The organism is Alteromonas abrolhosensis, assembly GCF_001953635.1.
Taxonomy (GTDB): Bacteria; Pseudomonadota; Gammaproteobacteria; order Enterobacterales; family Alteromonadaceae; genus Alteromonas; species Alteromonas abrolhosensis.
In genome coordinates this window covers 115,344-173,014 of the sequence record NZ_MEJH01000003.1, presented here as the reverse complement: position 1 = coordinate 173,014, position 57,671 = coordinate 115,344, and the positions used below count along the sequence as shown (strand labels likewise).

Genomic DNA, 57,671 nt, shown 5'->3' with positions numbered 1-57,671 from the left:
ATATTAATGTGGTTGCGAAAGAAAGGAGCGACGTGGTTATTCACTCTAACCGAATTGCGGTGGAGTCTATATTTAGCAACTTGTTAGACAACGCTATCGAGCATGGAAAGCATTGTGAGCCGATCAGCGTGTATATAGGCAAAACGCAATCAGGGCAGGCCCAAATAGAAGTGACAAATACAACGCATACTGAAATTGATGAAAGTGACTTAAGACATATGTTTGAACCCTTGTGGCAAAAGGATGCATCACGTACGTCAGAAGACAACTTTGGCCTAGGGCTATCAATAGTAAGTGCATTGTGCGGTGCGATTGGAGCAGACGTGTCGGTTTATAAGTTGGATCACAACCACATCTCTTTTTCTGTGACTTTCAAAAAGGCCTCTTAAAAATACGTGCTGTTAAAATGCGCTATTGCTTGCTGTAAAAAGATATGACGTACACTGCCACACTCAGGAATTCTGAGTTTGTTTGTAACAAATACGTGCAACCGGTTATTGCCTGCGTTTAGTGGCAATACTGGTTCTTGTCAAAGCGTGGTTGGCTGTGTAGCATAGCGCCGCAATTTTCCTTATATATTTGAATTTTTGGAATATTAACCGGTGCATAATCAGCAGTACATGAAGCAGTACACTATATACGCATTAATAGCGTTGTTGTTTACTTGCTTATCTGGACTCAAACAGGATTACAAGCCCATCACGTTCAAGCATCATTTCGATGCTTCTATTTCCGAATATTCCTTCGAGTTTGATACAGAGGAAAGTGCTCCGGAAGAGCCCGCTCCACCACAATATGTTGTGCTGGATTACCTTACGGACTCCTTCACTGAAACCGCAAAGCCACGTCCGCGCTGGCATTTCAAAACATCCCTTAACCACGCAACGCCGTTAACACGAGCGCCGCCTATTGCTTAGTTTCTTAGGCTTAGCAGTTAGCTGCTTACCTAGAAACACCTTAATTCGATATTCATTACATAGCGCCAGCCCTTTTCGCTGGATGTTTTTGCGCGCTTAATTTTCAGCACTGAATTTTATTGCTGAACGCGCGCTAGTGGCGTGCAGCCTTTTTACGAGGCACGTCACGATTAGCCTTTTATTACGAATTTACATTATGAGCAAAAAAGCACTTCTTGCAGTAAGCATTGTTACCGCACTATTAGGTGGGTGTGGTCATGAAGAACATGCTGCGCATCACGAAAAACTTCAATTCAACGTTACTCATCCCATCGTACAAGACACAACGCTGGTAAAAGAGTACGTCAGTCAGATACGTGCCATTCAACATATTGAAGTTAGAGCTATGGAAAAAGGCTATCTTCAATCGACCTTTGTTGATGAGGGACAAACGGTAGAACGTGGTCAGCCCATGTTTAAAATAATGCCGAACGTGTATGAAGCTGAACTACACCGCGCTGAAGCTGAGGCTAAAGCAGTCGAGATGGAGTACAAAAATACAAAGTCGCTTGTTGAGCAAAACATTGTTTCTCCTAACGAACTCGCCGTGATTGAAGCGCAGCTTCAAAAAGCACAGGCTGAAGTTGAACTGGCAAAGACTCACTTAGCATTCACAGATGTCAAAGCGCCGTTCACAGGCAAAATGGACCGACTGGAAGCTCGAACGGGAAGTCTGCTTGATGAGGGTGAGTTGCTTACCACGCTATCTGATATCAGCACCATGTGGGTGTATTTCAATGTACCTGAATCTGAGTATTTGAAATACGCGCAAAACAACCCGTCAAACAAACAAACGCCAGTGCGATTAAAGCTTGCCGATGGCAGTATTTACGAGCACCAAGGGGTGATAGATGCCATTGAAGCCGATTTTGATAATCATACCGGTACCATAGAAATGCGTGCGTCTTTCCCTAACCCAGACCAGCTGCTAAGACATGGGCAGACCGGAAATGTCATGGTGGATATTGCCTATCCAGATGCGCTGGTTATTCCTCAGAAGGCCACATTCGAAATTCTCGATCAAAGCTTTGTGTATGTGCTGGATAGCGAGAACAAGTTAGCAACCCGCCACATTAATATCGCTGCAGAACTCCCTAACATTTATCTGGTTTCAGACGGCCTAGCGCCGAGCGACACTATTTTGATTGAAGGACTGCGAAGAGTCTCGAACGGCGATGAGATAGAGCCTGAACTTATTTCAGCCAGCGACACATTAGCTGAACTGTCACTGCACGCAGAATAAGGGGGCGCTATGTTTGGAGTTTTCATTAAACGTCCAGTGATGGCCATCATGCTATCGCTGATGATTATATTTTTGGGCGTGTTGTCGGTATTTAGCCTACCCACGTCACAGTTTCCCGATATTGCTCCGCCGCGGGTGCTTATTTCTCTGGCATATCCCGGTTCGAGTGCTGATGTACTGGTGAAATCATCGCTGGTTACTATTGAGCGTTCAATCAACGGTGTGCCGGGCATGAAATACATCGTGTCTGATGCGACGAGCGCGGGTGAAGCTACTATTCAAGTTATCTTCGATTTAGATGTGGATCCGAATCAAGCGCTGATCAATGTAAAAACGCGGCTTGATCAGATCATGAACCGTCTGCCCCAGCTCGTGCAGTTAGAAGGGGTGGTACTAGAGCGGGTTCAGCCCAGCATGTTGATGTACATAAACGTTTATAGCACGGACGAAACTGCGGATGAAAAGTTTTTGTACAACTATTCTAATATCAACCTTATCCCCGAGATACAGCGGGTAAACGGTATTGCCAGTGCAAAAATATTGGGAAGCCGTCAGTACGCCATGCGAATTTGGTTAAAGCCTGATCGCATGCGTGCTTACAATGTTTCCGTGGATGAGATCATGGAATCGATAGACGAGCAAAGCTTGATAGGACGCCCGGGACGACTTGGCAGAAGCTCAGGCATTACCGCTCAATCAAAGGAATACGTGCTTATTTACGAGGGACGTTATGACGAGCCTGAAGAATATAAAAATATAATTATTCGCGCCGACTCCGACGGTCGCTTGCTCAAATTAGGTGACATTGCTGATGTTGAGTTAAGTAGTGAATTTTTCGATATTTACTCAAACAAAGACGGGTATCCTTCCGCTGCGATAGTGCTAAAGCAGAACTATGGAAGCAGTGCCAACGAGGTGATTGCTCAGGTGAAAGCCACTATGGCTGAACTGGAGAAAACGTTCCCAGAAGGCATGAAGTACGAAATCAACTACGATGTTTCTAAGTTTCTCGATGCCTCTATAGAGCAGGTGCTGCATACCCTGTTTGAAGCCTTTATTTTGGTTTCTTTGGTGGTATTCATCTTTCTAGGTGACTGGCGCTCCACATTGATCCCGCTTCTAGCTGTGCCAGTTTCACTGGTGGGAACATTTTTCTGCATGCAGGCCACAGGAGTGAACATTAACCTTATTACCCTGTTCGCGCTAGTGTTAGCGATAGGGATTGTGGTGGATAACGCTATTGTTATCGTGGAGGCCGTTCACGCAAAAATGGAAGAGAGCGCCAGCCTAACCCCTTATATGGCGACCCAACAAGTACTGGGCGAAATGGGGGGAGCTATTATTGCGATTACACTGGTGATGACGGCGGTTTTTGTGCCCCTTATTTTTATGACGGGCCCGGTAGGTGTCTTCTATCGCCAGTTCTCTATTACCATGTCATCGTCAATTGTTATCTCGTGTATTGTGGCGCTGTCATTAACCCCAGTGCTGTGTGCAATGTTGCTTAAAAACCCCCATTCACACACTAAAAAAGCGACCCCGTTAAGCAAAGTAATTGACGGGTTTAATTACTATTTCAATAAATTAACCGGTCGCTATACAGGCATTATCAAAGCTATCGTTACGCGCCGCAGTGTTACTGTAGTGCTGCTTGCGGGCTTTGTGGTAAGTACCTTTGGCGTTAATCAGGCATTACCTACAGGCTTTATTCCCGGTGAAGACCAAGGGCAAATCTATGCCATTATTCAAACACCGCCAGGCAGTACCCTTGAAGCAACGAATACAGTAGCGCGAGAGCTGCAAAGCTTGGCGCTGGACGTTGAAGGCGTCTCCTCGGTGTCTTCGCTTGCTGGCTATGAAATCCTTACGGAAGGTCGAGGTTCAAACGCGGGTACCTGCTTGATTAACCTTAAAGACTGGGCTAATCGCGAACAGTCGGTACGTGACATTATTGAAGAGCTGGAAGCCAAAACACACCACTTAGGTGCAGTGATTGAGTATTTCGAACCGCCTGTTGTGCCGGGTTATGGCGCGTCGTCGGGGTTATCATTTCGTTTACTCGATAAAACCAATACTACCGACTATCAAGAGTTCGACCAAATCAACAAAGCCTTCATGGAAGAGCTCGGTAAACGTGATGAGCTAAAAGGTTTATTCACGTTTTACGCGGCCGATTATCCTCAATATAAAATTGAGATAGATAACCAAGCTGCAATGCAGAAAGGGGTATCTATTGGCGCGGCCATGGAGAATTTGAATATTCTTATCGGTAGTACTTACGAGCAAGGTTTCACGCGTTTTAATAACTTCTTCAAAGTGTACACACAAAGTGCGCCAGAATATCGTCGTTATCCCAGTGACTTATTGGATTACTACGTGAAAAACGAAGAGGGTGAAATGGTGCCTTACTCGGCCTTTATGAAGCTGATTAAAACCCAAGGCCCTAATGAAATTACGCGCTACAACCTTTATACCTCGGCAGCAATTCGTGCAGAGCCTGCAGCAGGGTATACCTCGGCGCAAGCGATAAAAGCGGTTGAAGAAGTAGCGGCTGCCACCTTGCCAAAAGGATACGACATAGGTTGGGAAGGCCTGTCATTTGACGAGGCTAAACGAGGCAATGAAGCCATCGTTATCTTTGCTGTAGTATTGTTGTTTGTATATATCGTACTGGCATCACAGTACGAGAGTCTGCTTCTACCTTTTGCGGTTATTCTTTCACTACCTACCGGTATTCTCGGCTCATTCCTGTTTTTAAAAGGTATGGGGCTGGCCAACGATGTTTATGCGCAGCTCGGCTTAGTTATGCTGGTTGGTTTACTCGGTAAAAATGCCGTGCTTATTGTGGAATACGCAGTGCAAAAAAATCAGCAGGGCTTATCGATTGCTGACGCAGCTGTTGAAGCGGCCAAACAGCGCTTCCGTCCAATCCTAATGACATCGTTCTCGTTTGTAGCAGGGTTAATTCCGCTTGTTATTGCAACGGGGGCTGGCGCAGTGGGAAATAGAACTATTGGTGCTTCTGCCTTAGGCGGTACCTTGTTCGGCACTATTTTTGGTGTGCTGGTTATTCCTGGGCTTTACTACTTGTTCGCCAAATTTGAAGAAGGTAAGTCATTGATCAAAAACGAAGATCACGTTCCCCTTACTGAAACTTACCACTATAACGATGAGGTGCTAAGCGATGACAAATAAAAAGCGATTTACCTATAAGCCGTTGTGGTTAGCGCTTAGTAGTGCGTTGTTAGTTCAGGCATGTGCTATCCCTACCATTGAAACGCGAAACCCTAACCTGGATTTGCCAGAGCAATTTAATGCGAAAGTCTCGCAAGTGGATACTCAGGCTGGTCAAGGGGCTAACGAGAGTACGCAAGCAAATATTCAATGGAGTGAGTGGTTTAACGATCCTACACTTTCTGCGCTGGTGGAAACTGCGGTTAAGAACAACCAAGAGGTGTCTATATTAATTCAGCGCATTAATATGGCGTCGAATGAAGTGTACGCACGGGAGGGGGAATATTTGCCTCGACTCTCTGCGGGGGTAGCCGCTGAAACCGAAAAGGTAGGCGAATATACCCGGGAAGGCGCAGTAGAAGAACAGTTAAATATCAAGGAGGATAAAGAATTTCCCGACCCGCTGGCAAACTTAAAGCTAGGCCTTAATGCGTCGTGGGAAATTGACGTTTGGCATAAGCTGAGAGATGCATCTAAAGTGGCCTCGCTTGAATACTTGGCGTCGGTTGAAAGTAAGAACTTTTTCGTTACCCAGTTAGTATCTGAAGTTGCGCGTACTTACTATGAACTACTGGCGTTAGATAACAAGCTAGAAAACCTCGACTCAACCATTTCGCTACAGCGCAATGTTATTCACACTATTAATGCGTTGAAAGAATACGGGCGAGCGTCATCGCTACCCGTTGCGCGCTTTAACGCGGAAGTGAAGAAAAACGAGAGCGAGCGTTACTTGATTGAGCAGGAAATTCTTGAAAAAGAGAACACGCTTAATCTGTTGTTGGGGCGCACTCCACAACCTATTAAAAGGAACAGTGATGTGTTACTTAGTGCTGAAATCATTAGCCCGCAGGTGGGTGTACCCTCTGCGCTATTAGACAATCGCCCGGATATAAAACAAGCTGCACTCACGCTTCAGGCGGCAGAGTTAAATATCGATGTGGCTAAAGCTAACTTCTACCCTTCTTTTGAGCTAAAAGCAGGGTTAGGTTTATCGGCGTTTGATAGTCGCTACTTGTTTAATGTGCCTGAGTCATTGGCATATTCATTATCTGGTGATGTTTTTGCGCCATTAATAAACCGCAGGGCGATTGAAGCGGTTTACCAAAATGCCAGCGCCGAACAAATTGAAGCGGCTTACGAATATGAACTGACCGTTTTAACGGCGGTAGCTGAAGTAACAAACAGTTTATCGAAGCTCGATAATTTGGAGAAAAGTGCTGAAGCAAGGCGTCATCAAATTGCTTCACTCGAACAGTCGATTGATATTGCCAATAGGCTTTTCTCGTCGGCTCATGGTGAATATTTAGAGGTGCTGCTTGCACAGCGAGAAGCACTGGAAGCGCGTAGCGAGTTTATAGAAACTCGTCAGCAGCAAATGGCCGCACTGGTCGATTTGTATCAGGCACTCGGAGGCGGGTGGCAGTCTTAAAACAATAAGGAGAGCTTTAGCTCTCCTTTTATATTTGCCTTTGTCAGAAACTGGTGTCGAATTCTTATCTTAACTTTCGATACTAGCAAAATGCATTTTTGTCCTCGCTTTTACTGCGTAAAGTTAAAACGGTTAAAAAAGCGTTCAGCTTCTTCACTATCAAATTCATAGCCCATTTCTGTCATAGCTTGCAATGCATTTTCTACCGTATCGTAGAAGCCATAAGGAACCTCGGCAGCGTCGTAGCACTGAGAAATTTGATGCTTAGTTGTAAGCATAATATCGGTATCTAGTATCACCACGGCAAGAAACGACAGGCCGCGGGTTTTTCTTACCCGGGTTTGCTTTACAAAAATATCAAAGGTGGAAGGGGGCATCAGGCTTTCACCGTAAAGACAGCTTACTTGTGCCCACTTGGTGCCTTGTTCAAATTTCGAAATGTCGGAAGACAATTTAACCACGCCATTTCGCATGGTTTCATCGTTCCACGGGCCCCTTGCTGAGAAAAGCAGCAGTTGACCGCTTACGCTACATTCAAATTCGCCGTGCGGATTATTCATGGGGAATACCTTCAAGCCTTACTTAAAACTTAGCACCTAACTGTCAGCACGCAACTAACCATTCGGCTAAGTTCAAAAGCAGGCTTATGCGCTTAATCGCCTAGATGATGTCGCTCGACGTTTAATCTTCATTGCCAGAATTAATTCAGTAGTATGGGAAAGTTAAATGCATCACGGCAAAGTGATCACCCCATAAAAATGATCGGATAAAAACGAATAATTAAGGTGAGATATGTCTTTTACTAGAAATCACAGGTACCCGTCAGTCAAAAAACGGTATGCGATGTGGGCTGCGCTATTTAGCGTGGGCGCGCTAGCTATGCCAGCCACAGTGCTTGCGAGCAATGAAACCGAATCTTTTTCTACCGACTCTGAACACTATTTTAAATCGGAAGATATTTTTAATCTGGAATACGTGAGTGAAGTTCAGGTGTCTCCAAACGGTAAACATATCGCGTATGTACGTCGTTCAAACGACATCATGTCTGACAGTAGCCGCGCCAATGTTTGGCTTGCCTCGGTAGATGGTAAATCAAACCGTCCCTTACTTTCTTCGAAAAAAAATTATTACTCTATTCGCTGGTCTCCAGACGGTAGCCGGTTGGCTTACCTTTCTAATGAAGAAGGTAAACCACAACTGTATGTGCGTTGGATGGATACAGGGCAAACGGCACTCGTTACGAATGTCACCTCAAGTCCTAGCAACATCACATGGTCACCAGACGGTAAGCATATTGCCTTTACCATGAGCGTAGATGCCAAGGAAAAGCCACTAGACGTTAAGATGCCTAAAAAGCCTGACGGAGCAAAGTGGTCTCCTAGCTTTCAATATATTACCAAAGCTCGCTATCAAGCAGATGGTCGCGGTATTCTTGAACCCGCTTACACCCATGTTTTTATTGTTCCTTCCGATGGGGGCACAGCACGACAGCTCACTTCAGGTAATTATCACCACAATGGGCGCTTAAGTTTCTCTCCTGATAGCGACAAAATCTATTTCTCTGCCAACCGCAGTGACAATTGGGAATATGAGCCTGTAGAGGGGGATATCTTCTCTGTGGATATGATGGGAAATATCGAGCAACTTACCAACGACAAAGGCCTCGAATCATCGCCTGTCGTATCGCCTGATGGAAAGTACATAGCTTACGCTCGTCGAGATGACGAAAAGGTGATGTATAAAAATAGCTATTTGTACGTGATGAAAAGTGACGGTACAGATGCCAAAAACTTAACAAAAGACGTTGATAATTCAGTGTCTAACTTTCACTGGAAAGATAATAAGCACGTTTATTTTCAGCAGTCGGTTCGCGGTTTAGCGCAGGTAGATGTGGTATCGCTATCGGGCAGTGTGAAAGCGGTAGCAAGGGGCTTAGGAGGCACCACGTTAGGACGACCTTACGTATTTGGCACTTATCACGCTGTCGGTGATGTAGTGGCTTACACCAAAGGACGTACCGATCGCCCCGCTGATCTGTATGTCACAACGCGAAACGAGCGACAGCTTACAGCGCTCAATGAAGACGTTCTTGGTCATAAACAGCTCGGTGAGGTAAAAGAAATTGTCTATTCGTCTTCTATTGATGGTGAAGAAATTCAGGGGTGGTACATTCTGCCGCCAAACTACGACAGCTCGAAAACGTATCCGCTTATCTTAGAAATTCACGGCGGACCTAATCTCGCTTATGGCCCTGTGTTTACGGCTGAACTGCAGCGCATGGCTGCAGAAGGCTACGTGGTGTTTTATGACAATCACAGAGGTAGTACAGGTTATGGCGAGCGCTTTGCATTGCTACTTCAGGGAAAATACAGCTCGGAATATGACTTCTCAGATCATATGTCCGGGGTAGATGCGCTGATTGAAAAAGGCATCGCTGACCCCAATCGCTTGTTCATTACTGGCGGCTCAGCAGGCGGCATTGCATCAGCCTATGCTATTGGCCTCACTAACCGGTTTAAAGCGGCCGTGGTTGCCAAACCCGTTATTAACTGGCTATCAAAAGTACTGTCTGCCGATTCAGGTCTATATCAAATTCCTTTCCAATTTCCCGGTAAACCTTGGGATAACGTAGAACATTACTGGAAGCGCTCGCCGCTATCGCTAGTAGGAAACATTACTACCCCCACCATGCTGATCACGGGTGTAGACGATAAGCGCACACCAATGTCTGAAACGGAACAGTTTTATCAAGCATTAAAGATTCAAAAGGTCGATAGCGTGCTGGTGAGAGTACCCGAATCGCCGCACGGGATTGCTTCCAAGCCTTCTAGAATGATTGGTAAGGTTGAAAATATTCTGGCGTGGTTTAAAAAATACGACAGCGCGCAGTCACAAAATACGCAAGTTGAAGCTAAATAATTAGAGTGCTGAGACTAAACGGGGCTAATGCACCGACTCAATCGGCTCAAGGCCCCATTTTTTTAGTATTCGCGCATACTCACCATTCGCCTTTAAGATAGAGAGCATGCTCGCTTTAAACCGTCTGTTTAAACCACAGTAGGGTGTAGTTGCTCAATATCAGGAACAACAGATAGTTTTAGATCAAGCGCTTTCCAGTAATGGCTTTCTCGCAGTAAATCAGCAGAGATTATAGGTTTCTCGTCTAACCAGCCATCGGGGAAGGTAATGGTAAGTTCATTCTTTTCTACGTTTACCACCAGGTCAGGTACGAAGCCTTCCTGGCGTTTTATATTAAGCAATACGCCTAAACGCAGTAACGCAATTAAGTGTTTTACCGACTGCTCATCGAAAAGATTAAACGTGGGAAGCTCATTGGTGCGAATTTTCTTTCTATGGAAGCGCACCAGTGTGGCTAGCAGTAATTGCTGTTCCTGAGTAAATCCGGGCATGTCTACATTGCCAAGAATATAGGCGCTGTGTTTTTGAATGCCCCGCGAATTAATCTGCATACCGACTTCATGGAGCAATGCTGCCCAGCCAAGCATACTTTTAAAGTCACGACCTTTCAGCTTCCATACTTTTTCTACTTCGTTGAAAAGTGAAAGTGTTGTGTTAAGCACCATGGTAGCTTGGGAAGTGTCTACATCGTAGCGTGTAGCAAGACTACTCGCCGTTCTGCCTCGAATATCAGCATGATGAAGCTCGTCTTCCATTTGATAAAGCACGCCTTCGCGCAAGGCGGCTGGCGAGTATACCAATCCCTCGATTTCGAGAGCTTTAAAAATGGCAATGAGAATAGCGAGGCCGCCCGCGATAACGACACGGCGATCTTCACTTAAATCTGGGTAGCTTAACTTGTCGACATGGCCAGCACTAACAAACTGCTTCATTAAGTTGCGCAAGCTTTTGAGCGTGACAGGAATATCGTGTCCGTTAGGACGGTCTTGCTGGCAAAGTGTAAACAGCGAACGAATGGTACCCGATGTTCCGATACACTGAACCCAACCCAGTCTGCGATATTTGTTGTCTATTAACTCAAGTTCTTGCTGTGCAGCGGTAATGGCTCGTTCAAAGGCTTTAGGTTTAAGCTCTCCGTCTGGGAAAAAGCGTTTTGTATAGCTCACGCAGCCCATTTGGAGGCTACGGCAAAGTAAGGGTGTAAACCCTTCGCCAATAACGAATTCGGTTGAACCACCGCCAATATCAATAACCAGCTGTTGGCCGTCCGAATGGTTAGTATGCGCTACGCCTGAGTAAATAAGACGCGCTTCTTCTACGCCCGAAATCACTTCAATAGGGTAGGGAAGGATATCTTTTGCTGCGCTGATAAAGTTGCGGGCATTACGTGCTTTACGCAGGGTATGCGTAGCAACAATTCTCACAGAGTCAGGCTCAAAGCCTTTAAGGCTCTCCGCAACGACTTTCAGCATGGCTAGGCCGCGTTCCATCGCCTCATCAGACAAAATGTCGTCTTCGTTGAGACCTTCGGCCAAGCGCACTTTTTGTTTAACTCTATGCAGTATTTGCACAGACCCGGCAACAATGCGTGCTACGACTAGGTGAAAACTGTTAGAGCCTATGTCTAGTGCCGCTACTTTACTTACGTCGCGGGTTTCCACGTCGTTAAAAACTGATTCGTGCTGGGTCATGTACTGATTATCTTTCCTACAAAGTGTCTTCTAGCTTCTTCAAATAGTCGTAAATCTCTATTTGCGAGCGAAGCTTTTTACGATTTCCCCTGCGAACGTACTTGTTGCTCTGATCCTTGTCAATCACTCGTGCTTTCAGGGTGTCTTTAAATTGTAGCTCCATTATATCAACAATGCGCTGTTGGAGCCCTTTATCGTAAACAGGGCAGCCCACTTCAATGCGGTTGTCCATATTACGGGTCATCCAGTCGGCAGATGAGATATACACTTTTCTTTCGCCACCGCCCTCAAAAATCATTACGCGAGGGTGTTCAAGGAAACGGTCAACAATAGAGATAATTTCGATGTTCTCGCTAATGCCTTTAATGCCCGGATTCAGTGAGCACATGCCGCGAACAATGCCGCGAATTTTAACCCCAGCCTGACTTGCCCGGTACAAATCGTCAATAAGTTCTTTATCAACCAAGTTGTTAATCTTGAAAGTGATTTGCGCTTTCTGACCTTGGTTTAAATGCTGAATTTCCTGACGAATTAACGACTGAATTTTGGTCCGGGCGTTTAACGGCGATATTTGAAGGTGCTGAAATTTATAGCGTCTGTATGGGTATTGAATAAGATCGAATACCGCCACGCCTTCGTCTGCCAATTCTTGATTACGGGTAAATAAGCTGTAATCGGTATAAATCTTCGCCGTTTTCTCGTTGAAGTTACCTGTACCGAAGTGCGCATAGTTCACCATGCTGCCTCGTTCTTCACGCGTTACAATACACAGCTTAGAGTGAATTTTAAGTGTAGGTACACCCAATACTACTCGTATACCCGCATCAGTCATGCGTTTAGACCATTCAATGTTGGCCTCTTCGTCAAACCGTGCGCGAAGTTCTACCACAACGGTTACTTTCTTGCCGTTGTCTACTGCGTCAATCAATGAATTCACAATGCGTGAATTACTGGCAACACGATAAATGTTGATGCGTATGGTTTTAACATTCGGGTCGAAAGCTGCCTGACGCAAAAACTCGGTGAAGTGCAGGAAGCGGTGGTACGGGTAGTACAACAATATGTCCCGTGCAGTAATGGCATCGAAAACGGTGTTGTACTTGGAGAAAGCCTTGCTATCGATAGCAGGCAGCGGCGTATGCTCTAAATATTCTCGGCCAACATTCGGGAAGCCAATAAAGTCTTTAAAGTTACGGTAGTGCCCAGCAGCGTGCATGGTATCCAGCTTCGTAATCTTAAGACGTTTGCGCAGGTCAGATTTCATGTCCTCAGGCATGTTAGTGTCGTAAATAACACGTACAGGCTCTGCGATAAGGCGCTGTTTCATACTCTCAGACATTTTTTCAACGAAGCTTTCGTCAATTTCCTCGTTAATAGAATATTCCGCATCACGCGTCATTTTAAACGAGAATGCTTCAATTTCGTCGAACTTCACGAAACCGCGGAAAATGTCTTCAATACACAGCTGAATCATGTCATCGAGCATAACAATGCTCTTTTTCTTACGGCTTTTTTGCGGAGGGATCAGCATAAAGCGCGACATTTCAGAAGTAGGAACCTGAATAACCGCAAATTTAGGGTTGCGGTCTTTTCTTCTGAGCGCAACATATAAATACACTGACGTGCCGTTCAATCGGCTAAGTAAGTCGGTCTTCTTATCAATCAAGATAGGCGCAATGTGACGCAGTACTTTATTAACGAAAAAGTTGCGTACCCACTGCTTTTGATAATCGTCTAAATCATCTTTTCGAAGAATGTGAATATTGTAACGCGCTAGGGATTTTACAACGTCCTTATGAATTTGGTCGAACTTCTCAGAAAGCTGTACCACCTTTTTTTGGATCTGTGCCATAAGCGCGGTTTGGCGTTCAGCTTCTTCTTCGTTGCCGTCGTTCTGTGCAATGGTAATTTGTCGCTTCACATCAGCAGCGCGCACGCGATAAAACTCATCTAGGTTATTTGAGTAAATACCAAGAAAGCGAATTCGCTCAACGGCGGGGTTGTTTTTATCTGCGGCTTCTTGCAATACGCGTTCGTTAAACGCAAGCCAGCTTAGCTCTTTGGGATAATATAAAACGTCGTTATCCATAATGTCTCAATTCACGTTCATAAAAATGGTCAAAGACTGCCATCAGTCAGTGACACTACTGTGACAACACGTATCCTGGTGCATATGTACACGCATTGCGTTGCGGTAATTCCGTTACCTTTCGATGTCGTAATTTTGTATTTGTTATGCGCAATGTTTACGCGGCAAATACCAATACGCGCTTGTTACTATCGCTTCGCGGTTATATCTACCACTAAATCGTTAGCTAACGATTCCAGAGCATCTTGCAATGCGCCATCGTCGAAGTCTTCTGGAACTGCAATTTCTGCTTTTGCTTTGAATATCAGGCTGCCCCAATTGGGTGCGCTTTCACAATGCGAAGCAAAGGTAAGAATATTCAAGTTGAACTGATTTAACACGGAAGTGAGTTCTTGAACGATGCCAGTTTTGTCATTGCCCATAACATCAACCGTCAACTTAGTGGTGTTGTTATTTTCGCTACTCGCTACCGCCACTGACTGCACCGACAAATCTTTAATGGCATCTAGCGCATCGATTAAGTTCTGCTTGTTCTCATCTGAAACATGAACTTCTACAAAGCCTGTGAACATACCTGCCATATGCGCAAAGCTCGACCCTTGCCAGTTGCCTTCGTGCTTGTATACACATTTAGCCAGCGCGTCTACCAAACCCGGCTTGTCTTTACCCATGATGCTGATTACTAATGATTGCATGCAGTGCTCCTTATTGGGCGTGTAGAGAAAAACTTTGATCGTCTTCCTGTTGGGTAATACCATAGGCGCAGAGTAGGTTGCGCGAAGGTAATGCCATAAACTTTCACTTGCTATTAGCATAACAAAACTTACACTGCTCACCAGTGCAATTTAGGGTTATTCTTCTTAAAAATGAAGAATTTCGAAAATAAGAATTACTAAGCAGCCGCATGACTTTCGACAGCAACAGCACAAACAAAAAGCGCCAGCGCAGCGATAGGTGGTCACGCTATGTAGTGACGGGCTTTGGCGGCCTTGTTTTGTTGACGTTAGTTATTCTTATCACCCACTTAATAAGCCAAGCCCTGCCTTTGGCATACACCCCTAGCTTACAACACCTTTCAAGCTTTAAAACCCAAGACAACGAGGAAATTATCAGCGCCGGTGACATCATTAATAGCCAGCCGCTGCTGGTTAGAAAGTCTGACTGTAGATTAGGTTTAAAGTTGCTTAAAGGCGATAGTTTGGAGAGTAATCACGATTACATTCGACCTTGTGAGCATAGGTTGTCAGCCCATAGCGTGATGGGAGAGAACTATATTGTTGATGTATCGCCCAATGCTCAAGTGAGGGTCTTGCCGGTTAGATCGTTCAACATGGGCGACAGCACAGCGGTTGATATTGCAACGAGCGCGCCCCAAGCTACGTTGTCCAATAATATTACGTTTGCATTACCTAAAGAAAAATGGCGAGAGCGTGACAGCTGGAATATGGCTCTGTCTTCCAAATGGGCTGTGGTGTCTATCTCAAAAAGTAACAGTGTTTTCATTCGTTGGGTGAATCGGCTTCGTCCCACCCAGGTGGTAGACAAACAGTTTTACAATGTAGATAGGTTGGTGCTGCTGCCTGGTAGCGAGAGTGTGCTGCTTCAAATTGAAGATGCGCTTTACCTTAACCGGCTCAGCGATAAAGGGGCGTCACTTCTACCCATAATAAGTGGTATTGATGCATCGTTAGATGAGAACATCGTTTTTCCTCTCGCTAAAGACCGCACTTTCTTTTTAACGAATACAAAAACGCAGACACTGACTCGCTGGGTGCTGAGTAAAAGTGAAAAAGGCCTCACATTTAAACCAACCTACCAAATAGCGCTTCCAGGAGAGATAGTAAGAGACGTAGCAGAACATGCCAGTATGAATCTAGTGGCTGTGCTAACCGATAAAGCACGGGTACTGTTGGTAAACCGCGTATCAGGTGATGTAGTGGCGTCGCAACAAATTGAGCGTACCGCCGAGAATATCACCTGGTATGGTAATAAGCTTTACGGCTACTCAGGCAATACACTGTCAGTATGGGAAGGGAAGCATTTAAGCGGCATTACCACGTGGGCATCGCTGTTTGAGCCGCAACATTATGAGGGTTACGGTGCAGAAGAAACGGTGTGGCAAACCACCAGTGCTTCCGATTTTCAGGAGGCTAAATTTAGCTTAACGCCGCTTTTGATAGGCAGCATCAAAGCTTCTCTTTTGGCACTGCTAATTGCAATACCTGTTGCCATCGGCGCCGCTATATACACCGCATTTTTCGCCAAAAGCCGTCTGCGCAACATTATAAAACCGGCTATTGAGCTATTAGAAGCCATACCCAGCGTGTTAATCGGGTTTATCGCGGCCATTTGGCTGTCGCCGAAAGCCGAGCAGTTTTTGTTTTCCTTTGCCTTTTTCCTTATCGTGATTCCTTTTGTGCTTATAGTTGTTGCTTTGGTGCAACGCCCTATTGCGGAGTACCTACCTAAAAAACTAAGGCATGGTGCAGAACTACTCTTTGCTATAGGTGGTGTGTTCTTTTTAGGTTTTATAAGCGTGGAGTATGCGCCCGCGCTTATTTTCTCGGTGATGGGAGTGGACGGGTTTACGCTACTTGCATCTGAATCGAATAGTCCCATTGGTAAAACCACCATAGTGGTAGCGCTTGCGTTAGGTGTGGCTATTTCACCGAGTATTTATTCTTTAGCTGAAGATGCCATTAACGGCGTTCCAAACGACCTAAAACATGCTTCGTTTGCGCTGGGCGCAACTCGCTTACAGACCTTGCTCCACGTTGTGCTGCACGTTGCACTGCCGGGAATCGTTGCCGCGATAATGCTAGGTTTTGGCCGTGCGTTTGGTGAAACCATGATTGTTCTAATGGTTACAGGAAATACACCAATCTCCAGTTGGGGCTTGATTGAGGGTTTGCGAGCACTTACTGCCAACTTGGCAATCGAACTACCAGAGGCCGATGTATCATCCGCGCACTATCAAATTTTATTTTTTACCGCGTGCATTTTGTTCTTATTTACTTTTTTGGTAAACACCATAGCAGAGCTACTGCGCCAGCATATAAGAAGTAGGGCGTATTATGGTTAATCGAACAATGTTTGGATTAAGCGCAGTTCAGCGCCAGTCGCTGGTTATCAGCTTAACGGCCTTTTTCACTAGCTTGCTGCTTATCGCACTGGTGAGCGTACTCTTGTTAATAAGCTTTCGCGGGACGGCTTATTTTTGGCCTGAACCTATCTATACCGTAAATGGTACACATCAAGACGGTACGGCGTTCTCAGTACTCGCCAATGTATTTGACGACCCCTCAAATGAGGATGTGACCCTGAATTACTCAGATACTCAGCATCCTTATGGCTTTCAAATTCAATTATCGCGAGAAAACTTATCTAGCACATTGCTCGCGAAAAACAGCGCAGACATCAAATTATTGGATGGCAGGCGCGTGTTGGCTATTCCCGAATATATTGTAGTCCCTTCTAAACCGCCACAGACCCTAGACAAAATTGATGCTGTCATAGAGGAAGTTGCCCAGATCAGTGCGCAAATTGAAGATCTCAATACGCGTCATCTTGCGCCTATTCACGAAGCGCTGTCTCAATTTGATAAACGTAACGTGGTGGCAGACGCACCAGCAAGAGAGCGTTTGGTCGCGTCATTTAATGAATATCAAAAGCGTGTTGAAGCGTTAGAGGTGACGCGGGCTGAGTACACCTTGCTGGTAAGTTTTGCAGACGGTACGCCATTTGTTATCCCTATTTCTAGTATTCAAGATGTGGACTTTGTAAGTCGCTTAAGCACAATGGAAAAGTGGCAGGTAGTGTTTTCAGAAATAGGCGTGTTTTTAACTGATTCGCCTAAGCAAGCAAATACCTCCGGCGGCGTATTCCCCGCGTTGTTTGGCACTGTACTCATGGTGTTCTTAATGACCATCATCGTAACGCCCTTTGGGGTGTTGGCCGCTATTTACCTGAGTGAATATGCGCCTAACACGGCACTGACCACCATTATTCGTGTAAGTGTAAGCAATATGGCAGGGGTGCCTTCTATTGTTTACGGCGTGTTTGGACTTGGTTTCTTTGTTTATACCTTAGGCGGCAGTATTGATGAGCTATTGTTTAGTGACACATTGCCAGCGCCAACCATGGGAAGCCCAGGCGTATTTTGGGCTGCCTTAACCATGGCTATTTTGACCTTACCTGTGGTGATAGTGGCGACTGAAGAAGGCTTGCGCAGAGTGCCGGAAGGATTGAAAGCGGGCAGTTACGCGTTAGGGGCAACTAAAATTGAGACTATAGTACGTACCGTATTGCCTATCGCGTCTCCGGGGATTATGACTGGCGTAATTCTGGCGATTGCGAGGGCGGCAGGTGAAGTAGCGCCACTTATGTTAGTTGGTGCGGTCAAGTTTGCGCCAACGTTACCAATAGATGGTGAGTTTCCCTATCTTCATCTTGATAGGCAGTTTATGCACTTGGGCGTGCTTATCTATGACGGAGCGTTTCACAGCCAGACCGATGGAAAAAGCGCAAGTATGATGTTCGCCGCCTGCTTACTATTACTGGTAGTAGTTTTTGTATTAAATATTCTGGCAGTTGTACTTAGAGCGCGCCTTCGTAAACGCTATCTCAAAGGATAATACAGGTCTAGTAACATGTTGAAGTTGTTTGAACACAATACGCTAAACGTAAACGATATTAGTGAAGAGCAAACTGCGGTAGAGGTTAAAAACCTAAACCTGTGGTTTGGCAATAAGCATGTGTTAAATGACATCAGCATGCGGATCCCCAAAAACAAAATAACCGCGTTGATTGGTCAAAGTGGCTGCGGCAAATCCACACTGATAAGCTGTTTCAACCGCCTTAATGATTTGTATGACGGCTGCAAATACAATGGTGAAATTATTATTGATGGTCAAAACATCAATAGTCGTAAAATAAATGTGTCACGCCTAAGAACAAATGTAGGCATGGTATTTCAGCGCCCCAATCCCTTTCCCATGAGCATCTATGAGAACGTGTGTTATGGGCTTAAGCTTCAGGGTGTGAAAATTCGACGACACTTAGACGATGCGGTAGAAAGCGCACTAAAACAGGCTGCGTTATGGGACGAAGTTAAAGATCGTTTATTTGAATCTGCCCATGTTTTATCTGGCGGTCAGCAACAGCGTTTAGTTATTGCAAGAGCATTGGCATTAAAGCCCGACATTCTGCTTCTTGATGAACCGACCTCAGCCCTTGACCCACTAACCACACTTTTTATTGAAGAGCTAATGGACGCATTAAAAAAGCAATGCACCATTATTATTGTGACGCACAACATGCAGCAAGCAGCTCGGGTTAGCGACTATACCGCCTTTTTCCATCAGGGCAGGCTAATAGAATATGCAGACAGCGATACGCTGTTTACCATGCCGGACAAAAAACAAACCGAAGATTATATAACGGGGCGATATGGATAACGGTGCAGTGAACGTGCGTTCTAACTTGGAGTTGCGCCGAAATGCTGAAGTTTGGCATGGCGTTACGGCTTGTACTAATAGTGCAACGATAGGCACTGGCACATTGTCTAGCCGTTATTTATTAAGCTTATGGCGCGAGGAGAAATCACCATGCGACAGGTAGCCTTAAATACGCATATCTCAGGTACCTTTAATATCGAGTTGGAAAACTTGCGTAACTCGGTATTAACCATGGGAGGCGAAGTTGAGCAGCAGCTGGTGGATACGTTAAAAGCGGTAAAGCACAATCATGCCGCTCTGGCTGAAAAAGTGGTGTTAAACGACTTAAAAATTAACTCCATGGAAATTCAAATTGATGAAGAGTGCTTGCGCATTATTGCCAAACGTCATCCTACCGCCAGTGACCTGCGTTTGATTATGACCATTTCCAAAGCCATTACCGATATTGAGCGAATGGGCGATGAAATCGAGCGTATTGCTAAACTGGTAACGCGCAATAAGCTGCCGAGTTCAGATACTATCAAGAGCAGTATGTTGCTTATTGGCGAGAGAGTCGCCGCCATGATGCGCGGCACATTCGACGCCTTTGCTCGTCAGGATGAGGCCGCTGCTTTAGAAGTGTATGACCAAGACAACCGCATTGACAGTGAGTACAAACGGCTGCTGTCGTATACCACCTCCGAAATGCAGAAAAGCACTGACGACATGCAGGATTGGCTGGATGTGTTGTGGGCAATGCGCTCGTTAGAGCGAATTGGTGATAGATGTAAAAACGTGTGTGAATACGTGGTTTATCTCACTCGCGGTACTGATGTAAGGCATACACCGCTGGAAAATATGCAGCAAAAGCTGGAAGATTTGACGTAAACCTGTCCAAATGGTCAGTGTGTTTTTGCGTAGTAATATTCAAATATGAAAAATGGTGAAATTTATTTGTCATAAAACTGAAATATTTGGTGGTTTTATCATCGCATTCAAATAATTCCGCATACTTTTATCGTTTTTCAGTGATTTTCGCTATGGCTTCTAACATGATTACGTTATCATGCGCCGCAGCCAAGAACAGATCGTGCAAAATTTAATCGAACCTTATGATAAAACACAATTTGTCTTTAACTTCATTCTCTAGCCTTTGTGGTGAAGAGATCATGCTACTTACTCAAGTAGCGTCCAGCCTAAATCGCGTTTAGATCGGGAGCGATTATCCGTGGAATTTTTTGAAAGTTATGGCCTAATTCTTATAATCCTTGCCGCCGGCGTTGGTTTCGTCATGGCATGGGGTATTGGAGCGAATGACGTTGCCAACGCAATGGGTACGTCAGTAGGTTCTAAAGCTTTAACCATAAAACAAGCCATTATCATTGCTATGATATTTGAGTTTGCTGGCGCCTACCTAGCAGGTGGCGAAGTAACGTCTACCATTCGAAAAGGGATTATCGACTCAACCTATTTTATAGACATACCTGAATACCTTGTATTAGGCATGATCTCGTCATTACTTGCAGCTGGAATCTGGCTTGCAGTAGCGTCATGGTTGGGGTGGCCTGTATCTACAACTCACTCAATTATCGGTGCAATCATCGGCTTTACTGCCACTGGCGTCAGCATGGACGCGGTAGCATGGGACAAAGTGGGCGGTATTGTTGGTAGCTGGGTCGTAACCCCTGCTATATCTGGCGTGATTGCTTATCTTATTTTCATGAGCGCGCACAAGCTTATCTTCCAAACAGCCTCACCGTTTGCAAATGCCAAGCGTTATGTGCCGTTTTATATGGCACTAGCGGGCTTTGTTATGTCGCTTGTTACTATCAAGAAAGGCCTTAAGCACGTTGGTCTAGAGCTAAGCGCTGTTAACGGATATCTGCTGGCGATTGCTATTGCCGTAGCGTTGGGCTTCTTGGGTAAATGGTTTATCGGCCGTATGAAGTTCAGCGGTTCTGAAGATGCAGACCTACAGGCGGCTAACGTTGAGAAAGTATTTGCACTGCTAATGGTAGTAACAGCCTGTTGTATGGCGTTTGCCCACGGTTCAAATGATGTAGCTAACGCTATTGGACCATTGGCTGCGGTAGTTAGCGTAGTTACCAGTGGCGGTGAAATTAACTCTAGCACTACCCTTGCACCGTGGATCCTTCCTCTAGGTGGTTTAGGTATTGTTGCGGGTCTTGCACTATTTGGACATCGCGTTATCAAGACCATTGGACAGGGTATTACACACTTAACGCCAAGTCGTGGTTTTGCAGCAGAACTTGCAGCAGCGTGTACAGTAGTTATTGCATCGGGTACGGGTTTACCTATTTCTACTACACAAACTCTCGTTGGTGCGGTATTAGGTGTAGGTCTGGCGCGTGGTGTATCAGCGCTTAACCTGGGCATTGTAAGGAATATCGTCGTATCGTGGATTGTAACTTTGCCTGCTGGCGCAATCCTTTCGATTATCTTCTTCTACATTCTTAAAGCGTCGTTTGGCGTAGCGTAGAACATAGCGCTAACAAACGTTCGTATTAAGCGAAAAGAATTAAAAAAGGCCGTGCTTGAAGTGAAGCACGGCCTTTTTGTTTGTGGAATGTTTTCTTTAATCAATGGAGATAGGCGTTTCAAAACCGCGTGGTTTAACGCCTACTACGGCGCATTTTAGCTGATGAATGGTTTCTTCCGCGGTGTCGCCCATGATATAGCCAGGCACGCCCAAACGTGCCACTGTGCCCATTACGATAATGTCGGTATCAAGGGACGTGGTAGTGGCTGCAATTTCTCTTCTAGGGTAGCCGTGAACAATGTGCTTCTGAGGCTTTAAATACTCCATTACATCTTCTTCAAGCTCATTGCCTAGCTCTTCAAGCAGTTTATCTAGTTCAGCTTCACGCTCTGCATGGATTTTCGCTAAGTCAGTTTCCATTCTATCGTTATCAACCGATATGAAACCGTCTCTTGCTATGTTCTCAGGAACAGCATCAAAAACGTGAACAATGTGTAGCTGTGCAAACTCTAACAAGGCTATTTGGCTTGCATGGCGCAGAATGTCGCGGTTCAGGTCGCGCCTGATTGAAACTTCATGCTGTGGGTAGTGATAGTTCAAATCTAGTGCTGCAACCACGTTTTTGTATTGGCTACGAGGCTTGTGGTTAATGATCCACACCGGGCATGGGCATTTGCGGAACAAGCGCATATCTAAGCTTCCGAATAACTTATCCAGAAAGCTTTCTTCTGCTCGCTTAATCACTAAATCGATCTTGTTCTTCTGAACGTAGCGCACAACGTCGATAAGAGGTTGTCCTACTGCTACCGCGGTAGATACGGGATAGTTTTTTCCCCAGCTCTCTGCTTGTTCTTTTAACCAGTGCTGAGCTTGGGTTTCCATAGTTTGCTGTGAATCAACGTAAGAGAAAGACTCCATGACCATGCTGGCGTTAGGTGGCAGTGACTCAAGAGAAAGCATGATGGTAAGTTTAGCTTGATGTGCTTTGGCGATATGCAGCGCCTGGGCAACCGTATCATCCTGACGATGCGAGTCACTCAATACGCATAAAATGTTCTTATAATGTCCTTTCATACTGCCCTCAATAGTTAATCGCTCTATTGACTGAATGATACAAGAGCGGGTCTTACTTCGCTGTAAAAATATCTTACTGGTTTAATCCTAACGCTAGTTGTAGCGGCTTTCCAGCACGTATAACTTATTCTAATACGCTTTATATTTGGAAATTGTACAAACCTATTACTGAAATGCCACTTGCTTAACAAACCAAAAAAATCGTTGTGTTTAAGACTGTTAGGCGCTTGAAAGTAATGGCGAGGTTTTTTTTTAGGTGTATCAGCTAACTGTTTTCAACAATACTCAGGAACCTTGGTATAAGAGCTCTAGGCTGTATTTAATCTTTATGTTAGATTAATCCAATATCTTTTAATCCATTTTTAAATAACTGAGAGATGCCCATGAAATGGCCTAATCTTAAGCACCTGCACTATTTGGTGACGCTACATCAAGAGCAACATTTTCATCGTGCTGCCCAGCGCTGTAATGTAAGTCAGTCAACATTAAGTACGGCCATTCAGAATCTAGAAGAGCACTTTGGAAGCCAGCTTCTTGAGCGTGAACATAAAACCTTTGTGTTTACGTCTTTGGGGCTGGATATTGTTGAACGTAGTAAAGTACTGCTTCAAGAAGCGGGAGAGCTTGTTGAGTATGCGCAAAACGCGGGTAACTGGCAGCGAGGCACCCTAAAACTAGGTGTTATTCCAACCATTGCACCATTTTTATTTGAAGGCATGATGGGGGCGTTTTCTGCATTTCTACCCGAGATAAACTTGGAAATGCAGGAAGACACGACCGAGAAGCTGCTACAGCAGTTAACCGACGGCAGATTAGACTTACTTATTCTAGCACTGCCAATGGAAACGCCTGGGTGCAAACAGATGATATTGGGACACGATCCGTTTCATCTCATTGCGCACAAAGATATGGCTGAGCAACTTCCAAACCCAGTCGACATTTCGACCTTGCCTAAAAAGAGTATTTTCCTACTTCAGCAAGAGCACTGTATGACTGGGCATGCGGTAAGCGCGTGTAATCTTCAGCACAGCGATCAAATCAGCAGTGTTGCAGCAAGCAGTTTGTATACCTTGGTGCAGCTGGCAAATAGCAAAATGGGCTACACCTTCTTACCTGAACTAGCGATAAATCAATCTATTCTTGAGCACACCGGTCTTAAGAGCTTTCCAGCGGAAGAGCAGGGCTTCCGTGAGATTGGCTTAGTGTGGCGTTCAGGTACAACGCGTATGCAGCTGTTTCGTCGTATTGGTGAAATTATCTCGCCACTATTACCCATTCCCACACTAAAATAGTGCTGGCGCTGAGCGCGCTTTCCTTCATAGTTAGCTAAAGCGGTTGAGCCTATAGGCTCAGCCGCTTTTTTATTGCTGACATCAATTATTGTCTTGTGCGTCCCCAAAAAAGAGTTCTGCATCCTTCATCTAGAGCGCAGTTTGAGTGGCGTTATTCCTTAAGTGGCAATTTATTTATCAAATAAACAAACTTTTTTGCAAAGCTTATCGACTTAATGGTTAAGTAAAAAAATAGAGCGTAAAAACGGGGAACGGCGTGTTTAAAAAACGAGATGAAAAACTCGTGGAACAGGCATTACAGGGTAATAAAAAAGCGTGGTTTACGCTTATATCTCGCTACGAAACCGCTATGTACCAATACGGTATTCGAATGACAGGGAATAGCCATGATGCAGCAGATTTAATGCAGGAGATTTTTATCTCTGTGTTTCGCAGTCTTGCCTGTTTTAAAGGTGAGGGCAGTTTTAAAAGTTGGCTCTATCGCATTGCCCACTGCCGCTGTGTTGAGCTGTACCGCAAGCGAAAGCCGCATTCAGACATTGACGACATACAGGCGCCGCTTTGCGGTGCACCATGCCCTGAAATGCAGCTTTATAGCGACCGAGAGAGTAGAGCGTTAACGCAGGCTATGCAGACTTTACCTTTAGGCCAAAAAGCTGTGGTGGAATTGAAATTCTTCGGCCACTTCACGTTCGAAGAAATTGCACAGCAAATGGATATCTCAGTAAATACCGCTAAGTCGCGACTTTACGCTGCCTTAGCAAAATTGAAGTTGGAGTTGGAATAATGACCTTATATGACAAAGAAGCCTTATTCTCAGCTTATCTGGACAACTCGCTTGATAGCGAGCAAGAAAAGCAGTTTAACGCGTTGTGCGAAGCAGATGCTGAATTTGCGCAGGCGGTAGAAAATAGTGCCCGTTTGAACAGCGCAAGTGCAAGCTTCGTTGCTCCGGCGCCTCCCCAGTGGGACAAAGAACAGACCTTTTTTAAGAAAAATGAACCTCGTTCGCTTTCGTCTTGGTTTAGCTTGCCAGCGTGTGCTATGGCCATGTCAGCCTGTGCGCTGTTAGCCGTACTTACTGGCGCTAAGTTGTCATATAGCGATAACGGTGTAGCGCTTACGTTTTCAAACAATGGCGCCAACACAGTGGATGAAATGGTGGAGCAGCGCGTGACACAAGAAGTCGCTAAAGCTTTAGGTGAGCAACGTGATTTCTATCAGCAGGCCAACCAAACACTATTTAAAGAATACGCCCAGGCGCTATCTGCGCAGCAGCAACAAAGCAGTGCAGAGCTTACCAAGTACTTGTTAGCGTCGAGCAGAGAAGAGCGTAAGCACGACTTTGCCGAGCTTATCAAATTTATTAATGAGCAGCGTATTGATGACCAGCGCTTCTACGCACGCCAATTTACGCGTTTACAGGACGAAATTGATGATATTGAGATAGGGTACAGCGCGGTAAACCTGCCTAACTCGCTTTCTGACAGTGGAGTTAATGGACGAGCTACCAATTACTCTACCGTACCATCAACGCAGCCCTATACCACAAACAATCCACAGTCGTCGCTAGATGACTAATGTAACTAGGTGAAATTATGAAACGTTTATTAACTGCTTTGCTACTTTGCACCACTGCGGGTGGCCTTGCGAATGCACAGAGCGCGCAAAAATATGACACGCTATCGAACGAGCTAGAAATAATGTCTGGGGTGCTTAAAACATCGTTGCGACAAAATGCCGCGACAGATTCTTGGAGAGTAAGTCAAATTGAAACCAGTTACCTTGCAGGGCAGGGCGCGGTATTTACTTTGTCAGTTAGAGGTCAAAGCGGTAATTGGGTGCGTGAAATAGAAACACTGGTAGAAGGCTTGGTTGGCGCGGTGCCGCCGGCGCCACCAGCACCACCTGTTCCCTCGGCAAATTCATTTAGCGATGTTGATGATATTGTGTTTGAAGCTACGAGAGAGTGGGAAGCATACGCTGAAGAAACCAGCCACCGTTTCTCACAAGCGTTTGCTGAGAATAGCAACCGTTTGCGAGACCTGCGTAATATGCAGCGTGAACTAGCTTGGGAAGCGAGGGAAGCAGAGCGCGAACTGCGAGATATTGCATTTGAGTTACGTCACGCGGACGAAGCACGCAAGAAAGAATTGCTAGCGCAAAAAGCAGAATCTACTGAATTGCTAAAGCAGTTAGAAGCGAAAGAAAAAAGCATGAAGGATGAGCTTAAAGCAATTGAGAAAGAGCAAACAAAACAAATGGAGGAGCGTAAAGCGAAGCAGCAACAAGCTTACAAAACCTTCCTGGCCGGTTTTGAATCAGGGATGAGTGAGACTTTATGCCGTTTTGGCTCAGGCTTGCGAGGTTTACCTGAAAATGAGCACATCAGCATGGTGCTTAAGGATTTCGAAACAGATGAAAGCAGAGAGCGCAAAGATCGTATTTATGTGTTCACTCGCGCTGACATAGTTCGCTGCGTTCAAGAAAAAATAGACGCGAATAAGCTTCTTTCCAACGCTAACATCTATCAGTTTTAAATAGATAAAGAACACACGTAAAAACGCTAGCGATGAAAAAAAGATACGCGCTGCTGTGTTAACTCTCATGTTAAGACGCAGCGCGTTTTTTGTGGTCTACATTTTGGGCGCAATATGTCCCAATTCAGCAGCCCATGTAAGTTCGGATCGTAATAAGTTATTGGCTGCGCTTGCGCCAAAGCTATGCAGAGCGTTATATGCACTATTGGATGGAACGCGGCAATAGTGGCAAAGGGCGTAAAACAATAAACTACAGCGGTGCTGTGAACCATCGCAGTGTAAATATATCTTCGCTCCCTCACTGAGCATTTGAGAGAGTTCGTGAAGATACTGATGAAGGTGAACATCTTCGGTTGGCGACGCAGATGACGGATGCATAAAGGGAACCCACAGCCATTCCAAGCCCACGGCGAGCGAACTGTCGCGTATAACTGGCGCCTGTTCTTCACTGGTTTGCACTGTTGCAATGTGGGTTACGCCCAGTGATTTTAATCGTTCGAAGTCACTATCTACGGGTTTTTTCCCCAAGCATATTTGACCTGCTCGTAGAGAAAACCACGCAATGCTGGGGGGCGTTGCTGCGCTATGTTCTTTTGTCTCACCTTCTTGCATGGAGTCTCGCATAAGCTTTTAAATGAATTCTTGCATAAGTGTTAGCGTTACCTAACGACCTCGTTATACGACAAAATAATAAATCGAAAAGTAATGGCAGCTACAACCGCCAATAACAAACATGTGCCAAATTGCATGGGTGTATTTTACCTTTTTTGCCACGTAAAAGCACACACCCACGCTGAAACACAGCCCACCTGCTACCAATAACCAAAGGCCAGCACCGGGAAGCGCAACATAAAGAGGGTAGATAAGACCTAGTGCAATCCAGCCCATAAGCAAGTAGGTCATCACAGATACCTTGGGAAAGCGATGTTGCGCTACGAGCTTAAACGCCACGCCACCTATTGCCAAGCTCCAAACAATAGCCGTCATTGTGATACCCAATACGCCACCAATTGAAACTAATAACAAAGGTGTGTAAGTACCCGCTATCAACAAATATATCGCACTATGGTCAAATAGCTTAAGCCACCCCTTTGCCTTTTCGTGAGAAATGGCGTGATAAAGGGTTGAACTTAAGAACACTAAAATGAGGGTAGAGCCGTAAATAGCCGCCGTGGTTAACGCTAGCGTATCTTCAGCGCGATAAAGCATAAAGATTAAACCAACGATAGCGGCAATAAAGCCAACCCCATGACTAATGCTGTTCAGCCACTCCTCCACAACAGAGTAAGCTTTTGCAGGAATGCTTTTCGAGTGTTGTGTTGCCGGTGTTTGAGTCTGTTCGCGGATCATCACAGCTCCTGTCTTATTTCTGAAAATATATGTAGAAGACGCCACTAAAGCTAATTAATTACAAGTCACTAGGCGTCCTTTGCAGCAAAAGAAAACCTGCGAATACTTTGTCTTTCATCTAGATATTGGGTAAAAACAAGGTCGCCATATTACTACGCCAATTGAGACAATTATAGCGCACACTTGTTCGCTCAATACAAAAATAATAACAGATTAGCTAAACAATGTGATGACAATAAGATTACAACACCGCGCTAAAAATCCGCGTTTTCAAAACAGCCGCCCAATTTGTCTAATAGAGATTTCAGGGTGCGACTCTCTTCTGCAGTCATGCCATTAAGTTTGCATAACATCTGAGCAGGCACTTCCTCTGCTATGGTCTTTTTTTCTTTCCCCATTTCAGTGAGTTTAACCCGTTTAACGCGCTTATCGGCTTTATCCTTAGTTATCACTAAGAAGCCCTTGTCCTCTAGCTTTTTAAGGATCAGCGACATAGCACCACCATCGATTGCGGTTCTATCTAAAAGTTCGGCAATGGTGATGTCGTCGTTTTCCCACAACGCCATTAAGGTTACATACTGAGGGTAGGTGATATCCAGCGCCTTAAGTAGAGGGCGGTAAGCACGCGTAAATGCGTTCGACAACGTATAAAAACGATGACATAGCTGATTTTCTAACTTCAATAATTCTGACATAGCACCTAACCCCAATACCGCTTTACATCAATACAATATTTTGCATACAAAATACTTGATCTGCAAGTTGGTTCGGTGTTAATTTAATTTGCATGCAAAGTATTTGTTTAGACAAACCTATGAGGAGAGCAACTATGCATAAGCTTCAACAAGTCGTTTATACAGGAAGTGCAACAGCAACAGGCGGTCGTGAAGGTACTGCGAAGTCGAGCGATGGCAAGCTAAGCGTGAAACTGTCAACACCTAAAGAGCTAGGTGGCGCTGGTGGAGAAGGCACAAACCCTGAACAAATGTTCGCGGCGGGCTATTCTGCGTGTTTTATTGGTGCACTTAAGCATGTGGCTGCGTCACAAAAGATTAAGCTGGCCGACGACATCAGTGTAACGGGTGACGTAGCTATTGGCCCCATTGAGCAAGGCTTTGCTATTGCGGTAAAACTGACAGTAGATTTAGGCGACATGGATAAGGCGCAAGCGCAAAGCTTGGTGGATACTGCCCATCAAGTATGCCCGTATTCAAACGCGACTCGCGGTAACATAGAAGTAGACATTGCCTTAGCTTAACGATACGGCAGAAAGTTAATCAAATACGCCCGTCACAGCGGGCGTATTTATTTGTGCAAAGTACTCCTATCTTTTGAAAACATAGCGCCAGTTTTCACGGTTAGGCTCACATTTATTTGATATTGAAGTGACGTATCAAATTTCGCCGTGCTGTTTTGGAAGTATAATGTTTTGGATTATAGCGCAGGTAAAAGGCAGCTCTTCGAATTAGAGTCGCCAGTCATATAACGGCTTGGTACACTAAAACAGTATCAATCATCCTTTAGGAAGTTATATGAAAAAATACGGATTACTGGCTACATTCGTATGCGCGCCCGTGTTGTTCGCGTGCAGTGATAACACCAGTTCAAGTTCACCAAATACAGAAAACGAGCAAGCCGTTGCGTCTACTTCGGAGTCTAGTGCAGATGCGGCTAAGCACACCGATGCAGGTATTGCTTCTGGTGTAGATTACCACTCATTTGCTAACCCTAATGAAATTCGGGTTACGCACCTAAGCTTAGATTTAACCGCAAACTTTGAGTCGAAGCAGCTCGTTGGAGAAGTGACCCTTGATGTTGAGCGTACGAAGCCTGAAAACAATACGCTAGTATTGGACACGCGAGCGTTAGAGATTGAGCGTGTTAGCGTAGAGGGAGAAAGCGTTCCCTTTGAAATGGGAGAGACTGACCCTGATTTAGGCACGCCTCTTACGATTACTCTACCAAGTGCGGCAAACTCAGTAACGGTAGCGTATTCAACTTCACCCGAAGCCTCTGGCGTACAATGGTTAACGCCAGCGCAAACGGCAGGTAAAAAGCATCCATTCCTGTTTACACAGGCGCAAGCAGTTCACGCACGAAGCTTTATTCCGCTTCAGGACTCGCCACAAGTGCGCGTAACCTATGACGCAACCATAAAAACACCTGAATCGTTATTAGCGGTAATGAGTGCGTCTAACGACCCAACCACTGAGCGCGATGGCGAATATGAGTTCAATATGCCACAGCCTATTCCTTCTTACCTTATTGCGTTAGCCATAGGTGATTTGAAGTTTAAAGCTATGGGTGAGCGTACTGGTGTCTATGCTGAGCCTGCGCTACTTGAAAGTGCGGCGAAAGAATTCGAAGATACCGAGGCAATGTTAGAGGTAACGGAAGAAACCTATGGACCTTACCAGTGGGATCGTTACGACCTGCTAATTCTACCGCCCTCATTCCCTTTTGGCGGCATGGAAAATCCTCGCTTATCGTTTATAACACCCACGGTGATAGCGGGCGATAAAAGCTTGGTTTCTCTGATTGCTCATGAGCTTGCACACAGCTGGTCTGGTAACACAGTCACTAACGCTACATGGCGCGATCTATGGTTAAATGAAGGTTTTACGACCTATTTAACCTACCGAATTATGGAAATGATCTACGGCCATGATCGTTTCAAAAAAGAAGCCGTGTTGGGTTATCAAGACCTGGAGAACGATGTTGCAGCCTTAGATGAGAATGATGAAATCCTGGCGATCGACCTTCGTGGTCGTAATCCAGATGATGTTTTCTCAAATATTCCTTACGAAAAAGGTGCACTGTTTTTACGTGAAATTGAACACAAGATTGGCCGCGAAAACTTTGATGCGTTCTTAATGCAATATTTTAAGGACTTCGCTTTCAAGAGCATAACCACCGACACATTTATTGCTTACTTAGATGACACGTTATTAAAGCAATACCCTGATAAGCTGGACGCGAATCGCATTCACACATGGATTTTTGAGCCAGGCATTCCTGAAGGCGCACCACACCCTGAGTCAGATGCTTTTACCAAAATCGATGATACGCGAAGCGCTTGGCTTTCTGGCGACGTGAAAGCGGCGGATATTGAAACCGCGCAGTGGACTGTACACGAGTGGTTGTATTTCCTTAACAACATGCCTGAATCACTAAGCGAAGCACAGCTGGCTGAACTAGATTCTGCGTTTTCGCTCACCTCGACTAAAAACAATGAGATTGCTCATAGCTGGTTGATGATCGCGGTACAGAATAACTATCAGCCTGCTTATGATCGTTTGTATAGCTACTTGGTGTCGATAGGGCGTAACAAGCTAGTTAAACCCCTTTACCGCGAGCTTTCAAAAACGCCTGAAGGCAAGGCATTTGCTAAGCGTGCGTTTGAAGAAGCGAAGCCGGGGTATCATCCACTTACGGTAAAAGCTAATGAAGGCTTTGTGAACTAAGGGGTTATCTGACTCACCTGAGTGGGTCGTGATAAACAGACTTTCGTTTGGCAGGTAGCAACAGCAAAGGTTAATTGTTAACTGCTGCCGATTTTGCAAACGTAGTTAAATAGAAAAGCAGCTCACCCGAGCTGCTTTTTTGTGCCCGTGTGTATCATCAAAATAAGAAGTGGGTTGAGACAACGAAAAGCTGAACATTTGTTCAAAGAAAAGATCTGAACATTGGGTACAACGTATTAAGCCTTACTTTGATGTGTATAAGTATATTGCGGTTCATGGCGGAATATCGCGCGATATCGCTTGTATGTTGAAGGATTAAATCCCTCTTTTAAGGAGCTTTTATGTATACACAAAAAATGCATCCAGCAACTACGTTTCCCGACGTTTCAGTTACTCTGTCTACCGATGAATCTGTGTCACTGACTAATAAAGATGAGGGATGTGACTGGAAGATGGTGGTTGTTTATCGCGGTAAACACTGCCCGATATGCACAAAATTTTTGAATAAACTGGAAGACTACAAAGGTCGCCTTCGCGAGGTAAATATTGATGTGGTTGCCGTAAGTGGTGACAATAAAGCACAACTTGATGAGCATTTAGAAGAACTGTCAATTACTTACCCTATTGCCTATGGGCTTTCTCAAGAAGATATGGCGAAGCTTGGGCTATATATTTCAACACCTCGCTCAGAAAAAGAAACCGACCACAATTTCGCTGAACCTGCGTTATTTGTATTAAATGAGAAAAATGAAATTCATATTGCGGAAATTGCTAACGCACCTTTCGTGCGCCCAGATTTAGAGCAACTTGTTTCCGGCTTAGAGTTTATCCGTAACCCAGATAACAACTACCCTATTAGAGGTACTTACAAGGGGTAAGGATGGGCAGCTCATGGTTACAGGATAAGGCTCTGGTGATTACTAGAGCCGACTGCTTAGAAGGTTAAATCCCATCCCCTGAATACCTCGTAAATCGCGTTTTCGCAGGCACTTACTCGCTCTCTTCTGATACCGAAAATGCAATAGGTGCCATTTGCTTTTTAAAGTCTTCTAATGCATCTAGCGGCAATTCGACGTCTATTTTGACGCTGCTTCCGTAATCACAGTTCGCGATATTGCCCTGTGCTTGCTCTACCAGATGACGCACGAACTGTTCGTGTTTGAAATCTATGTCTACCCGTAGTGGTTCCAGTTTAATCTCTTGCCTGATTTCAAGGGCGTCAATAGCCTGCTGAGCGGCAGCAGAGTATGCTCTGACTAGGCCACCTGCACCTAATTTAATGCCGCCAAAATACCGCGTAACGATAATCATAATGTCACCGATATCTTTGTGCTGAAGTACGTTTAAGATGGGTTTCCCGGCAGTGCCGCTGGGCTCTCCGTCATCGGCCATTGCCGCGCTGCTTGGCGAACTGGGGTTTCCAAAAACATAGGCCCAGCAGTGATGGCGTGCGTCTGGATACTGTTGTTTAACACTATCTAACAGCGCCATTGCACTTTCTCGAGAATTCGCAAATCCAGCACAAGCAATGAATTTGCTTTTCTTAATTTCGTACAGGGTTTCAACCTGTTTGGCGGGAACGGGATACACGTTTGAAGCCTATATTAATTTCAACCCGAGACCAGCGCAGCATCACGCTGTAAGCGGATTTTTAATTGCTTTTGATAAGACTTACTTACAGAGAAGGATTGCTTACCTATTTCTAAGTAGTCTTTATGAACAACATCCACATGTAAGAGATTTACAATGTGGGAGCGATGTATTCTAACAAAATCATCGGAAGGAAGGCTATCTAGTGCGTCCTTCATACTCTGTAAAACAATATAGTTTTGTTGTACGCAATGATAAATAACATAGTCACCGCACGCTTCTATGTACCTCAAATTATCAAGGTCTACGCGTTGGTGGTGGTTATCTACTTTTATAAAGATGAACTGGTTGTTCGAGCGGCTTGGTTTCGTTGTAAACGATGCAGTGGGTGGCAGCTGTAAATCTATATGCGCTGACTGTAGAAGCTTGCTCGTTGCTTTTACGAAATCAGAATACTTTACTGGTTTTAGTAAGTAGTCTACCGCGTTGTGTTTAAAGCCATTAAGAGCATATTCGCCGTGGGCGGTAATAAAAATCACGTGTGGCGGGTTGCTAATAGATGACAAAAGCTCGAAGCCATCCAGTGTCGGCATATTAATATCAAGCAATAATAAATCAACGGTATTTGAGGAGAGATATGTCAGTGCTTCAAGAGCATCTCTGAAGCTTGCTGATAATGTTAGAAAATGGGTTTTTTCTACGTAATTCGAAAGTAAGTCGATGGCTAGTTTTTCGTCATCAACAATCACAGTTTTGAGTGTCACGTTAGCGTCATCCTTGCAGTGAAAACATTGTCCTTAGTACAAATATCAAGTGCATGTTTATCTTCATACATTAAACGCAGCCTGCGTTTAAGGTTAGACAAACCTAGGCCACCGTCTTGACCTTTGGAAGCCTGACCACCGGTTTTCGTCTCGACTATAGGGTTTGATATCTCAAAAGAAATAACGCTGTTTTTTACCGATAAAGTTATCGAGATAAAGCTTTTATCTTTGGTATTCACACCGTGTTTAAATGCGTTTTCTACGAGTACGATGAGAAGCATTGGCGCGATATGTGTATTTGAAGCAAATTCGCTTTTATTGAATTCCAGCTCCACATCATCTGAAAATCTCAGCATTTGTAGACGAATATAATTATCCAAATAGTCTACTTCTTTTTGAAGTTGTACCTTTTGCGAGTTTGCCTCATAGAGCATATATCTGAGAAGCGATGACAACTGTTCTATACCTCGCGAAGTGCGCGTATCGCCGGACATATATGATGTACTGTACAAACTATTGAGTACGTTAAACATGAAATGCGGGGAAATTTGTTGTTTCAATGCAGCAAGTTCAATCTGTGCCAGTGCAAGATTCCTTTCTTTAACCAGTTCAGAGCGCTTTAAATTAAGCGCATAGCGCTTTATGCCTAAAGAAAGCAATGACCACATTGTGTGTTTGAATAAAAACGTCCAAAACTCACTGACAACACTAACGTTTTGTTCTTGGTAATGTATGCTGTGAACGCTATCTAATCCGGCAATGGCAAACAATGCGACAAAGTAAGCGACTACAGACCAATAAAATCCATACTTCTTATTGCAAAAAGGAACGACAAAATAACACCAGTAGAATGTGGCTAAAACTAACAATGACGCCGATGTCGACTGCGGAATAGTCGTTGGCGCTTGCTCGAGTGTGACAACGTAAAAGTCTAAATTGCGACTAAGCGAGAAGTAGACTACCCATAACGTTAGGTGTATACACGCTTCAATAAGCAAATAAGGTTTGTTAAACACAGCTGGCTTCACGTAAATTTTTCTCAGCTTATCGAAATTTCATAATTAATTTTTGTTTTCTCTATGGATGGGGAGTTTTCATCTTTTAAGCACCTTTAATCGTCTTCGAACCGCCTGGTAGGGGGCGTTAGTCGTTAGGCGATGAAAAGTACTTACCCACCGATTACAGCGCTGACGTTTTTTAGTACTTCTTTATAGTCATAAATCTCAATCAGGAGAGAATTATGAATATCAAGTTTATGATAAAAAAGCAAAAATTAGCTGCCAATGTCCTATTTTACATGTCATTTTCACTCGCTTTATCTGCGAGCATTAATACCACGGCAGCTGAGACGCATTTGCCAAATACTGCCCTACTTGGTCATGAAATACCCACAACTCACTTAGTGTATCAAGAGCAAGCGTTTAAGATTTACGGAGATGAGCGCAGCTCTCTTCATCGCGAAATCGATGAAGTTAAAAACGCTGCGCAAGTTTTTAAAGAACGGTTTGGGAAATTTGGCCCTCTTGATGTTGTGATAGTGGAAAGCCCTGTGTCGCTTTTTCATGTCGAAAGTACAAAATATACCAAGCACTTTTTACCTTTTCTCAGTTATTCCGCGCTGTCCAGTTTTCATGGCACAACGGCATCGTTTGACGACAGTGATAAGAACATTTTGTCACACGAGGTCTGTCATAAGTTTATGATCTTGCTGATGGAGCAAGAGGGATTAGAAAATGTGTCTTCTAATACGCCTCGTTATGGTCACACCGCTTTACCTGACTGGTTTGATGAAGTCGCAGCAATAAGCTGTGAAAGTGACATCTTAAAAGCAAGGCGCCTCAGAGATTTTTATGTGAGCGGTAACGTCGAGACTTTATATTCGTTGAGTGAATTTCTGACTATGGAACACCCGTCGTTAAAGGCAATGGAAAAAGAACTTTCTAATTTAGTTAATAAAGCAGAAATGAATGCCAATGCTAGCGGTTACGCTATGGAAGTCATGGTGATTGAAGAAAATGATACTAGACCTTTACTTAACAATTACTACGTCCAAACTCTTCTGTTTGATAAGTTTATCGGCGCTGCGCTAGGGGACAACGCAATGAAACAGCTTGTTAAATTAATGTCGCAAGGACATTCAATAGAAGACTGGCTGATGAGTGAGCTTAAACTAGATAATAAAGAGCAGGTCAATAAAGCATTTAAATTGTTTGTTGATGAAGAGTATCGGAAATATAAGCAGCTTGGCTAGGACAAAAGCTAAACGGGCACAAACCGTCTTATTAGGTTTGTACCCGCTACTCAATTATTTCAAAGTAGGATTAGCGTAAGATACCTGATACGGTTTCAGATACGTTTAATGCGCCTTTTTGAATTTCATCAATGATGCTTTGAACCTGCGCAATTTGCTGGCTGTTTTGGTCAACACTGTCTTTAACACCGGCCATTTTCTTCGTAGACTTATCCGCAAGTTTTCTATTCTCAGCAACAACGCTTTCAATTTCTACCGTTGAGTCACTAGTGCGTTGCGCCAGCTGTCTAACTTCATCCGCTACTACGGCGAAGCCTCGACCTTGATCACCCGCTCGAGCAGCTTCAATTGCAGCGTTTAGTGCTAACAGGTTGGTTTGCTCAGCAATGCCACTAATGGTCGTTACAATGGTCTCAATCTTAAGCGACTGCTCGCTCAGTTGATGCATGAGTTGATTGGTTTGTTCAACCTCTAACAGTGCAGAATCGAAAATCTCTACGCTGCGCTGCAAAGATGAAGCGCCATCCGCAGCAATTTGTGAGGTTTCTTCGGCGGTTGAAACCGCTAATTCTGCCGCCTGGGCAATTGCGTGTTTTTCGTTAACCGCATCGGTAATATTTGAAGCAAATTTAATAACTTTCACAACACGACCAGATGCATCAAAAACAGGGTTGTAAGTTGCCTCTAACCACAGCGCATTACCATGCGAATCTACGCGTTCAAATTGACCAGAAGAAAAGTTGCCGCGAGCAAGGTTATCCCAAAAATTTGGGTTCTCTTGATAGAACTTGTCACGACAGAACATACGGTGGTGCTTGCCTTGAATGTCGGCCAAACTGTATTTTACTGTAGCAGTGAAGTTTTCGTTCGCAGTGATAATCGTACCGTCAGGATGAAACTCGATTACTGCCATCGATTTGTTCAGTGCGTCTGTCACGGCTTTACCAGCAAAGTACGCATTTTCGTGTTCAGTGATATCGTGATAGATAGCATGAATTTCTGTACTGCCGCTTTTATTCACCGACACGTAGCTAGCTTTAAGCCATTTCGTTTCACCTAACGCTGACTTTCTTGCCACCGTATCGCTAAAGCTGCCGCCATTTACTAAATGTTGCCAAAATGATCTATACTCCGATTCAGGTTCAACGCCTTCAACACGCATAGCTGCGTGGGAAAACGACGCTACGGTTGAATTCGGGTAGTCTAAAATGGAAAGTAAAGCGGGAGAGGCAAATGTGCACTGTCCATCAGATTTATAGATGGCGTAAGCCATAGTGTTTTTGAACGCATCCAGCGTACCAAGCAAGCTTTGGCTCTCATCCCTAAGAGCCGATATATCAGTATTGTACCTTGAACTTGATACGAACATAGCGTCTCCGATATTAGCAAGTATGTTTAAGAAATAGTGTAGACTATGTTAACTTTGTTTAATAATTGCGTCGTTTAGACATTAGGCGAAGCTTATGTTCTAGGACTTATCAATTAGGCGTAAATTCACGTTAAGTGGTTGTTTTCTCTGTTACAGTACGGTAACTATCCTTACCGAACAAGAGACATTCGAACTAATAAGACCACTCGATGCCACTAGAACGTTTTATCCCATTTCGTAAACATGATGTAAGTACGTTGTGTGAACAATTACTTAAACATGACCTAACACGTTTTCGCACATTCTCAACGCTGTTAGTTAACCGCATTCATTACCAATACCACGAACAACTTGAGCGTCTAAAAGACAGCTACAATCACTTCGACCCTAATAAAGACACGCGAGATTTATTGCCTTCAAGTGAAGCGGCTCGTAAGCAAAGTCAAAAAGCGTTTGCGAGCGAGTTTGCCAAGTTACTCAATGCAGCTAATTTCGAGAAAGTTACCGACGAAGATTTAGAAGCAGCACTGAGCGAAGAGTCTCTGTTTAAAGTGCGTCTTGCAGTTAGCTTTGACGATTTTGAGGATGTGGTGTTTTTTCGGCGGGGCGAGTCGGTAAAAACTGAAACTGTGCGTACTTTTTTCGGTTTGCGAAAAAAGCAGGTGTCGTTTACCAACTACGATAAAGTGGCCGTTTATATCACTTTTAAAGATGACGCGTACTTCAAAGAGAAAGGACAAACGCCAGTCACCTTCAAGCCAGGTTCGACCATAGTAAAGCTTTTTCAAAACGTACCTAAAGCAGACTTGGAAATGCTGTTTCCAAACAGTGAAGTTAAAATGCGCCCGCTAGATAAGTTGATTATTAGCGCATCGGCGGCAATAGGTGGCACCGTAGTGCTGGTGACTAAGTTAGGCGCGTCGTTACTTCTCATGGCGTCTTTCCTCGCCTTTTGGCTTGGCTTTAAAGACGACGAAGTGGAGCTGACAAAGCAAAGTCTAATCACTTTTGGCATTGGCATGGGTGTGTTCGGAAGCTTTGTCTTTAAAGAATGGACTAAGTTTAAAAACAGAAAAATACGCTTTATGAAAGCCCTGTCTGACAATCTCTATTTTAAAAATTTAGACAATAACGCAGGCGTGTTTCATACGTTAATTGATGCTGCAGAGGAAGAAGACTGCAAGGAAGCATTGTTGGCCTACACATTTTTGCTAAAGTGTAGTGAAGCCTTTTCTGAAAACTCCGCCGCATTTGGCGCATCACGTTCAGAAAAAGAGATTGCAGCGGGCGGCATGACATTAGCAACTCTTGATAGTGTGATAGAAAGTTACTTTTCAGAAGAGCTTGATTGTGCTCTCGACTTCGACGTTACTGACGCTATTAATAAGCTGGTGGACATGGAACTAGTCGAACAAGACGGCGATGTTTTTGTAGCGCGGCCGCTTAACGGTGCTGTGAATACACTCGATGATTACTGGGATAACATTTATCAGCCTGTTTAATGTGCGCTTGCCTCGCCCTTATTTAGAACGAGCTAGCATATTCCACAATGCGCGCTTTATGACATCAGTTTTCTTGACGAGCAGTGCGAAGATATAACTATTTCATACAAGCAATCACGCTATCAAAGCGTTGTCATAAAAGCACAAAATCTCTATAGTTGCCTTAAGGTGTGTAGAACTATATACACATCTTGGCAACAGCCGCATTGCACTGAATGCGCATCTCTATCTCCAATGCAACAAGCCTGGTTCTCTTCTACATGAAAATATTGCATACGTCTGACTGGCATTTAGGTCAGAGTTTTTTTACGAAAAGTCGCAAAAATGAACATGCCGCTTTCCTTAAATGGCTTCTTCAACAAGTAGAAGCGCATCAAATCGATGCGATTATTGTCGCGGGTGATGTGTTCGACACAGGCACGCCGCCTAGCTACGCCAGAGAGCTTTACCATGCGTTTATTGGTGAGCTACAGGGCATGCAGTGTACATTGGTGGTGCTGGGGGGAAATCACGATTCAGTGTCGGTATTAAACGAAAGTAAGGCGCTACTGAAGTACTTAAATAGCCACGTAATAGCCAGTACATACGGCGATTTAAGTGAACAAGTCATTACGCTTAACGATCGCAATGGGCAGCCCAGTGCCGTACTGTGTGCCGTACCCTTTATTCGTCCACGTGATGTGCTTGTCAGTGAGGCAGGGCAAAGCGGCACTGACAAGCGTCAAGCACTGGGCGATGCGATAAAGCAGCATTATGGGGCGCTTTATAATGAAGCCCTGTCACTGCGCGCTTCAATTGAAGAAAAACAAGCAGAACAGGGCAGTAAAAATAGCGCTGCTATTCCTATTATTGCTACCGGGCACTTAACCGCTTTAGGCGTGAGTCAGTCAGAAAGTGTGCGTGATATCTACATTGGCACCCTTGAAGGCTTTGACGCCAAAGGGTTTCCGCCCGCCGATTACGTTGCACTTGGGCATATTCACAGGCCACAGAAAGTGGCTAAGACAGAACACATTCGCTATTCAGGCTCACCCATACCGCTAAGTTTTGATGAGCTAAACACGCAAAAGCAAGTAGTGTTGGTAACGTTTGAATCTGAAAGCACAACGCCAACTATCTCAACGCTTCCTGTACCGCGCTTTCAGGCGATGGAAGTAATAAAAGGCGACTTAAAAGCTATAGAGGCGGCCATTAATGAAAGCAAGGCTATCGCGTTAGCTTCTCACACAGATGATGCCGTTAGCGAATTGGATGAAGTAGATAAAGCCCTTAGCGAAGTGGATAAAGCCCTTAGCGCAACGGATAACGCCATTAGTCCTCAAGAGCCCGTGTGGCTATGCATTGAGGTTGAAACAGAAGACTATCTGACTGATCTACAGCAGCGTATTCAGGGCTTGTTAGAAGGGAAAAACGCTGAGATTTTACAGTTGAAACGCAAGCGTAAGCGCACAGTAAATAGCTTAACGGAAAAGCAAAACGTTCAGCTTAGTGAACTATCAGTAAACGATGTATTTGAAGCGCGTTTGGCATTGGAGAGCATAGAAGATAATCCAACAAGTGAGCCGGTACCAAGTGAGTCGGTACCAAGTGAGTCGGCACCAACTGAGTCGGCACAAGGAACCCTGCTAGATGACGACCAAAGCCCCCGAGCAATGGAAGAAGCAGGTTCAGAGAAAAGCGCTTCACGCATAAATCGGATAAGGCAGCTGTTCAATGAAGCGCTAGAGCGGGTGCATACCAATGATGAAGATGCTGAAGTATCAGTAGAGGCACCATTGGCAAACACAACAGAAAACAAAGGCGAGTAATAAATGAGAATATTGACCTTACGCCTTAAAAATCTAAACGCCTTAAAAGGGGAGTGGAAGATAGATTTTACCCAGTCGCCGTTTATCGACAATGGCCTGTTTGCTATCACGGGTCCAACAGGGGCAGGTAAAACCACCCTACTTGATGCCATTTGTTTAGCGCTTTATCACCAAACCCCTCGCTTGGGGCCAATTTCAACGTCTAACAACGACATCATGACCCGCGGCACGGCGGAGTGTTTGGCGGAGGTTGAGTTCGATATTAAAGGGAAAGCATACCGTGCGTTTTGGAGTATGCGTCGGGCCAGAGGGAAAGTTGACGGTAACCTGCAAAGTGCCGATGTTGAGCTGGCCGAAGTTGAAAGCGGCAAGGTATTGGCTACCCAAGTTAGGCCGAAAAGCGAAGAGATTGAAAAGCTGACTGGTCTTAACTTTGCCCGTTTCACCAAGTCTATGATGTTGTCGCAAGGGGATTTTGCTGCGTTTTTAAATGCTAACGAGGCCGACCGAGCCGAGCTGCTTGAAGAGTTAACTGGCACCGAAATTTACGGGCAGATATCACAGGCAGTACATCAGCAATTTAGTGACGCTAAACAAAAGAAAAAAGAGTTTGCGATAAAGCTAGAAGGCGTAACCTTGCTTAGCGACGAGCAAATCACCCAGCTTGAAGAAGAGCAAGCACAAACCAAGAGCCAAGTCGCAACGTCTAACCAAACACTTGTTCAGTTACAAAAGCAACAGCAGTGGCAACAAGCGTTTAACGCCAATGAGCTCTCCATTAAAGAAGCCAGTGAAGCGCAGCAGAGCGCGAATAACGCCATCAATGAGGCGAAGCATGAGCTTGAACTCCTAACCCAAAGTGAGCCAGCTGAAAAGCTTCGCCTGCCATTTTTGCAAAGAAACGGGCTTCAGCAAGACGTAACCCGTTATAAAGAAAGGCTTGAAGAGAAAGCAGCCCAGTTGCCAGACTTAAAATCGCAAAAGGCACAGCTCAGTTTGGAAGTGACCAACGCTGAACAAGCGTTAGTTCTTACAAAGCAACAAAGCAGTGAGCTTGAAAAGCGCATAAATGAGCAGGTAGTTCCGCTAGATAACCAAATAGCGCAGCTCACTACTGAACAGCAAAAAGCAAACGAAAACGCGGCACGTTTAAAGCAATCAATAAACGCGTTAACGCTAAAGCGCACAGAAATCGAAAACGCTTCGGCAGATAACAAGACCAAGCTTGGTGAACTGGAAACCTACTTACGTGAACATCAATCACTTAGCGGCATAGCGGAATTTATAAGTGGCTGGAGTGAAACGGCGCGCCATATTGAACATGATAAAAAGCAGTTAGAAACACTGACACAAAGCGTAAATAATCATCGTCAGGCGCTTTCATCCCTAGATGACGCTATCGCAAAAACAAATGAGTCGTTAAGCGCGTTAACGCAGACCTTCGATGACAAAAACGCGCAAGTAGCCAAGTGCGAAAAGGCACTTCAGGCCGCGCTATCTGACAAACCAAGTGATACTAATAGTGCTAATGCAACCAGTAAAGCAAGCCTTCAGCAAGAGCGTGATACCAAGCTTCATCATTGGGATAACGTATTACAGATAGGGCATATTCAACAGCAATATTTGGCACTAGAACAAGAGAAAGTATCGCTGGGTGCGCAAAAGGAAGACTTAGCGAAGAAACTAGCTCAGCAGCAATCTGACCGCCAAGCCTTGGTTGATGCTTACAAGCAAACTCGTAGTAATTTAAAAGACATAGAGGCGCTTATTGCCTTGGATGCTGAAGTGGCGCACCTGCGCGCACAGTTAAAAAGTGGCGAGCCATGCCCTGTCTGTGGGGCTAACGAACACACCACGTCTAGCGTGGTTATTGATGTACCTGAAACTATCCAAAAGCGAGATAGCTTAAAGCAGCAGTTAGATGATATTGAGCAGCAGGGGGCGCGGGCAAAAGAAAGTGTTACACAAACTGAATTCACTCTTGCTCAGGTTAATAAGCAGCTAGAACAGGCAAGCGGGCAACGAGATACGCTGCTAGAAAAGTGGCAGCAGATTTCAAGCGTACTTAGCGCTGATATATCGAGTTTTGAAAAGGTCGACATTAATACATCGCAAAGCGTCGCTCAATTTACCCAGCAGTTTAAAACTCGTCTCGATGATATTAGTGCTCAATTAACGCGTTTAGAAGAGTGCGAGCAAGCTCTAAATGCTGCACTGCAGGCTAAAAATGAAGCGCAACAGGCATTACAAGCCAAGCAGTCAGAACTTGCAGTTTCTCTGCAGCAGCGCGAAACCTTTGAAAAGCAACTTACCGAACGTAATACAGAGTTGGAGAACAAAACAAAAAGGGTTAACGATGGTATTTTAGCGCTCAGCGAGACTATGACGGCGCACGGTGCTGATATTCACAACCTGTCTATTGATGGAATTGCCACGTGGTTAAATGAAAAAGCCGAAGCGCTAAAAACTTATAAACACAATCATCAGCTACACGCCAAACTTAAAGATGAGTTGCAAGGGGTAAGTAGCGCCTTGCTTGTGGTCAGTCGTGATATCGAAAGCGCTGAGAATCAGCTTAAGGGCGTATGCGAAGAGCTTCTGCAGCTAGATAATAGCCTAAAGGCGCTGCGAGACTCGCGCTCAACCGTATTCCCTGAAGGCAATATTGCTGAAACCAGAAATAAGGCAAGCGCTGCCCAAGAACACGCTGAGCGAAATGTAAATGAATGCAAATCTCGCCTGCAACAAACGGACACTATTTTGTCTCGTTTAGAAGCAGAAATTGCCCAGCTTAATGAGCAAATGCGCGAAAAAGAGCAGGCACTTTCAGAGGCAACAGAGCACTTTAGCCGTCAGTTGGCGAGCAGCCCATTTGCCGATGAGCACGCGTTTAGCAATGCCCTTTTAGACGAAGATGCCCGCAACACCTTGCTTGAACTGCAAAAGCGATTAACTCAGCAAAAACAACAAGCGGACTTAAAGCTAGAAAACGCGCTAGCTACCCAACAATCGCTAAAAGCCCATACTAACGCAGCATTGTGGCAGAGCGAGTTAGAAGAGCACGGTGCACAGTGGCTCGATACGAAAATTACCCAGCAAGCTCAGCAGCGTGACACGCTGTTATCGTCTTTAGGGCAAATAGAACAGCAGCTAAGCGCTAACAATCAAGCCCGCGAAAGGCAGCAGCAGCTTGTGGATGAGATGGCCGCGTTTGAGGCCTATTACGACGATATTACTTACCTGCACTCGTTAATTGGTTCGGCCAGCGGCGACAAATTCAGACGTTTTGCTCAAGGGCTTACTCTGGACAACTTAGTGCAGCTTGCAAATCAGCAGCTTGATAAATTACACGGTCGCTATCAGCTAATTCGAAAAGAAAATGAAGGGTTGGGTTTAAGTGTATTAGACACCTGGCAAGGTGACGTAGTGCGAGATACCAAAACCCTGTCTGGCGGAGAAAGTTTCTTAGTGAGCCTAGCGCTGGCATTAGCTTTATCTGACTTGGTCAGTCACAAGACCAGTATCGATTCGCTGTTTTTAGATGAAGGCTTTGGCACCCTTGATGCTGAAACTTTAGATGTGGCCCTTGATGCGCTAGACAACCTAAATGCCAGCGGAAAAATGATTGGTGTGATAAGCCATATTGAAGCCATGAAAGAGCGTATTCCTACTCAGCTTAAAGTGATTAAACGCAACGGTGTGGGGTTAAGTGCGCTAGAAAAACCTTATGCGGTGGGGTGAACTCACCGCTTTAGGGATTAGTAGCTAAAACGTTTGCTTACAAGTATATGCGCGGTAAATGCTCGCAAGATCATAGTTTTATGATACTTTATCGTTATTAAAAGTAGATATGGACATCATATTTAGTGAAACGATTTGCGATACTCCCTCTTTTTGCCTCTTTCTGTTCGTTTGGTAGTACCTTTCAATGTGAAAGTGAGTTTGCATGGCTAAAGAGCACGTTTGAAAACAACGATGCTGGTTTTCAATATAGCGTAGAGAAAAAAGGGCAGGACCTTTATTCCGCCCACAATAATGCCATCTTGGCTCGGGTACAAAGCGCGAAGAACGAAGCGCAATGCCAAACTGTGCTTCGCGACTGGCTTACGTTTTTTCGCAAGGGGCATGTTGGTCTTGTACTAAATACAAATGGTTCAGAAGAAACGGTACGCGAATCGGTAGCGCATGATTTCGATTTATCGGCATTTAAACAATATTTAAAAAGCAAACGTGACGAAACTCTTGAAGGGATTTGGCAATTCTCAAGCTATACAGTTGCGTTAAAAAAAGAAGGTAATGTCCATAAAGCTTATATCGTTGAAAGTACTAATCCGTCATGGAAGGCGGGACAAGTAAAGTTCATCCTTAACGACCCTGCAGACAGCAATACTGAGAAAGTGACGTTTTTTATGGGCGATCACTCCGCCCGACAAATCGATACCATTACGTACTTGGGTAACAATGAAGTGGTGTTGGGCAATAGCTTTATTGTTATGTCGCGTGAGGAACCGCGACAAGAATCATCCCCTGAAATAACACGCTATGTTCGCCTGCTTAGTACAAAAGCTCCGCTATTCGAGAAAGTTTCAGAGAACACTGTGTTAGTTCGCATACCGGCTTTCGATCATGCCTTCAAAAAAGACATCGACGCGGTTATCGCTAAGCACCTGGATACGATTTTAAACACTGAAAACCTCATTATCGACATCCGAGGAAACGGTGGTGGTAGTGACGTAAGCTATGCGTCTTTACTCCCTATTTTATATACCAACCCTATTCGCACTGTAGGCATGGAATATTTATCTACTGAGCTTAACAACTCTAGAATGCTTGGCTTTTTGGAAAACCCTCATTTTAGTGAAGAAGAAAAGCAGTGGGCAAAAGACGGGTACGACATTCTTCAGCAACACATCGGCAGCTACATCAACATTGATGACGACGTAACGGTGGAGACATTCGATAAAATCGAACCTCTGCCAAAAAGTATTGGCGTACTCGTTGATTCAAGTAATGGCAGTACCGCAGAACAGTTTTTGCTGGCGGCTAAGCAAAGCAAAAAAGTAAAGTTGTTTGGACAAACCACCGCAGGTGTACTCGATATCTCTAACATGTATCAAATTGATTCGCCGAGCGGTACTTTTACCTTACATTACAGTTTAACCAAAAGTTTGCGTATTCCCCACATGGCCATTGATGGGGTAGGCATTCAGCCAGACTATTATATTGATGGAGAGCTTCCTCTATACCAGTGGACGTCTTATACGCAAAAGGTACTTGAAGGCATGTAAACCCTCATAAACGGCAAGCATACGGTTATTTGCGAGTAACTAAGACCAAACAGGTTCATTTGTGTAACGTAATCCTTTATGGTGCGTCGTCAAAATAATAATGGACCAGCATTTATGGATTCAACGTCACGCCCGAGCCTGTTTCAGCGCTACATGAATGGCAGTTTGGTACTGCAAATTATCATTGGTATCGTATGTGGTATTGCGATAGCTACTTTTTCACCTTCAGCTGCTCAATCAGCAGGGCTATTGGGTAACTTATTTGTAAAAGCCCTAAAAGCAATTGCTCCTTTATTGGTTTTTGTTTTAGTCATGGCGTCCATCGCCAACCACAAGCAAAACGAGCAAACCTTCATAAAGCCTGTTTTGGTGCTCTACCTTGTAGGTACGTTACTGGCCGCGCTCACAGCCGTGTTGGCAAGCTTTGCTTTTCCTACAAGCTTAAGCTTAGTGACTTCAGAAGTTAGCCAAGCTGCGCCGAAAGGTGTGTCGGAAGTCCTAACTACTTTGCTTTATAACATGGTAGATAACCCGGTAAATGCGTTAGTAAATGGAAATTACATTGGCATTCTCACATGGGCTGTAGGTCTAGGCTTAGGTCTACGTCATGCTAGCGAGGCAACGAAAGCGCTACTTCAAAATATGGCAGATAGCGTAACAACCGTGGTGGGTTTTGTTATTAAACTCGCGCCCTTCGGTATTTTCGGCTTGGTAGCTAATACCATTGCTACAACGGGCTTTGAAGCATTGCTTGGCTACTCTCATTTATTAACGGTACTGATTGGCGCGATGCTATTTATCGCACTAGTGACCAACCCCTTGTTAGTCTTTCTGGCAACCAAAAAGAACCCTTATCCTTTGGTGTTCAAATGCCTGAAAGAAAGCGGTATTACGGCGTTTTTCACCCGTAGTTCGGCGGCGAATATTCCGGTAAACATGGCGCTTTGTAAACGCTTAAAGCTTGATGAGGACACCTATTCGGTATCTATTCCGTTAGGCGCCACCATTAATATGGCTGGGGCTGCGATCACAATAACCGTGTTGACACTAGCTGCGGTTAATACCTTGGGAATTTCTGTAGATTTCCCTACTGCTGTATTGTTAAGCGTTATCGCTGCGGTATCAGCATGTGGAAGTTCAGGTGTTGCAGGCGGTTCGCTACTGCTTATTCCGCTGGCCTGTAGCCTGTTTAATATACCCAATGAAGTGGCTATGCAGGTGGTTGCGGTGGGCTTTATTGTTGGCGTACTGCAAGACTCTGCTGAAACAGCATTAAATAGCTCTACCGATGTCTTGTTTACCGCCGCTGCGTGTGAAAGGGCAGGCGGCCAGTAAACATAAAAGCGTCAAATATAAAAGCGTTAAACAGTTTAAGTGTGCGAACTTACTGCATCTACCGCTTCAAAAATTAGCCGTGCAGCCAGCTTTGCTGTGCGGCTATCAATATCATAATTGGGGTTCATTTCCGCGACGTCACACAATCGCCATTGATACCCGTAAGTACTTTGGTGCTGTGCTAAAAAGTGTAGCGTGTTGATAACAAGTATGGGGGATATTCCCAATGCACTGGGCGCGCTAACGCCAGGTGCTTGTGCTGCTGGAAATGCATCTAAACATACAGTGACGTAAAGCTCATCGATGCCTTTTAGCATCGGAGATAGCAGCTCATCTATTCGTTGCATGCACAGCGATTCATCATTTAACGCCACGTCGGTTAAATAACGGGTCTTGGATGTATTGGCAAAGTTAAACAGCGCTGGTGTATTGGCCGCTTTCGATACGCCCAAACAAGCGTAATGAAACGGTGTATCGTGTAGCTGGCAGTGCTCATACACTTGCCTGAACGGCGTACCTGAACTGGTGTTAGGAGAAGGTTTTCTTAAATCAAAATGGGCGTCGAAATTAATAATACCAATGCGTGCGCTTTCGGGCTTAGCATTGAAAACCCCTTGATAGCTACCCCATGCAATTTCATGTCCCCCTCCCAGACCGATGACCAAACCATCATTTTGCTTGAGCGCATAGCAAATGGCGTCAGCATATTGGGTTTGTGCCTGGGCTAAGTTCTCTTTAGCGGTAACATTCCCTAAATCGGCTAATGATGCGTTTGGCCAGTGCCAAGGCAAGTTTGCAAGTGCCTGGCGAATAGCGTTTGGTCCAGCAGTTGCACCTACGCGGCCTTTGTTAAATGCCACACCTAAATCACTTTCAAAACCAACAAGGGTAACGGAGTTGGCCAATGAATTATCTTCGCCCACTTCAAGTTCGTTAACTTTTTGATGCCAACGTAGGCCCTCAACACCGTCTTCACTGTCTATTCTGCCTTGCCACTTAAACATGTTTACCTTCCTTAAACACCGCAATGGGGCGGTGTCCATTAATACAATAGGCAAGCTCTGCCGGTGTTTCGATATCCCACAGCGTTAAGTCAGCAAGCTTGCCTGCTTCAATAACACCTCGGTCGTGCAGCCCGAGTGCGCTAGCCGCGTGAGCAGTAGCACCGCGTAGCGCTTCTTCTGGCGTAAGTTGAAACAGCACACACCCCATATTTATCGCGGTAAGGATTGAGGCTAACGGCGAACTACCTGGATTAAAGTCTGTCGCTAATGCTATGGGCACATTGTGCGCCCTTAGGGCGTCTACTGGCGGCTTTTGAACTTCACTCAAGTAATAAAATGCGCCTGGTAAAAGCACGGCGACGGTGCCACTTTGGGCAAGTAATGGAATATCGCTGTCAGCTAAATATTCAATGTGATCTACCGATAGTGCGCCGTACTTAGCTGCTAGCACTGCGCCTTTGCTGTCACTAAGCTGTTCTACATGAGCTTTAATGGGTAAGCCGTGCTGCTGTGCGCAGCTAAACACTCGTTCTGTTTGTGAAGTTGAAAAACCGATGGTTTCACAAAATACATCAACGGCGTCAGCCAAGGTTTGCGAAGCAATATGAGGAAGTGCCTCGTCGCAAATAAAATCGATATATCCGTCTGAGTCCTCAGCAAATTCATTGGGCAGGGCGTGAGCGCCTAAATAGGTAGTTTGAATACTCACAGGAAGGTGCTGCTCAAGGGATTTAGCCACGCGTAACATACGCACTTCAGTGTCTAAATCCAACCCGTAACCTGATTTGACTTCAATGGTGGTAACACCTTCTTCGCACAGTCGCTTTGCTCGCTTTATCGCAGTGTGAAGCAGGGTGAGCTCGTCAGAGCGTCGAGTTTTTTCAACCGTCCCTTTAATGCCACCGCCGCGCTGCGCAATGTCTACATAACTTGCCCCCTGCAATCGCATTTCAAATTCTTCGGCGCGATTGCCGCCATACACTAGATGCGTATGACAATCGATGAAGCCAGGCAATAGCCACGGGTGTTTGGGCGTTGAACCTTCATTTTGGGGAATTAGGGTAGTGGCATCTATTACGCTTTTGGCCTGCTCAAACACGTCGTCTAGTGAGTCATCGCAAGGAAGTAACGCAGCAATTTTGCCGTCTTTTATGGCAATGGCGTGTGGCGGTAATTCGCCATAGGGCAACTTGTTGTCTTGCATAGACGCAATGCGAACATTGTAAATAAGCGTGTCGTACTGATAACCCATAACGTGCTCCACTCTAAGCCACCTCTTGTCTGGTTTTTTCGTCTAACTGGTCGTCTTGTTCTTTGTCTGGCGTTGTCCAGAATCTTTACTGAAACACAGTGTAAATTTTGAGTTCAGTGTACTTGTGCATACTTGTATATACAAGTATGCTGTTAGCATATTATTAACAATTTAGTTGTGAATGGCCACGATATGCAACCTCGGTACAGAGTAATTAAGACAGCAATTTTGGATGCCATCGAAAGTGGTGAAATGAAGCCGGGTAGCCAAGTGCCTTCAGAAAACCAACTTGCGCAGCAGCATGGTGTAAGCCGGATGACTGCGCGAAGAGCGCTAAGTGAAATGGTGGACGATGGCATTTTAATGCGCAGCCAGGGAATCGGCACCTTTGTGTCAGATAGTCGCCCTATGAGCTCAATGCTTGAGATCAAAAGCATTCGCGATGAAATAGAGCAGCGGGGGCATAGATACACTAACGAGATATTGGTGTTGGAAACTTCGCCAGCCAGTGACGCTATTGCTCAACGACTGGGTATGGATGTGGGAGAACCAGTATTTCATAGCATTATCGTACACTGCGAGAACAATCTACCTGTGCAGTATGAAGACAGGTGGGTTAATCCAGCGTGGATTAACGACTATTTAGATAAAGATTTTAAAGCTCAAACTGCAAACTTTTATTTAAATCAGGTCGCGCCCCTTTCACAAGCCGATCACAGCGTAGAAGCTGTGGTTGTTGAAAAAGATATTGCACAAGCACTTTTGATTAAGCCTAAAGAGCCGTGCCTTAAAATTACTCGACGAACCTTCTCTCGAGTGCCCAGCGCAATAACCAGCGATGAGAGCAAAATTGGCGAGCCCTCAACGGCGAATGCCAAGTTAAAGAACGGTTTAAAGGCTACGTCAGATACATCCTTAAATAATAGTCCAAAAGCGAGTTCAAGCGCAGTGGTTAGCCACGCGGTGCTGTATCACCCAGGCAGTCGATACCGCTTGGGAGGACACTTGGAGTTCTAAGTGTCATCGCGCCAAAGGTGCTAGCAACTCACTACTTTCTAAAAAAGTGACACTTCCTAATAAAAAACAAATCGGCAAACGTAAGAATATGCCTAGGAGAAGTTTATGAAACGCCTCGACCCTACAAGAGAAATACGTGCCCCAAGAGGCAGTACGCTAAATGCGAAGAGCTGGCAAACCGAAGCGCCGCTTCGCATGTTAATGAATAACCTGGATCCAGACGTTGCGGAGCATCCGCAAAATCTGGTGGTTTACGGCGGTATTGGGCGTGCAGCCCGTGATTGGGCGTCTTACGACAAAATAGTAGAAGTACTCAAGCGTTTAAATACTGATGAGACGTTGCTGGTTCAATCAGGCAAACCTGTTGGGGTATTTCCCACTCACGAAAATGCCCCTCGTGTGTTAATTGCTAACTCTAACCTTGTACCGCATTGGGCAAACTGGGAGCACTTTAACGCTCTGGATAAAGAAGGTTTGATGATGTACGGGCAAATGACGGCAGGGTCATGGATTTACATAGGCTCGCAAGGCATTGTTCAGGGGACTTATGAAACGTTTGTGAGCGTGGCTAAAACGCATTTTGAAGGCAGTGCTGAAGGGCGCTGGATTTTAACTGGCGGCTTGGGCGGTATGGGCGGAGCACAGCCTTTAGCTGCAACCATGGCTGGCTTTTCAATGGTAGCTGTGGAGGTGGATGAAACTCGCATAGATTTCAGAATTCGCACGGGCTATTTGGACAAAAAAGCGCAATCGTTAGAAGAAGCCATGCAACTCCTAGAAGAAGCCAAAAAAGCTGGGAAGCCTATATCAATTGGCCTATTAGGCAATGCTGCTGAAGTCTTTCCCGATATGCTAGCGAAAGGGATTATTCCCGACGTTGTGACCGACCAAACAAGTGCGCACGATCCGTTAAACGGCTATCTACCAGTGGGCTGGACTTTAGAACAAGCTGAAGCGCAGCGTAAGAAAGACGAAGCCTGCGTGGTAAAAAGCGCTAAACAATCAATGGCATTACAAGTTAAGGCAATGCTAGGTTTTCAGCAATCTGGTGCCGCCACCCTCGATTACGGCAACAACATTAGACAAATGGCACTAGAAGAAGGTGTTGCAAATGCCTTTGACTTCCCGGGCTTTGTTCCTGCGTATATTCGACCGCTTTTTTGTCAGGGCATAGGGCCTTTCAGATGGGCTGCGCTGTCGGGCGATCCGGAAGATATCTATAAAACGGACGCCAAGGTCAAAGAACTTATACCCGACAACCCGCATTTGCATAACTGGCTAGATATGGCTAAAGAACGTATTCAGTTCCAAGGCCTGCCCGCGCGTATTTGCTGGGTGGGGCTGGGTGAAAGACAAAAGCTGGGGCTTGCTTTTAATGAAATGGTTCGCAGTGGCGAGTTAAGCGCGCCGGTCGTGATTGGCCGGGATCATCTCGACTCTGGCTCGGTAGCATCACCTAATAGAGAAACAGAGGCCATGCTCGATGGTTCAGATGCCGTATCAGACTGGCCGTTACTAAACGCCCTATTAAACACAGCGGGTGGCGCTACCTGGGTAAGCCTTCACCATGGTGGCGGTGTAGGAATGGGCTTTAGCCAACACTCGGGCGTAGTGATTGTTTGTGACGGTACGGACGAAGCGGCTGAGCGTATTGCTCGGGTTCTTCATAACGACCCTGCCACAGGTGTAATGCGTCATGCAGATGCAGGCTACGATATTGCAAAAGACTGTGCTGCCAAGCATAACCTCGACCTTCCCATGATAAATAGCGGGGCTAATAATCAAAGCACCCATGGAGCAAACACACAGTCAAGCTCGAACAAAAGCTCTGGCGGGGAGAAATAGTCATGTTGCAATCATCTTTCACTGAAAGCAGTGGTGTTAAGCAACTTAACCTTGTGCCAGGCACGTTAACGTTAGATCAATTACGTGAAGTGCATAGAAGCCACGTTCATTTATCGTTAGATGAAAGTGCTATACCCGCTATAAATGCCGCTGAGCGTGTGGTGCTTAACGTTATTAAAGAGAACCGTACGGTCTATGGTATCAATACTGGCTTTGGTTTGTTGGCTAATACCCGTATTAACGTTGATGAGTTAGAGTTATTGCAGCGCAGTATTGTGTTATCGCACGCGGCAGGTACGGGCGACTTTATGCAGGAAGATACTGTGCGCCTGCTCATGTTGTTAAAAATTAACTCCTTGGCCCGTGGTTATTCTGGCATCCGTCTAAGCGTAATAGAAGCGCTCATTACCTTGTTTAATGCACAAGTTTACCCCGCCATTCCTGAAAAAGGTTCGGTAGGCGCCAGCGGCGACTTAGCGCCTTTAGCACACATGAGCGTGGTGCTGTTAGGGGAAGGGGAAGCGTTTTATAAAGGAGAGAGAATTAGTGCGGCCCAAGCCCTTGAAATAGCCGGTATGCAGCCCATTGCTCTGGCACCCAAAGAAGGCTTAGCGCTGTTAAACGGCACGCAAGCATCAACTGCTTTTGCACTTCAGGGGCTGTTTTATACTGAAAACGCGCTTCATAGCGCTATTGGTATTGGTGCGCTTACTGTTGAGGCCGCGTTAGGTTCTCGCGTGCCGTTCGATGCGCGGATCCACGAAGTGCGTGGCCACAAAAGCCAGAGCGATGTGGCGGCTGCGTTTAGAACATTGCTAGACACCTCAGAGATTGGTCATTCACATCAAAGGTGTGAAAAAGTACAAGACCCGTACTCTCTGCGTTGCCAGCCACAGGTGATGGGAGCGTGTTTACAGCAAATGCGCTACGCCCAAGACATTTTGGTGGTTGAAGCCAATGGGGTAAGCGACAACCCGTTGGTTTTTGTTGAAAATAATGATGACGCTGATACGCCAACTGGTGATATTTTGTCTGGCGGTAATTTTCATGCGGAAACCGTGGCAATGGCGGCAGATATGCTGGCTATTGCACTATCTGAAATTGGCGCGCTGTCGGAGCGCAGAATGTCGCTAATGATTGATACTCATTTAAGTGGTTTGCCGCCGTTCCTAGTTGAAAACGGTGGGGTAAACTCGGGCTTTATGATTGCGCAGGTTACCTGTGCGGCGCTTGCTAGTGAAAACAAAACCCTGGCGCACCCCGCATCTATCGATTCGTTGCCTACGTCTGCGAACCAAGAAGACCATGTGTCTATGGCTACCTTCGCCGCGAGGCGCTTACGAGATATTTTCGATAACGTGGCAGGAATATTGGCCATTGAATGGTTAGCCGCCTGCCAAGGGTTAGACTTTAGAAAGCCGCTTAAAACCAGTGAAAAGCTACAGGTTTTGATGCAGCTACTAAGAGACCAAGTGCCGTTTTACGACAAAGACCGCTATTTTGCGCCAGATATTGAAAAGGCAAAGCAACTTATTAAGCAGCACGACCTTATGGATAAGACACAGTTAAACCTGTTAGGCTAAAATGATCACTGGCTCGGTATTTCGAGTAAACAATAAAAGATCATAAATAGAGTAGAGGTGGGAATGATATGAAAACAAATGGACGTTGGTTAAGTTCAAACGAAGCTCGTACTTCTATGAATCGTACTTCTATGAAAGGCAGATTTAAGAGCGGCTCTTTTGCGAAAAGCACTGTGTTGGGTTTACTCGCCGCGTCGGTGTTTACGTTGGCAGGCTGTAGTGACAGCGAAGTGGGTGATGTGTCTCTTGGCCTTTTCACTACTAAAGACATTAAAATTGATGCGCTTCAAGATCCCATTGTGACAGGTGTAACCTGCCATATTTCAAGTATTGAAGCGAACCTTGATTTGTCGGACCCATCAGACAGTTCAATCGCGTGCAGACAAACCGGCCCTATTACGGCTGAGATGTTAAACGCCATTGATAAGTCAGATTCAGGGGAAGTGATATTCAAAAAATCGAAGAGCGTGTTTTTCAAGAACATGAAGCTTCGAAGAATTTATGATGCCGACTCAAAAACACTGATTTATTTGTCTTACAGTACTAAAGAGACGTCTGGCAGTTACAAACATAGTTTGTCTACTGTACCACTGTGGGAAACGCTAGCGTTTAAAAATCCAACTTAGCAAACACGCGTAAATTAGATATTAAAAATGCCCTCTAACATGAGGGCATTTTTTTGCATACTAACAGTCAGTATTCGGCTTTCTACAGGTCGCAGCAGCATGATTTTAGATCTTTTGACATTGCTCTTTATTCTAGAAATAACGGTCAAAAACTCACTCGGCGGGCTTCTATCTTGGCAAGAAAGCGAGTTATTCTGTGAAATCGGTGTGGTAAAGTGCACACAACAAGTTGTATTGAATAGTTAAGAGAAGCAGGTAACCCGTGAGTTACAAATATGTAGTGGGTATTGATGGTGGTGGCACCCGATGCCGGGCACTGTTGCAAGATATTGACGGTAATGTATTAGGTGAAGGGGCTGCAGGCCCTGCAAATATAATGACCAACCCCGAACAAGCAATGGGGTCGGTAATAGACGCAACGTTGGATGCAATAGCACATACGGCGCTGTCGATTACATGCGAAGAGGTGTTGCTAGCGGCTGGACTGGCGGGGGCTAATATTCCTCAAGCAAAGCAGACATTTTTAGCGTTAGACAACCCGTTTGCCGATACCGTGTTAATGAGTGATTTACACGCTGCTTGCTTGGGCGCGCACGATAACCAGTCTGGAGCCCTTATTATTTGCGGTACAGGCTCAGCGGCAACCCGTTACGACAAAGCCGTATTTACTGACAAAGGTGGTTACGGCCTGCAAGTCGGCGATGATGCGAGTGGTGCGTGGCTGGGCTTATCGGCCATTAAGCATGTACTGCTTTCATATGATGGAGTAGAGCCCGCCAGTGAATTAAAAGACAGAATTTGTGAACACCTTAATCTAGCGTCGCCTCAGCAATTAGTGGCTTTGGTAGCCAATTACAATGCTGCAGACTTTGGCAATATTGCACCAGTGGTGATACAGGCATATCGCGACCAGTGTGCCGCCGCAACATCTCTTATCCAAAGGGGAGCAAATTATCTCAATCAGTTGGGTGAAGCACTGATAAATCAGGCTTCGACATTGCCGCTATGTTTGGTTGGCGGTCTCGCTGATGTTTACACGCCTTTACTTTCGCCTTCTATCTCTTCTAATTTAACAGCGCCCCTAAAAAGTGCTGAATATGGCGCTATCAGCTTTGCCAAAAGAGTAAAAAGCGAATGAGAGAATCGATTACTGTCGAGCAGGTTTTAACGCCAAAAGGGTGGCTTGAAAACCAAACCATTACTGCTGATAGCGGCAAGATAGTCAGTATTAGCGATGCTAGCCCATCAGAACTCAGGGGTATTTATAAAGGAAAGCTCATCCCTGGGTATTTTGACACGCAAGTGAACGGCGGTGGTGGCGTACTTTTTAATCACAACCCTTCAGCGGCTAACGTAGAAACCATGGCGCTGGCTCATCTGCGTTTCGGCACAACGTCCATGTTGCCGACGATCATTACCGATAATGCTTCAACAATGGCTCAGGCGGCGGATGCCATTGCCGAAGTAATGGCGGGCGGCCCAGAGTGCATTAAAGCGTTAATAAAAGGGGTTCACTTTGAAGGGCCCTTTCTGAGCAAAGCTAAAAAGGGCGTACACGAAGCGCAATTTATTAGAACGCCTTCTGACGCAGAGCTTGAAACCTTGTGTCGCAAAGACATGGGTAAAGTTTTACTTACTGTCGCACCAGAAACGGTAAGTACCAGTTTCATAAAAGAAATGGTTGCTGAAGGAGTAGTGGTTGCAATTGGACACACCAACGCCAGTTATGAGCAAGTTCAGGCCGCTATCGATGCGGGGGCCACGGGCTTTACCCATTTGTACAACGCAATGTCTGCATTAACGTCGCGCGAGCCTGGTGCCGTTGGTGCAGCGCTACTTAACGACTCTGTGTATTGTGGTTTCATTATCGATCATCATCATTTACACCGTAAAAGTGCTGAGTTGGCATTAAAAGTGAAAAGTGCAACTCGCGCCATGTTGGTTACCGATGCCATGGCGCACGTGGGCAGTGACATTGAGCGCCTTCATTTTTTCAATACCGAAATTGTACGACATGGCGATAAACTTACTACGCCAGACGGAAAAACACTGGCAGGCTCTTGCTTGGATATGCATAGTGCAGTTTTGAACACCCATAATGATTGCGGTGTAACATTAGAAGATGCGAGCAAAATGGCGAGTGCCACACCAGCGCAATTTATGGGGTTGGAAAGTGATATAGGCTGTATTGCTGAAGGTCAACGCGCAGACTTTTTGCTGCTTAATTCGGCCAATGCGCTGACCCACGTTTTCAGTAATATGAGAATGGTCTTTTAGGTAAAAATTTAGTATTAACTTAAATGGCTTTGAAATAAGGAAGTGTAATGAAGTTTGTGACAAAGTTAACTGTTCTGTTAGCCGTTTTAATGTTGGCATCAGGGTGTGTGACTCAACGAGGTATGGACTCTGGTGAAATTACTCCATCTCAACCTAATGGCGAGGAAGCCACGCCAACCGAAAGTGCAGAGCAAGAAGATGCGGTGCGAGATAGCGACAGCGCAAATGAAGAAACCACTAAAAGCGAACCGTCTAAAGAGCCTGATAGTAAGCCTGTTACGCCCGTAAAGCCCGCAAAACCAGTAAAGCAGAAAGTTGGGGTATTGGTGAGCGCTAAAAAGTTTCCAACTCACACGCATATCGGTACCACTAAATTCAATAATTTTACGAAAGAATATAGCTACGACTGGCAATTGAACAACACGCTGTATAGCACCTTCAAAAAAGCCATTGAACAAAACAGTCGTTTCACTACTGTAGATATTTCGTCGATGGTAGGCGACGCAGGCGCCCTTGATTTTGTGATGGGTGAAGGCGAGAACGGGTCTTTCAATGAAAAGCAAAACACGTTAAGAAAATTATTGTTAGACAAAGGCATTGCCACCGTGATTATCATTGAAGAAGCACCAACGGTGGCTATTACCGAGTGCGGTACTTATGGCTGTTCTGAGCATCAAAGCAAAGGGTTTGGACTATTCACACGTAGCTTTTTAGGTACCGACCACTATATTGCATCGGCAAGTTTTAATGTAAATGTAGAGCGTCTAGATAAGCCTGTTGATGTATTAACATTGCCTACATTTACCGAATTTCAGGATGATGCGCTAAAAAATGAGCGTGTTGAAGATTTCACGCCGCCAGCGAATTTTGATGAAATAACGGAACAAGAGCTAGCGCCAATCAAAAGCACAATTGTTAACTACTTTGACCGCTTAGCGACAGCG

The 57,671-nt window shown here is 45.1% G+C and carries 45 protein-coding genes (2 of these 45 cut by a window edge); 31 read left to right on the top strand and 14 right to left on the bottom strand.

Annotated features, from left to right (window positions below):
- The 5 genes from BGK61_RS02875 to BGK61_RS02855 form a co-directional block, all read left to right on the top strand.
- A protein-coding gene (locus BGK61_RS02875) for a sensor histidine kinase (protein WP_076011287.1) crosses the window boundary here: on the top strand, positions 1-389 show its final stretch. 1,036 nt of this gene lie to the left of the window's left edge; 389 of the gene's 1,425 nt are visible here — the last part of the coding sequence; its start codon lies beyond the left edge, outside the window; it ends in the stop codon at positions 387-389.
- A gap of 231 nt (positions 390-620) precedes the next feature.
- The gene (locus BGK61_RS02870) at positions 621-917 is read left to right on the top strand and encodes a hypothetical protein (protein ID WP_076011298.1); all 297 of its coding nucleotides are present in this window, start codon (positions 621-623) and stop codon (positions 915-917) included.
- A gap of 196 nt (positions 918-1,113) precedes the next feature.
- Positions 1,114-2,199, top strand: a complete 1,086-nt coding sequence (locus BGK61_RS02865) for an efflux RND transporter periplasmic adaptor subunit (protein WP_076011286.1) — start codon at positions 1,114-1,116, stop codon at positions 2,197-2,199.
- Between the two features lie 9 nt (positions 2,200-2,208).
- Positions 2,209-5,394 (top strand): efflux RND transporter permease subunit, encoded by a 3,186-nt coding sequence (locus BGK61_RS02860; protein WP_076011285.1) that lies wholly within the window; start codon positions 2,209-2,211, stop codon positions 5,392-5,394.
- Positions 5,384-6,862, top strand: coding sequence for a TolC family protein (locus BGK61_RS02855; RefSeq protein WP_076011284.1), 1,479 nt, complete (start codon positions 5,384-5,386; stop codon positions 6,860-6,862). Before BGK61_RS02860 ends, BGK61_RS02855 begins: the two co-directional genes overlap by 11 nt.
- Before the next feature lie 110 nt (positions 6,863-6,972).
- Here the strand turns inward: BGK61_RS02855 and BGK61_RS02850 are convergent, their stop codons facing one another.
- Complete coding sequence (locus tag BGK61_RS02850; protein ID WP_076011283.1) at positions 6,973-7,422, bottom strand: hypothetical protein; 450 nt, start codon at positions 7,420-7,422, stop codon at positions 6,973-6,975.
- A 232-nt stretch (positions 7,423-7,654) separates the two neighbouring features.
- Here BGK61_RS02850 and BGK61_RS02845 point away from each other — a divergent pair, with 232 nt between their 5' ends.
- Entirely contained in the window at positions 7,655-9,781 is a 2,127-nt protein-coding gene (locus tag BGK61_RS02845; RefSeq protein WP_076011282.1) for a S9 family peptidase, read from the top strand.
- Positions 9,782-9,909: 128 nt separating this feature from the next.
- Here BGK61_RS02845 and ppx read toward each other — a convergent pair whose 3' ends face one another.
- From ppx to BGK61_RS02830, 3 genes are all read right to left on the bottom strand, one after another.
- The gene (gene ppx, locus BGK61_RS02840) at positions 9,910-11,472 is read right to left on the bottom strand and encodes an exopolyphosphatase (RefSeq protein ID WP_014997437.1); all 1,563 of its coding nucleotides are present in this window, start codon (positions 11,470-11,472) and stop codon (positions 9,910-9,912) included.
- A gap of 16 nt (positions 11,473-11,488) precedes the next feature.
- Positions 11,489-13,561, bottom strand: coding sequence for a polyphosphate kinase 1 (gene ppk1, locus BGK61_RS02835; RefSeq protein ID WP_076011281.1), 2,073 nt, complete (start codon positions 13,559-13,561; stop codon positions 11,489-11,491).
- A 188-nt stretch (positions 13,562-13,749) separates the two neighbouring features.
- Positions 13,750-14,256 (bottom strand): glycine cleavage system transcriptional repressor, encoded by a 507-nt coding sequence (locus tag BGK61_RS02830; RefSeq protein WP_014997439.1) that lies wholly within the window; start codon positions 14,254-14,256, stop codon positions 13,750-13,752.
- Between the two features lie 209 nt (positions 14,257-14,465).
- Here BGK61_RS02830 and BGK61_RS02825 point away from each other — a divergent pair, with 209 nt between their 5' ends.
- From BGK61_RS02825 to BGK61_RS02805, 5 genes are all read left to right on the top strand, one after another.
- Complete coding sequence (locus BGK61_RS02825) at positions 14,466-16,643, top strand: ABC transporter permease subunit (RefSeq protein ID WP_076011280.1); 2,178 nt, start codon at positions 14,466-14,468, stop codon at positions 16,641-16,643.
- Positions 16,636-18,195: a phosphate ABC transporter permease PstA gene (pstA, locus tag BGK61_RS02820; RefSeq protein ID WP_076011279.1), complete on the top strand. Its 1,560-nt coding sequence runs from the start codon at positions 16,636-16,638 to the stop codon at positions 18,193-18,195. The genes BGK61_RS02825 and pstA overlap by 8 nt, the downstream gene beginning before the upstream one ends.
- A gap of 15 nt (positions 18,196-18,210) precedes the next feature.
- Positions 18,211-19,017, top strand: coding sequence for a phosphate ABC transporter ATP-binding protein PstB (pstB, locus tag BGK61_RS02815; RefSeq protein WP_076011278.1), 807 nt, complete (start codon positions 18,211-18,213; stop codon positions 19,015-19,017).
- 150 nt (positions 19,018-19,167) lie between these two features.
- Complete coding sequence (gene phoU, locus BGK61_RS02810; protein WP_014948403.1) at positions 19,168-19,884, top strand: phosphate signaling complex protein PhoU; 717 nt, start codon at positions 19,168-19,170, stop codon at positions 19,882-19,884.
- A gap of 340 nt (positions 19,885-20,224) precedes the next feature.
- Positions 20,225-21,496: an inorganic phosphate transporter gene (locus BGK61_RS02805; RefSeq protein WP_076011277.1), complete on the top strand. Its 1,272-nt coding sequence runs from the start codon at positions 20,225-20,227 to the stop codon at positions 21,494-21,496.
- A 96-nt stretch (positions 21,497-21,592) separates the two neighbouring features.
- Here BGK61_RS02805 and BGK61_RS02800 read toward each other — a convergent pair whose 3' ends face one another.
- The gene (locus BGK61_RS02800) at positions 21,593-22,570 is read right to left on the bottom strand and encodes a universal stress protein (RefSeq protein ID WP_039219513.1); all 978 of its coding nucleotides are present in this window, start codon (positions 22,568-22,570) and stop codon (positions 21,593-21,595) included.
- Positions 22,571-22,953: 383 nt separating this feature from the next.
- Between BGK61_RS02800 and BGK61_RS02795 the strand changes: the two genes are divergently transcribed.
- From BGK61_RS02795 to BGK61_RS02780, 4 genes are all read left to right on the top strand, one after another.
- Positions 22,954-23,862: a hydrogen peroxide-inducible genes activator gene (locus BGK61_RS02795; RefSeq protein WP_014997445.1), complete on the top strand. Its 909-nt coding sequence runs from the start codon at positions 22,954-22,956 to the stop codon at positions 23,860-23,862.
- A gap of 256 nt (positions 23,863-24,118) precedes the next feature.
- Positions 24,119-24,649 carry an RNA polymerase sigma factor gene (locus BGK61_RS02790; RefSeq protein ID WP_076011276.1) on the top strand — a complete coding sequence of 177 codons (531 nt, stop codon included), beginning with the start codon at positions 24,119-24,121 and terminating at the stop codon, positions 24,647-24,649.
- Positions 24,649-25,443, top strand: coding sequence for an anti-sigma factor (locus BGK61_RS02785; RefSeq protein ID WP_076011275.1), 795 nt, complete (start codon positions 24,649-24,651; stop codon positions 25,441-25,443). Before BGK61_RS02790 ends, BGK61_RS02785 begins: the two co-directional genes overlap by 1 nt.
- 17 nt (positions 25,444-25,460) lie before the next feature.
- Positions 25,461-26,402: a coiled-coil domain-containing protein gene (locus BGK61_RS02780; protein WP_076011274.1), complete on the top strand. Its 942-nt coding sequence runs from the start codon at positions 25,461-25,463 to the stop codon at positions 26,400-26,402.
- A gap of 96 nt (positions 26,403-26,498) precedes the next feature.
- Here BGK61_RS02780 and BGK61_RS02775 read toward each other — a convergent pair whose 3' ends face one another.
- The 3 genes from BGK61_RS02775 to BGK61_RS02765 form a co-directional block, all read right to left on the bottom strand.
- Positions 26,499-27,014, bottom strand: coding sequence for a protein-tyrosine phosphatase family protein (locus BGK61_RS02775; RefSeq protein ID WP_108721583.1), 516 nt, complete (start codon positions 27,012-27,014; stop codon positions 26,499-26,501).
- A 63-nt stretch (positions 27,015-27,077) separates the two neighbouring features.
- Positions 27,078-27,752: a PAQR family membrane homeostasis protein TrhA gene (gene trhA, locus BGK61_RS02770; protein WP_076011272.1), complete on the bottom strand. Its 675-nt coding sequence runs from the start codon at positions 27,750-27,752 to the stop codon at positions 27,078-27,080.
- 254 nt (positions 27,753-28,006) lie between these two features.
- Complete coding sequence (locus BGK61_RS02765; RefSeq protein ID WP_014997451.1) at positions 28,007-28,447, bottom strand: MarR family winged helix-turn-helix transcriptional regulator; 441 nt, start codon at positions 28,445-28,447, stop codon at positions 28,007-28,009.
- Between the two features lie 134 nt (positions 28,448-28,581).
- On the opposite strand from BGK61_RS02765, the gene BGK61_RS02760 reads away from it, so the two are divergent.
- From BGK61_RS02760 to BGK61_RS02750, 3 genes are all read left to right on the top strand, one after another.
- Positions 28,582-29,010 carry an organic hydroperoxide resistance protein gene (locus tag BGK61_RS02760; protein WP_014997452.1) on the top strand — a complete coding sequence of 143 codons (429 nt, stop codon included), beginning with the start codon at positions 28,582-28,584 and terminating at the stop codon, positions 29,008-29,010.
- 274 nt (positions 29,011-29,284) lie between these two features.
- The gene (locus tag BGK61_RS02755) at positions 29,285-31,216 is read left to right on the top strand and encodes a M1 family metallopeptidase (protein WP_076011271.1); all 1,932 of its coding nucleotides are present in this window, start codon (positions 29,285-29,287) and stop codon (positions 31,214-31,216) included.
- Between the two features lie 341 nt (positions 31,217-31,557).
- Positions 31,558-32,094: a redoxin domain-containing protein gene (locus BGK61_RS02750; RefSeq protein WP_014997454.1), complete on the top strand. Its 537-nt coding sequence runs from the start codon at positions 31,558-31,560 to the stop codon at positions 32,092-32,094.
- A gap of 112 nt (positions 32,095-32,206) precedes the next feature.
- On the opposite strand, the gene BGK61_RS02745 is transcribed toward BGK61_RS02750, so the two are convergent.
- Genes BGK61_RS02745 through BGK61_RS02735 form a run of 3 tightly spaced genes read right to left on the bottom strand, consistent with a single transcriptional unit; the run spans position 32,207 to position 34,586 of the window.
- Entirely contained in the window at positions 32,207-32,806 is a 600-nt protein-coding gene (locus BGK61_RS02745; RefSeq protein ID WP_076026004.1) for a YigZ family protein, read from the bottom strand.
- Positions 32,807-32,826: 20 nt separating this feature from the next.
- On the bottom strand, positions 32,827-33,570 hold the full coding sequence (locus tag BGK61_RS02740) for a LytR/AlgR family response regulator transcription factor (protein ID WP_076012570.1): 744 nt from the start codon (positions 33,568-33,570) through the stop codon (positions 32,827-32,829).
- Complete coding sequence (locus BGK61_RS02735) at positions 33,567-34,586, bottom strand: sensor histidine kinase (protein ID WP_157187943.1); 1,020 nt, start codon at positions 34,584-34,586, stop codon at positions 33,567-33,569. The genes BGK61_RS02740 and BGK61_RS02735 overlap by 4 nt, the downstream gene beginning before the upstream one ends.
- Positions 34,587-34,810: 224 nt before the next feature.
- Here BGK61_RS02735 and BGK61_RS02730 point away from each other — a divergent pair, with 224 nt between their 5' ends.
- On the top strand, positions 34,811-35,821 hold the full coding sequence (locus tag BGK61_RS02730; protein ID WP_076012571.1) for a hypothetical protein: 1,011 nt from the start codon (positions 34,811-34,813) through the stop codon (positions 35,819-35,821).
- A gap of 70 nt (positions 35,822-35,891) precedes the next feature.
- Here the strand turns inward: BGK61_RS02730 and BGK61_RS02725 are convergent, their stop codons facing one another.
- The gene (locus tag BGK61_RS02725) at positions 35,892-37,190 is read right to left on the bottom strand and encodes a methyl-accepting chemotaxis protein (protein WP_076012572.1); all 1,299 of its coding nucleotides are present in this window, start codon (positions 37,188-37,190) and stop codon (positions 35,892-35,894) included.
- Between the two features lie 209 nt (positions 37,191-37,399).
- Here BGK61_RS02725 and BGK61_RS02720 point away from each other — a divergent pair, with 209 nt between their 5' ends.
- From BGK61_RS02720 to sstT, 5 genes are all read left to right on the top strand, one after another.
- A complete protein-coding gene (locus BGK61_RS02720; protein ID WP_076012573.1) occupies positions 37,400-38,692 on the top strand; it encodes a TMEM143 family protein in 1,293 nt (430 codons plus the stop codon).
- Between the two features lie 260 nt (positions 38,693-38,952).
- A complete protein-coding gene (gene sbcD / locus BGK61_RS02715) occupies positions 38,953-40,500 on the top strand; it encodes an exonuclease subunit SbcD (RefSeq protein WP_014997461.1) in 1,548 nt (515 codons plus the stop codon).
- Between the two features lie 3 nt (positions 40,501-40,503).
- A complete protein-coding gene (locus BGK61_RS02710; RefSeq protein ID WP_014997462.1) occupies positions 40,504-44,241 on the top strand; it encodes an AAA family ATPase in 3,738 nt (1,245 codons plus the stop codon).
- A gap of 125 nt (positions 44,242-44,366) precedes the next feature.
- Positions 44,367-45,788 (top strand): S41 family peptidase, encoded by a 1,422-nt coding sequence (locus tag BGK61_RS02705; RefSeq protein WP_076012574.1) that lies wholly within the window; start codon positions 44,367-44,369, stop codon positions 45,786-45,788.
- Between the two features lie 114 nt (positions 45,789-45,902).
- Positions 45,903-47,123 (top strand): serine/threonine transporter SstT, encoded by a 1,221-nt coding sequence (gene sstT, locus BGK61_RS02700; protein WP_014997464.1) that lies wholly within the window; start codon positions 45,903-45,905, stop codon positions 47,121-47,123.
- 35 nt (positions 47,124-47,158) lie between these two features.
- Here sstT and hutG read toward each other — a convergent pair whose 3' ends face one another.
- A complete protein-coding gene (hutG, locus tag BGK61_RS02695) occupies positions 47,159-48,127 on the bottom strand; it encodes a formimidoylglutamase (protein ID WP_076012575.1) in 969 nt (322 codons plus the stop codon).
- A complete protein-coding gene (gene hutI / locus BGK61_RS02690; protein ID WP_044556921.1) occupies positions 48,120-49,379 on the bottom strand; it encodes an imidazolonepropionase in 1,260 nt (419 codons plus the stop codon). Before hutI ends, hutG begins: the two co-directional genes overlap by 8 nt.
- 192 nt (positions 49,380-49,571) lie before the next feature.
- Here hutI and BGK61_RS02685 point away from each other — a divergent pair, with 192 nt between their 5' ends.
- The 7 genes from BGK61_RS02685 to BGK61_RS02655 form a co-directional block, all read left to right on the top strand.
- Complete coding sequence (locus BGK61_RS02685) at positions 49,572-50,396, top strand: UTRA domain-containing protein (RefSeq protein ID WP_076012936.1); 825 nt, start codon at positions 49,572-49,574, stop codon at positions 50,394-50,396.
- 105 nt (positions 50,397-50,501) lie between these two features.
- Positions 50,502-52,241, top strand: a complete 1,740-nt coding sequence (hutU, locus tag BGK61_RS02680; protein ID WP_014997468.1) for a urocanate hydratase — start codon at positions 50,502-50,504, stop codon at positions 52,239-52,241.
- Between the two features lie 2 nt (positions 52,242-52,243).
- Positions 52,244-53,824: a histidine ammonia-lyase gene (gene hutH / locus BGK61_RS02675; RefSeq protein ID WP_014997469.1), complete on the top strand. Its 1,581-nt coding sequence runs from the start codon at positions 52,244-52,246 to the stop codon at positions 53,822-53,824.
- A gap of 131 nt (positions 53,825-53,955) precedes the next feature.
- Positions 53,956-54,450, top strand: coding sequence for a CreA family protein (locus BGK61_RS02670; protein WP_157888786.1), 495 nt, complete (start codon positions 53,956-53,958; stop codon positions 54,448-54,450).
- Positions 54,451-54,712: 262 nt separating this feature from the next.
- Entirely contained in the window at positions 54,713-55,588 is an 876-nt protein-coding gene (locus tag BGK61_RS02665; protein WP_014997471.1) for a glucosamine kinase nucleotide-binding domain-containing protein, read from the top strand.
- A complete protein-coding gene (nagA, locus tag BGK61_RS02660) occupies positions 55,585-56,727 on the top strand; it encodes an N-acetylglucosamine-6-phosphate deacetylase (protein ID WP_076011474.1) in 1,143 nt (380 codons plus the stop codon). The genes BGK61_RS02665 and nagA overlap by 4 nt, the downstream gene beginning before the upstream one ends.
- Positions 56,728-56,774: 47 nt before the next feature.
- Positions 56,775-57,671 carry the 5' portion of a hypothetical protein gene (locus BGK61_RS02655; protein WP_076011473.1) on the top strand. It continues 27 nt past the right edge of the window, so only the first 897 of its 924 coding nucleotides appear in the window; the start codon lies at positions 56,775-56,777; the stop codon falls past the right edge of the window.

Bases quoted from the DNA above. Each gene is read 5' to 3' on its own strand.
- BGK61_RS02870 (WP_076011298.1), top strand. From the start codon at position 621: ATGAAGCAGTACACTATATACGCATTAATAGCGTTGTTGTTTACTTGC.
- BGK61_RS02865 (WP_076011286.1), top strand. From the start codon at position 1,114: ATGAGCAAAAAAGCACTTCTTGCAGTAAGCATTGTTACCGCACTATTA.
- BGK61_RS02860 (WP_076011285.1), top strand. From the start codon at position 2,209: ATGTTTGGAGTTTTCATTAAACGTCCAGTGATGGCCATCATGCTATCG.
- BGK61_RS02855 (WP_076011284.1), top strand. From the start codon at position 5,384: ATGACAAATAAAAAGCGATTTACCTATAAGCCGTTGTGGTTAGCGCTT.
- BGK61_RS02850 (WP_076011283.1), bottom strand. From the start codon at position 7,422: ATGAATAATCCGCACGGCGAATTTGAATGTAGCGTAAGCGGTCAACTG.
- BGK61_RS02845 (WP_076011282.1), top strand. From the start codon at position 7,655: ATGTCTTTTACTAGAAATCACAGGTACCCGTCAGTCAAAAAACGGTAT.
- ppx (WP_014997437.1), bottom strand. From the start codon at position 11,472: ATGACCCAGCACGAATCAGTTTTTAACGACGTGGAAACCCGCGACGTA.
- ppk1 (WP_076011281.1), bottom strand. From the start codon at position 13,561: ATGGATAACGACGTTTTATATTATCCCAAAGAGCTAAGCTGGCTTGCG.
- BGK61_RS02830 (WP_014997439.1), bottom strand. From the start codon at position 14,256: ATGCAATCATTAGTAATCAGCATCATGGGTAAAGACAAGCCGGGTTTG.
- BGK61_RS02825 (WP_076011280.1), top strand. From the start codon at position 14,466: ATGACTTTCGACAGCAACAGCACAAACAAAAAGCGCCAGCGCAGCGAT.
- pstA (WP_076011279.1), top strand. From the start codon at position 16,636: ATGGTTAATCGAACAATGTTTGGATTAAGCGCAGTTCAGCGCCAGTCG.
- pstB (WP_076011278.1), top strand. From the start codon at position 18,211: ATGTTGAAGTTGTTTGAACACAATACGCTAAACGTAAACGATATTAGT.
- phoU (WP_014948403.1), top strand. From the start codon at position 19,168: ATGCGACAGGTAGCCTTAAATACGCATATCTCAGGTACCTTTAATATC.
- BGK61_RS02800 (WP_039219513.1), bottom strand. From the start codon at position 22,570: ATGAAAGGACATTATAAGAACATTTTATGCGTATTGAGTGACTCGCAT.
- BGK61_RS02795 (WP_014997445.1), top strand. From the start codon at position 22,954: ATGAAATGGCCTAATCTTAAGCACCTGCACTATTTGGTGACGCTACAT.
- BGK61_RS02785 (WP_076011275.1), top strand. From the start codon at position 24,649: ATGACCTTATATGACAAAGAAGCCTTATTCTCAGCTTATCTGGACAAC.
- BGK61_RS02780 (WP_076011274.1), top strand. From the start codon at position 25,461: ATGAAACGTTTATTAACTGCTTTGCTACTTTGCACCACTGCGGGTGGC.
- BGK61_RS02775 (WP_108721583.1), bottom strand. From the start codon at position 27,014: ATGCAAGAAGGTGAGACAAAAGAACATAGCGCAGCAACGCCCCCCAGC.
- trhA (WP_076011272.1), bottom strand. From the start codon at position 27,752: ATGATCCGCGAACAGACTCAAACACCGGCAACACAACACTCGAAAAGC.
- BGK61_RS02765 (WP_014997451.1), bottom strand. From the start codon at position 28,447: ATGTCAGAATTATTGAAGTTAGAAAATCAGCTATGTCATCGTTTTTAT.
- BGK61_RS02760 (WP_014997452.1), top strand. From the start codon at position 28,582: ATGCATAAGCTTCAACAAGTCGTTTATACAGGAAGTGCAACAGCAACA.
- BGK61_RS02755 (WP_076011271.1), top strand. From the start codon at position 29,285: ATGAAAAAATACGGATTACTGGCTACATTCGTATGCGCGCCCGTGTTG.
- BGK61_RS02750 (WP_014997454.1), top strand. From the start codon at position 31,558: ATGTATACACAAAAAATGCATCCAGCAACTACGTTTCCCGACGTTTCA.
- BGK61_RS02730 (WP_076012571.1), top strand. From the start codon at position 34,811: ATGAATATCAAGTTTATGATAAAAAAGCAAAAATTAGCTGCCAATGTC.
- BGK61_RS02725 (WP_076012572.1), bottom strand. From the start codon at position 37,190: ATGTTCGTATCAAGTTCAAGGTACAATACTGATATATCGGCTCTTAGG.
- BGK61_RS02720 (WP_076012573.1), top strand. From the start codon at position 37,400: ATGCCACTAGAACGTTTTATCCCATTTCGTAAACATGATGTAAGTACG.
- sbcD (WP_014997461.1), top strand. From the start codon at position 38,953: ATGAAAATATTGCATACGTCTGACTGGCATTTAGGTCAGAGTTTTTTT.
- BGK61_RS02710 (WP_014997462.1), top strand. From the start codon at position 40,504: ATGAGAATATTGACCTTACGCCTTAAAAATCTAAACGCCTTAAAAGGG.
- sstT (WP_014997464.1), top strand. From the start codon at position 45,903: ATGGATTCAACGTCACGCCCGAGCCTGTTTCAGCGCTACATGAATGGC.
- hutG (WP_076012575.1), bottom strand. From the start codon at position 48,127: ATGTTTAAGTGGCAAGGCAGAATAGACAGTGAAGACGGTGTTGAGGGC.
- hutI (WP_044556921.1), bottom strand. From the start codon at position 49,379: ATGGGTTATCAGTACGACACGCTTATTTACAATGTTCGCATTGCGTCT.
- BGK61_RS02685 (WP_076012936.1), top strand. From the start codon at position 49,572: ATGCAACCTCGGTACAGAGTAATTAAGACAGCAATTTTGGATGCCATC.
- hutU (WP_014997468.1), top strand. From the start codon at position 50,502: ATGAAACGCCTCGACCCTACAAGAGAAATACGTGCCCCAAGAGGCAGT.
- hutH (WP_014997469.1), top strand. From the start codon at position 52,244: ATGTTGCAATCATCTTTCACTGAAAGCAGTGGTGTTAAGCAACTTAAC.
- BGK61_RS02670 (WP_157888786.1), top strand. From the start codon at position 53,956: ATGAAAGGCAGATTTAAGAGCGGCTCTTTTGCGAAAAGCACTGTGTTG.
- nagA (WP_076011474.1), top strand. From the start codon at position 55,585: ATGAGAGAATCGATTACTGTCGAGCAGGTTTTAACGCCAAAAGGGTGG.